This window comes from Ideonella sp. A 288, from assembly GCF_002198735.1.
Taxonomy (GTDB): Bacteria; Pseudomonadota; Gammaproteobacteria; order Burkholderiales; family Burkholderiaceae_C; genus Pseudaquabacterium.
The window spans coordinates 227,044-282,606 of the sequence record NZ_MWLO01000137.1 but is presented as its reverse complement, the minus strand read 5'-3'; the positions used below and the strand labels follow the sequence as shown (position 1 = coordinate 282,606).

Annotated in this window: 51 protein-coding genes and 1 pseudogene (2 of these 52 cut by a window edge); 20 read left to right on the top strand and 32 right to left on the bottom strand. The window is 71.2% G+C overall.

What is annotated here, in order from left to right; genetic code table 11:
* Positions 1–1,289, bottom strand: partial view of an FMN-binding glutamate synthase family protein gene (locus tag EOINJALH_RS20835; RefSeq protein ID WP_088283589.1) — the 5' portion only. 448 nt of this gene lie to the left of the window's left edge; 1,289 of the gene's 1,737 nt are visible here — the first part of the coding sequence; it begins with the start codon at positions 1,287–1,289; the stop codon falls past the left edge of the window.
* Between the two features lie 213 nt (positions 1,290–1,502).
* The gene (locus EOINJALH_RS20830) at positions 1,503–2,150 is read right to left on the bottom strand and encodes a DVUA0089 family protein (RefSeq protein ID WP_088283587.1); all 648 of its coding nucleotides are present in this window, start codon (positions 2,148–2,150) and stop codon (positions 1,503–1,505) included.
* A 342-nt stretch (positions 2,151–2,492) separates the two neighbouring features.
* On the opposite strand from EOINJALH_RS20830, the gene EOINJALH_RS20825 reads away from it, so the two are divergent.
* Together EOINJALH_RS20825 and metW are read left to right on the top strand one after the other, a co-directional pair.
* Positions 2,493–3,629, top strand: coding sequence for a homoserine O-acetyltransferase (locus EOINJALH_RS20825; protein ID WP_088283586.1), 1,137 nt, complete (start codon positions 2,493–2,495; stop codon positions 3,627–3,629).
* On the top strand, positions 3,626–4,210 hold the full coding sequence (gene metW, locus EOINJALH_RS20820) for a methionine biosynthesis protein MetW (protein ID WP_088283584.1): 585 nt from the start codon (positions 3,626–3,628) through the stop codon (positions 4,208–4,210). Before EOINJALH_RS20825 ends, metW begins: the two co-directional genes overlap by 4 nt.
* Before the next feature lie 47 nt (positions 4,211–4,257).
* Here metW and EOINJALH_RS20815 read toward each other — a convergent pair whose 3' ends face one another.
* Complete coding sequence (locus tag EOINJALH_RS20815; RefSeq protein ID WP_158219838.1) at positions 4,258–4,572, bottom strand: DUF4148 domain-containing protein; 315 nt, start codon at positions 4,570–4,572, stop codon at positions 4,258–4,260.
* A gap of 225 nt (positions 4,573–4,797) precedes the next feature.
* On the opposite strand from EOINJALH_RS20815, the gene EOINJALH_RS20810 reads away from it, so the two are divergent.
* Together EOINJALH_RS20810 and EOINJALH_RS20805 are read left to right on the top strand one after the other, a co-directional pair.
* Positions 4,798–5,829, top strand: a complete 1,032-nt coding sequence (locus EOINJALH_RS20810) for a LysR family transcriptional regulator (protein WP_234413964.1) — start codon at positions 4,798–4,800, stop codon at positions 5,827–5,829.
* Entirely contained in the window at positions 5,826–6,194 is a 369-nt protein-coding gene (locus tag EOINJALH_RS20805; protein WP_088283578.1) for a VOC family protein, read from the top strand. The genes EOINJALH_RS20810 and EOINJALH_RS20805 overlap by 4 nt, the downstream gene beginning before the upstream one ends.
* A gap of 58 nt (positions 6,195–6,252) precedes the next feature.
* Here the strand turns inward: EOINJALH_RS20805 and EOINJALH_RS31905 are convergent, their stop codons facing one another.
* The gene (locus tag EOINJALH_RS31905) at positions 6,253–7,059 is read right to left on the bottom strand and encodes a S1C family serine protease (RefSeq protein WP_158219837.1); all 807 of its coding nucleotides are present in this window, start codon (positions 7,057–7,059) and stop codon (positions 6,253–6,255) included.
* Positions 7,056–7,730 carry a hypothetical protein gene (locus EOINJALH_RS31900; protein WP_158219836.1) on the bottom strand — a complete coding sequence of 225 codons (675 nt, stop codon included), beginning with the start codon at positions 7,728–7,730 and terminating at the stop codon, positions 7,056–7,058. Before EOINJALH_RS31900 ends, EOINJALH_RS31905 begins: the two co-directional genes overlap by 4 nt.
* Before the next feature lie 131 nt (positions 7,731–7,861).
* Here EOINJALH_RS31900 and EOINJALH_RS20795 point away from each other — a divergent pair, with 131 nt between their 5' ends.
* Entirely contained in the window at positions 7,862–8,704 is an 843-nt protein-coding gene (locus EOINJALH_RS20795; protein ID WP_088283574.1) for an alpha/beta fold hydrolase, read from the top strand.
* 37 nt (positions 8,705–8,741) lie between these two features.
* Complete coding sequence (locus tag EOINJALH_RS20790; RefSeq protein WP_088283572.1) at positions 8,742–10,217, top strand: M20 family metallopeptidase; 1,476 nt, start codon at positions 8,742–8,744, stop codon at positions 10,215–10,217.
* Positions 10,218–10,253: 36 nt separating this feature from the next.
* Here EOINJALH_RS20790 and EOINJALH_RS20785 read toward each other — a convergent pair whose 3' ends face one another.
* Positions 10,254–11,312, bottom strand: a complete 1,059-nt coding sequence (locus EOINJALH_RS20785) for an aminoglycoside phosphotransferase family protein (protein WP_234413963.1) — start codon at positions 11,310–11,312, stop codon at positions 10,254–10,256.
* Positions 11,313–11,562: 250 nt separating this feature from the next.
* Between EOINJALH_RS20785 and EOINJALH_RS20780 the strand changes: the two genes are divergently transcribed.
* From EOINJALH_RS20780 to rsmA, 3 genes are read left to right on the top strand one after another with little or no spacing between them, the layout of a single operon-like run.
* The gene (locus EOINJALH_RS20780) at positions 11,563–13,884 is read left to right on the top strand and encodes an LPS-assembly protein LptD (RefSeq protein WP_088283568.1); all 2,322 of its coding nucleotides are present in this window, start codon (positions 11,563–11,565) and stop codon (positions 13,882–13,884) included.
* Positions 13,885–13,912: 28 nt separating this feature from the next.
* Positions 13,913–15,244, top strand: coding sequence for a peptidylprolyl isomerase (locus EOINJALH_RS20775; RefSeq protein ID WP_088283566.1), 1,332 nt, complete (start codon positions 13,913–13,915; stop codon positions 15,242–15,244).
* A 20-nt stretch (positions 15,245–15,264) separates the two neighbouring features.
* The gene (gene rsmA / locus EOINJALH_RS20770) at positions 15,265–16,035 is read left to right on the top strand and encodes a 16S rRNA (adenine(1518)-N(6)/adenine(1519)-N(6))-dimethyltransferase RsmA (protein ID WP_234413962.1); all 771 of its coding nucleotides are present in this window, start codon (positions 15,265–15,267) and stop codon (positions 16,033–16,035) included.
* Between the two features lie 228 nt (positions 16,036–16,263).
* Here the strand turns inward: rsmA and EOINJALH_RS20765 are convergent.
* From EOINJALH_RS20765 to EOINJALH_RS20755, 3 genes and pseudogenes are all read right to left on the bottom strand, one after another.
* Positions 16,264–16,653: pseudogene (locus tag EOINJALH_RS20765) on the bottom strand (barstar family protein); the annotation flags it as partial.
* A gap of 46 nt (positions 16,654–16,699) precedes the next feature.
* Positions 16,700–17,128: a ribonuclease domain-containing protein gene (locus EOINJALH_RS20760; RefSeq protein WP_088283560.1), complete on the bottom strand. Its 429-nt coding sequence runs from the start codon at positions 17,126–17,128 to the stop codon at positions 16,700–16,702.
* Between the two features lie 231 nt (positions 17,129–17,359).
* Positions 17,360–19,654 carry an NADP-dependent malic enzyme gene (locus EOINJALH_RS20755; RefSeq protein WP_088283558.1) on the bottom strand — a complete coding sequence of 765 codons (2,295 nt, stop codon included), beginning with the start codon at positions 19,652–19,654 and terminating at the stop codon, positions 17,360–17,362.
* Between the two features lie 191 nt (positions 19,655–19,845).
* On the opposite strand from EOINJALH_RS20755, the gene EOINJALH_RS20750 reads away from it, so the two are divergent.
* From EOINJALH_RS20750 to EOINJALH_RS20725, 6 genes are all read left to right on the top strand, one after another.
* Complete coding sequence (locus EOINJALH_RS20750; RefSeq protein ID WP_088283556.1) at positions 19,846–21,867, top strand: ATP-binding protein; 2,022 nt, start codon at positions 19,846–19,848, stop codon at positions 21,865–21,867.
* A gap of 70 nt (positions 21,868–21,937) precedes the next feature.
* A complete protein-coding gene (locus tag EOINJALH_RS20745) occupies positions 21,938–22,606 on the top strand; it encodes a response regulator transcription factor (protein WP_234413961.1) in 669 nt (222 codons plus the stop codon).
* 73 nt (positions 22,607–22,679) lie between these two features.
* Complete coding sequence (gene thiL, locus EOINJALH_RS20740) at positions 22,680–23,648, top strand: thiamine-phosphate kinase (protein WP_199873436.1); 969 nt, start codon at positions 22,680–22,682, stop codon at positions 23,646–23,648.
* Positions 23,649–23,721: 73 nt separating this feature from the next.
* On the top strand, positions 23,722–24,210 hold the full coding sequence (locus tag EOINJALH_RS20735) for a phosphatidylglycerophosphatase A (protein WP_234413967.1): 489 nt from the start codon (positions 23,722–23,724) through the stop codon (positions 24,208–24,210).
* Positions 24,207–24,698 (top strand): CinA family protein, encoded by a 492-nt coding sequence (locus EOINJALH_RS20730; protein WP_088283550.1) that lies wholly within the window; start codon positions 24,207–24,209, stop codon positions 24,696–24,698. The genes EOINJALH_RS20735 and EOINJALH_RS20730 overlap by 4 nt, the downstream gene beginning before the upstream one ends.
* A complete protein-coding gene (locus EOINJALH_RS20725) occupies positions 24,695–25,639 on the top strand; it encodes a glyoxylate/hydroxypyruvate reductase A (RefSeq protein WP_088283549.1) in 945 nt (314 codons plus the stop codon). Before EOINJALH_RS20730 ends, EOINJALH_RS20725 begins: the two co-directional genes overlap by 4 nt.
* 39 nt (positions 25,640–25,678) lie before the next feature.
* Here EOINJALH_RS20725 and holA read toward each other — a convergent pair whose 3' ends face one another.
* The 7 genes from holA to EOINJALH_RS20690 form a co-directional block, all read right to left on the bottom strand.
* Positions 25,679–26,776: a DNA polymerase III subunit delta gene (gene holA / locus EOINJALH_RS20720; RefSeq protein ID WP_088283547.1), complete on the bottom strand. Its 1,098-nt coding sequence runs from the start codon at positions 26,774–26,776 to the stop codon at positions 25,679–25,681.
* An 8-nt stretch (positions 26,777–26,784) separates the two neighbouring features.
* On the bottom strand, positions 26,785–27,267 hold the full coding sequence (gene lptE / locus EOINJALH_RS20715) for an LPS assembly lipoprotein LptE (RefSeq protein WP_088283716.1): 483 nt from the start codon (positions 27,265–27,267) through the stop codon (positions 26,785–26,787).
* Positions 27,268–27,273: 6 nt separating this feature from the next.
* A complete protein-coding gene (gene leuS / locus EOINJALH_RS20710; RefSeq protein WP_088283544.1) occupies positions 27,274–29,976 on the bottom strand; it encodes a leucine--tRNA ligase in 2,703 nt (900 codons plus the stop codon).
* Positions 29,977–30,035: 59 nt separating this feature from the next.
* Positions 30,036–30,455: a biopolymer transporter ExbD gene (locus tag EOINJALH_RS20705; protein WP_088283542.1), complete on the bottom strand. Its 420-nt coding sequence runs from the start codon at positions 30,453–30,455 to the stop codon at positions 30,036–30,038.
* Between the two features lie 3 nt (positions 30,456–30,458).
* Positions 30,459–31,127, bottom strand: coding sequence for a MotA/TolQ/ExbB proton channel family protein (locus tag EOINJALH_RS20700; RefSeq protein WP_088283540.1), 669 nt, complete (start codon positions 31,125–31,127; stop codon positions 30,459–30,461).
* 75 nt (positions 31,128–31,202) lie between these two features.
* Positions 31,203–32,027, bottom strand: a complete 825-nt coding sequence (dapB, locus tag EOINJALH_RS20695) for a 4-hydroxy-tetrahydrodipicolinate reductase (RefSeq protein ID WP_088283538.1) — start codon at positions 32,025–32,027, stop codon at positions 31,203–31,205.
* Positions 32,024–32,524 carry an outer membrane protein assembly factor BamE gene (locus EOINJALH_RS20690; protein WP_234413960.1) on the bottom strand — a complete coding sequence of 167 codons (501 nt, stop codon included), beginning with the start codon at positions 32,522–32,524 and terminating at the stop codon, positions 32,024–32,026. The genes dapB and EOINJALH_RS20690 overlap by 4 nt, the downstream gene beginning before the upstream one ends.
* A gap of 161 nt (positions 32,525–32,685) precedes the next feature.
* Between EOINJALH_RS20690 and fur the strand changes: the two genes are divergently transcribed.
* The gene (gene fur / locus EOINJALH_RS20685) at positions 32,686–33,198 is read left to right on the top strand and encodes a ferric iron uptake transcriptional regulator (RefSeq protein WP_088283534.1); all 513 of its coding nucleotides are present in this window, start codon (positions 32,686–32,688) and stop codon (positions 33,196–33,198) included.
* Between the two features lie 7 nt (positions 33,199–33,205).
* Here the strand turns inward: fur and hprK are convergent, their stop codons facing one another.
* The 3 genes from hprK to hpf form a co-directional block, all read right to left on the bottom strand.
* Positions 33,206–34,159: an HPr(Ser) kinase/phosphatase gene (gene hprK / locus EOINJALH_RS20680; protein ID WP_088283532.1), complete on the bottom strand. Its 954-nt coding sequence runs from the start codon at positions 34,157–34,159 to the stop codon at positions 33,206–33,208.
* A 52-nt stretch (positions 34,160–34,211) separates the two neighbouring features.
* A complete protein-coding gene (locus tag EOINJALH_RS20675; protein ID WP_088283530.1) occupies positions 34,212–34,682 on the bottom strand; it encodes a PTS sugar transporter subunit IIA in 471 nt (156 codons plus the stop codon).
* A gap of 208 nt (positions 34,683–34,890) precedes the next feature.
* Positions 34,891–35,232: a ribosome hibernation-promoting factor, HPF/YfiA family gene (hpf, locus tag EOINJALH_RS20670; RefSeq protein ID WP_088283528.1), complete on the bottom strand. Its 342-nt coding sequence runs from the start codon at positions 35,230–35,232 to the stop codon at positions 34,891–34,893.
* Between the two features lie 440 nt (positions 35,233–35,672).
* Here hpf and corA point away from each other — a divergent pair, with 440 nt between their 5' ends.
* Positions 35,673–36,635, top strand: coding sequence for a magnesium/cobalt transporter CorA (corA, locus tag EOINJALH_RS20665; protein ID WP_088283526.1), 963 nt, complete (start codon positions 35,673–35,675; stop codon positions 36,633–36,635).
* 6 nt (positions 36,636–36,641) lie between these two features.
* On the opposite strand, the gene EOINJALH_RS20660 is transcribed toward corA, so the two are convergent.
* The 13 genes from EOINJALH_RS20660 to glnE form a co-directional block, all read right to left on the bottom strand.
* Positions 36,642–37,079, bottom strand: a complete 438-nt coding sequence (locus EOINJALH_RS20660) for a nuclear transport factor 2 family protein (RefSeq protein WP_088283524.1) — start codon at positions 37,077–37,079, stop codon at positions 36,642–36,644.
* Positions 37,072–37,857, bottom strand: coding sequence for an SDR family oxidoreductase (locus EOINJALH_RS20655; RefSeq protein ID WP_088283522.1), 786 nt, complete (start codon positions 37,855–37,857; stop codon positions 37,072–37,074). The genes EOINJALH_RS20660 and EOINJALH_RS20655 overlap by 8 nt, the downstream gene beginning before the upstream one ends.
* Positions 37,858–37,879: 22 nt before the next feature.
* A complete protein-coding gene (locus EOINJALH_RS20650) occupies positions 37,880–38,425 on the bottom strand; it encodes a DUF3833 domain-containing protein (protein ID WP_088283520.1) in 546 nt (181 codons plus the stop codon).
* Entirely contained in the window at positions 38,422–39,672 is a 1,251-nt protein-coding gene (locus EOINJALH_RS20645; RefSeq protein ID WP_310732325.1) for an MFS transporter, read from the bottom strand. Before EOINJALH_RS20645 ends, EOINJALH_RS20650 begins: the two co-directional genes overlap by 4 nt.
* On the bottom strand, positions 39,669–40,214 hold the full coding sequence (locus tag EOINJALH_RS20640) for a chalcone isomerase family protein (RefSeq protein WP_088283518.1): 546 nt from the start codon (positions 40,212–40,214) through the stop codon (positions 39,669–39,671). Before EOINJALH_RS20640 ends, EOINJALH_RS20645 begins: the two co-directional genes overlap by 4 nt.
* A gap of 13 nt (positions 40,215–40,227) precedes the next feature.
* Positions 40,228–41,454 (bottom strand): cyclopropane-fatty-acyl-phospholipid synthase family protein, encoded by a 1,227-nt coding sequence (locus EOINJALH_RS20635; RefSeq protein ID WP_088283516.1) that lies wholly within the window; start codon positions 41,452–41,454, stop codon positions 40,228–40,230.
* The gene (locus EOINJALH_RS20630) at positions 41,451–42,236 is read right to left on the bottom strand and encodes a DUF1365 domain-containing protein (protein ID WP_088283514.1); all 786 of its coding nucleotides are present in this window, start codon (positions 42,234–42,236) and stop codon (positions 41,451–41,453) included. The genes EOINJALH_RS20635 and EOINJALH_RS20630 overlap by 4 nt, the downstream gene beginning before the upstream one ends.
* On the bottom strand, positions 42,233–43,549 hold the full coding sequence (locus EOINJALH_RS20625) for an NAD(P)/FAD-dependent oxidoreductase (protein ID WP_088283512.1): 1,317 nt from the start codon (positions 43,547–43,549) through the stop codon (positions 42,233–42,235). The genes EOINJALH_RS20630 and EOINJALH_RS20625 overlap by 4 nt, the downstream gene beginning before the upstream one ends.
* A 280-nt stretch (positions 43,550–43,829) precedes the next feature.
* Complete coding sequence (locus EOINJALH_RS20620) at positions 43,830–44,435, bottom strand: glutathione peroxidase (protein WP_088283510.1); 606 nt, start codon at positions 44,433–44,435, stop codon at positions 43,830–43,832.
* Positions 44,436–44,527: 92 nt separating this feature from the next.
* Entirely contained in the window at positions 44,528–45,190 is a 663-nt protein-coding gene (locus EOINJALH_RS20615; protein WP_088283508.1) for a glutathione S-transferase, read from the bottom strand.
* Between the two features lie 30 nt (positions 45,191–45,220).
* A complete protein-coding gene (locus EOINJALH_RS20610) occupies positions 45,221–46,198 on the bottom strand; it encodes a DMT family transporter (protein ID WP_234413959.1) in 978 nt (325 codons plus the stop codon).
* Positions 46,199–46,275: 77 nt separating this feature from the next.
* Positions 46,276–46,977, bottom strand: coding sequence for a rhombosortase (gene rrtA / locus EOINJALH_RS20605; RefSeq protein ID WP_088283506.1), 702 nt, complete (start codon positions 46,975–46,977; stop codon positions 46,276–46,278).
* A gap of 13 nt (positions 46,978–46,990) precedes the next feature.
* Complete coding sequence (gene glnE, locus EOINJALH_RS20600) at positions 46,991–49,732, bottom strand: bifunctional [glutamate--ammonia ligase]-adenylyl-L-tyrosine phosphorylase/[glutamate--ammonia-ligase] adenylyltransferase (protein ID WP_088283504.1); 2,742 nt, start codon at positions 49,730–49,732, stop codon at positions 46,991–46,993.
* Between the two features lie 115 nt (positions 49,733–49,847).
* Between glnE and EOINJALH_RS20595 the strand changes: the two genes are divergently transcribed.
* The 3 genes from EOINJALH_RS20595 to EOINJALH_RS20585 form a co-directional block, all read left to right on the top strand.
* Entirely contained in the window at positions 49,848–54,068 is a 4,221-nt protein-coding gene (locus EOINJALH_RS20595) for a YhdP family protein (RefSeq protein WP_158219835.1), read from the top strand.
* 28 nt (positions 54,069–54,096) lie between these two features.
* Positions 54,097–54,897, top strand: coding sequence for a carbon-nitrogen hydrolase family protein (locus EOINJALH_RS20590; protein WP_088283501.1), 801 nt, complete (start codon positions 54,097–54,099; stop codon positions 54,895–54,897).
* A 131-nt stretch (positions 54,898–55,028) separates the two neighbouring features.
* Positions 55,029–55,563 carry the 5' portion of an SDR family oxidoreductase gene (locus EOINJALH_RS20585; protein ID WP_088283499.1) on the top strand. The gene runs 209 nt beyond the window's last position, so 535 of the gene's 744 nt are visible here — the first part of the coding sequence; it begins with the start codon at positions 55,029–55,031; the stop codon falls past the right edge of the window.

The following is a 55,563-nucleotide window of genomic DNA, read 5'->3' as shown; positions in this document are numbered from 1 at the left end:
ATGCAGCCCAGCGCGAACATGAAGCCCCGCGCCGAGTTGCACCAGTCGGCGCCCAGCGCCATCACCCGGGCGATGTCGAAGGCGCTGACGATCTTGCCGGCGCAGCCGATCTTGATGCGCTCGCGCAGGTTCAGCCCCACCAGCGTGTTGTGCACCAGGCGCAGCCCTTCCTGCATCGGCGCGCCGACGTGGTCGGTGAACTCCAGCGGCGCGGCGCCCGTGCCACCCTCGGCGCCGTCGACGACGATGAAGTCGGGCAGCAGGTCGCTCTCCAGCATGGCCTTGGCCAGCGCGAACCACTCCCACGGGTGGCCGATGCACAGCTTGAAGCCCACCGGCTTGCCGCCGGACAGCGTGCGCAGGCGGTCGATGAACTGCAGCAGTTCGAGCGGCGTCGAGAACGCGCTGTGCGCGGCCGGCGAGACGCAGTCCACGCCCACCGGCACGCCGCGCGCGGCGGCGATCTCGGGCGTCACCTTCGGCCCCGGCAGCAGGCCGCCATGGCCGGGCTTGGCGCCCTGGCTGAGCTTGAGCTCGATGAGCTTGACCTGCGGGTCGCGCGCATGGGCGGCGAACTTCTCGGGGTCGAAGCGCCCGTCGGCATTGCGGCAACCGAAGTAGCCCGAGCCGATCTCCCAGATCAGGTCGCCGCCGTGCACGCGGTGGTGCTCGCTGATCGAGCCCTCGCCGGTGTCGTGGGCGAAGCCGCCGGCCTTGGCGCCGGCGTTGAGCGCGAGCACGGCGTTGGCGCTGAGCGCGCCGAAGCTCATCGCCGAGATGTTGAACAGGCTGGCCGAATAGGGCTGGGTGCAGCGGCTGAACGGTCCGCCGCCGATGGTGATGCGGAAGTCGTGCGAGCCCACGTGGCTGGGCAGCAGCGAGTGATTGATCCATTCGTAGCCGATGGCCTGCACGTCGAGCTGCGTGCCGAAGGGCCGCTTGTCCGGTTCGCCCTTGGCGCGCTGGTACACCAGCGAGCGCTGCTGACGCGAAAACGGCACGGCCTCGCGGTCGCTTTCGAGGAAGTACTGGCGGATCTCCGGCCGCACCCATTCCAACAGGTAGCGCAGGTGGCCGATGACCGGGTAGTTGCGCAGCAGCGCCCGCTGCGTTTGCCGCAGGTCGCGCACGCCGAGCGCGAACAGGCCGACCCCCAGCAGGGCCAGCCAGCCCAGTTGGCCGAAGCCCACCCAGGCGAAGGCGCCCAGCAGGGCCAGCGCGGCGGCGGTGACCATCGACAGGTAGCGGATCGGGAAATGGCGGTCCAGGGCGATCAGCCAGGCGGGCATCGGGGTCTCCTCGGGGCATGTGGCCCGCTCACAGGCCCCATGTGCCGCCGATTTCAACGCGCCCGCCGCACCGCCATGGCTCGAAATGTGGGGGCTAAGGGGGTCAGTTGAGGGCCGTCGGCGCAGGTGGAACACCCTGCGCCGCCTGCGCCGGCGATGCGGAACCGGTCACATCGCTTGCCCGGTGTTGCCGGACCGGACGGGTCGAGGCGCTCAGGTGGCCTGGCCCGGGCCGGTCGACGCGCGCGGGGCCTTGCGATGGCCGACCAGCGACAGCGCCAGCGCCGCGGCCATCAGGCCCAGGCTCGCCGGTTCGGGCAGGTGCGTCGGGTCGATGCTCAGGTCGAGCGCCCACAGGCTGCTGCGCTCGCGGCCATCGACGTTGATGAACTTGGCGCCGGGCAAGCCCAGGTAGGCCACGCCGGTGTAGTCGGGCTGGCCGTCGTGGGTGAAGCCGTCGGCCAGGCTACCGCCCAGCGCCACGTTGCCGTCCTGCGACAGCACCAGCGTGTACACGCCCCCCGACAGCACGGTGTCGAACAGCGCATCCCAGCAGAAGCCCGTCGCCGCGTCTGCGGCGCCGCTGCCGGCGCCGCAGACGTGGGCGCTGCCGACCTCCTGCACCAGCAGGCCGCCGGGCCCGAACACCGTGAGCACCGGCGCGAAGGCGCCCTGCGCGAACGAGGTGGTCACGCCGCGCACCTGCGATTCGCTGGTCAGGGTGAAGGACTGGACGAACAGGTCGTCGTCCTGGGCGAAGGCGCCGCTGTAGTGGGTGGTGCCGGCGAGCGCTGCCGAGGTCATGGCCAGCGCCAGGGCGGCGGTGCAGGCCACGGCCAGGCGGGTGGTGGTCGGGTGCATGGGATTCTCCGGAGCGGGTGCGCAACGTCGGGTATGGGCCGTGGTGGGTAACGAGCCATCGGCCGCGGGTTCCACGTCGGGCGCCGCACCCCCCGAAACGAGGGGCGTCGGGGAGCGTCCCGCGTTGCGGCCGACCCCGAGCGATCGGCGGCGCCGACCAGTGCACCGCACCGCCGCGGCACCCGGCGCCGGGCCATCGGGCTGTGGCTATACTTCTGCGCAGCGCCGATTTGTTCCTGATTGCGGGCGCTTAATCAAATGCCGCTAAAGAGGGACACCCGACCCGGTGTCCGCATCTGCAGCGGCGCCGGGTTTACTTTTTTTCGGGTGTCTCCAACGACCATGGCCTCGCTCGGGCACGTCATACCGCAGACCATGCGCTTCGACGAGCCGCTGCCGCTGCGCAGCGGGGCGTCGCTGGCCGGCTACGACCTGGTCTACGAGACCTACGGCAGCCTCAACGCCGAACGCAGCAACGCCGTGCTGGTGTGCCATGCGCTCAACGCCAGCCACCACGTCGCCGGCACCCACGCCGGGCAGGACAAGAGCGAGGGCTGGTGGGACAACCTGGTCGGCCCCGGCAAGCCGCTGGACACCGACCGCTTCTTCGTCATCGGCGTCAACAACCTCGGCTCGTGCTTCGGCAGCACGGGGCCGATGCATGTGAACCCGGCCACCGGTCTGCCTTACGGCGCCGACTTCCCGGTGGTCACGGTGGAAGACTGGGTCGACGCGCAGGCCCGTCTGCTCGACCGCCTGGGCATCGAGCGCCTGGCCGCGGTGCTGGGCGGCAGCCTGGGCGGCATGCAGGCGCTGTCGTGGACGCTGCGCCACCCGGCCCGCGTGGGCCACTGCATCGCGGTGGCCACCGCCCCCAACCTGTCGGCGCAGAACATCGCCTTCAACGAGGTGGCGCGCCGCGCCATCATCACCGACCCCGACTTCCACGGCGGCCACTTCTATGCCCACGGCGTGGTGCCCAAGCGCGGGTTGCGCGTGGCCCGCATGATCGGCCACATCACCTACCTGAGCGACGACTCGATGGAAGAGAAGTTCGGCCGCGAACTGCGCTCGGCCGAGCTGGGCTATTCCACCCAGGACATCGAGTTCCAGATCGAGAGCTACCTGCGCTACCAGGGCGACAAGTTCAGCGAGTACTTCGACGCCAACACCTACCTGCTGATCACCCGCGCGCTGGACTACTTCGACCCGGCGCGCGACCACGGCGGCGACCTGTCGCGGGCCTTCGCCGCCGCGCGCGCGATCCGCTTCCTGCTGGTGAGCTTCACCACCGACTGGCGCTTCTCGCCGGCGCGCTCGCGCGAGCTGGTCAAGGCGCTGGTCGACAACCGCATCGACGTGAGCTATGCCGAGATCGACGCGCCGCATGGCCACGACGCCTTCCTGCTGGACGACCCGCGCTACCACGGCGTGCTGAAGGCCACCTTCGATCGCATCGGCGCGGCCACCGGAACATGAGCGAACGCAAGGACCTCGAGACCATCGCGGCGCTGGTGCCCGAAGGCGCCCGCGTGCTCGACCTGGGTTGTGGCGACGGCGCGCTGCTGGCGCACCTGCGCGACCGCCGCGGCTGCACTGGCTACGGCGTCGAGATCGACGACGGCAACCTGCTGGCCTGCGCGCGGCGCGGCGTGAATGTGGTGCAGCTCAACCTCGAGGACGGCCTGGCGCTGTTCGAGGACGCGAGCTTCGACGTCGTGCTGCAGCTCGAGACGCTGCAGCACCTGCGCAACACCGAGCGCATGCTGCGCGAGACGGCGCGCGTGGGGCGGCTGGGCATCGTCAGCTTCCCCAACTTCGCGCACTGGCCCAACCGCCTGTCGGTGCTGCGCGGGCGCATGCCGGTGACCAAGGCGCTGCCCTACCAGTGGTACGACACGCCCAACATCCGGGTCGGCACCTTCGCCGATTTCGAGGTGCTGGCGCAGCGCAACGGCCTGCGCATCCTCGATGCCTTCGGGCTGCACCATGGCGAGCCGGTGCGGCGCTGGCCCAACCTGATGGCCAGCGTCGCGGTCTTCAAGTTCGAGCGCGGCTGAGCGCCGGCCCGGGTCGGCCAGGCCCGGGAGGGCCTGGCTTCGGTCGCTCAGTTCATGCGGACGCTGCGATTCGGCGTCAGCAGTTCACCGGCGGCCAGCAGCGTGTGCGTGCGGTTCGCGGTGCGCACCTCGGCCCGCACCGCCTCGCGGCTCGTCGCCACCTGCACGGGGGCCTCCTTCCGGCTGGCTTCGCCGGCCGCCAGCAGCGTGCCCTGGGTGCGGGCCTGCAGCACCTCGGCCTTGACGTCGGCGCGCGTGGTGACCGACACGAAGGGGCTGCGGTCGATGGTGATGTCGTCGGCCAGCGCGGCGGTGCTGGCGAAGGCGACCAGGGACAGGGTGATCAGTTGGGTGGTATTCATGATGGATTCCATAACAGTGTGTGAACGGTACCGGGCAGGTCGACGCTGTCTTTGTGCGCCGTCTTGTCCGCCTCGGTGAGTCTTCAGAGCGGGTGTCTCATCGATGAAGGCAACTGTAGGGGTCTACCCTGATCTCATCAATCGGGCGCCGGTCAATGGATAATTCCTGAATCGCGAACAATCGAGGGCGGCCAGGGCCGCGAATCCATGGACCTGATGCGCGCCATGCGGACCTTCGTCCGCGTCGTCGACGAGCAGGGCTTCGCCGCCGCGGCGCGCGCGCTCGACCTGGCCCCGGCGGTGGTCACCCGCCAGGTGGCCGAGCTCGAGGCGCACCTCGGCGCCCGGCTGCTCAACCGCACCACGCGCCGCATGTCGCTGACCGAGGTCGGCGAGACCTACGTCGACCATGCGCGCCAGATCCTGGCCGACGTGGAGGAGGCCGAGGCCGCCGCCGCCCGCTCGGTGAAGGACCTGCGTGGCCACCTCAAGGTGCTGGTGCCGCCGGCCTTCGCGGTGCACCAGCTGGCCCGGCACCTGCCGGTGTTCCGGGCCCGGCACCCGCACGTGACGCTGGAACTCACCGTGCCGGGGCCGGTGGAAACGGTGGACGACACCCACGACGTGTCGATCCTGATGACCGGGCACGGCTTGCGCGATGGCGATTTCGTCGCCCGCCGCATCGCGGTGTCGGAGGTCATCATCTGCGCCGCGCCGGCCTACCTCGACCGCGTCGGGCGTCTCAACCATCCGATGCAGATCCTGGAGGTCGACATGCTGCTGCCGACGCTGACCACCGCGCGCCGCGTGCTGAGCTTCACCCACGAGACCGCGCTGGGCGCCGATGGCGAACCCGAGCGCGTGGACGTGGTGCCGCCGCGCGCCGCGCTGACCACCATCCACCTCGACACCACCCATGCCGCGGTGCTGGCCGGCATGGGCGTGGCCGGCCTGCCGTCGTTCGTGGCCGCCGATGGCCTGATGTCGCACCGCCTCGAACGCCTGCTGCCGGAGTGGCGCATCTTCGCGCTGACCATCCATGCCGGCGTGCCCACGCGCAAGCACCTGCCTGCGCGCACCCGGGCCTTCGTCGACTTCCTGGTCGAGACCTTCGGCGGCGGCGAGCGCGACCGGTGGCTCGAGGCCGCGGGATGCCCCACGGTGGCGGCCGCGGCGTCGGTGATGCCCGCTTCCGTGGCGATGTCGCCTGTGGCACGATCGGCGACCCCAGGTTCCACCCGAAAGGCACGACCATGATCGGCTACGTCACCCTCGGCACCAACGACCTGCCCCGCGCCGCCGCGTTCTACGACGCGCTGCTGGCCGAGCTTGGCATCGGGCGCATCATGGACTTCGGCCGCGGCTATGCCTGGGGCACGACGATGGACCAGCCGGCCTTGGGCATCATGGTGCCCTTCGACCAGAAGGCCGCCACCGCGGGCAACGGCACGATGGTGGCGATCGCCGTCGACAGCCACGAGAAGGTCGACCGCCTGTACCGCAAGGCGCTGGCCCTCGGAGGCCAGGACGAAGGCGCCGCCGGTCCGCGCGGCGAGGGCTTCTACGCCGGCTACTTCCGCGACCTCGACGGCAACAAGCTCAACGTGTTCTGCATGGGGTAGGGCAGGCGGCACGGGCGCGCCGTGTCGCCCTTGCCCCGCCGCGCAGGGGCGGTCGCGATCAGCGCGTGCCTGTCGGCGCCGATGCCGGTGAGGAGGCCGAGGCGGCGGCCCGCAGCGCGGCATGCCGCCGTGGCAGGTCGCGGATCCACTCTGCCGGGATCGCGAAGTTGAGGTTCTGCGCGGTGGCCGACACCGAGGCGATGGTCGTCAGGCCGACCAGCGCGCCCTGGTCGTCGAACAGGCCGCCGCCGCTCGAGCCGCCCGAGATGGCGGCCGAGGTCTGCACCAGCAGCAACTGCCCGGCGGCGTTGCGGCGCAGCGACGACACCAGGCCCTCGCTCATCGTCAGGTCGAGCCCGCGCGGGTGGCCGATGGCGTAGGCGGGCTGGCCGATGGCCAGGGCCTCGGTGCGGCCCAGCGCCACGGCGGGCGATTCGACCGCGGCCGCGGTGAGCTGGCACAGGTCGCGCTGCACGTCCCAGGCCGAGAGCCGGGCGTCGACGCCCGGGCTGTCGGGCGCGGCATTGCGGCGCAGCAGCACACGCTTGGCTTTTGCCAGCACGTGGCAGTTGGTGACCAGGGTCTGCGGGGCCACCACCACGGCACTGCCCTGGCCCAGCGCCAGGCCGTCGGCGTCCAGCCCGATCACCTTCCACAGGCTGGGCGAGACCTTGGCGAAGACCTCGGCGGGGGTCAGCGGCTGCGCCAGCGCGGGCAGGCCGGCCAGCACCAGGGCCAGCGCCACCAGGCTGCCGCCGGCCCGCCGCGACCCTGCGGACGGGGACAGCCGTCCGATGGACGCGCCCCATCGGCGATAGGACGATCGGGCCGCCGACCCGTGGCGCGGAGCAGGCGCGTGGTTCATGGGCGGATCAGGCCTTCGAGGTCGGCGGTGGTGGCCGCCGGGTTGAGCACGGCCTCGCCATCGACCTGGCCGCCTTCGAGCATCGACCTCGGCGCTGGTGTGGATTTGTCGAGCGGCAGGCACGACTGGCCCGTGGGGTTGCGGCGCAGTGCGCCTTCGGCGGGTTTCACCTGGTCGGGCAGCGTGGCGTCGAGCACCACCGCGCCGCAGTTGCCGGCGCTGACGCCGCCCTGCAGCGCGTAGGTGCGGCCGGCCACCGGCGTGAAGCTCCAGCGCACCAGGCAGGTCTGGCGCGGCGGCTTGATGACCATGAAATCCAGCGTGGTCAGCACGCCCGCGGCCAGCACGGCCGCGGCGGGCTGTTGGTTGCCCCCGCCGCGGCCCACCACCTTGGGGCCTTTGCACAGCACGGCATCGTCGAGCGCGAAGACGACGAAGCGGTCGGGCGCCGCCACCGTGGCCCGCATCAGCAGGCGGGCAGTGGGCGCCCCGGCGGGCACTGTGTAGGCGGCTGCGGCATCGGGCGCTGGCGGCGCTTGCGGCGGGGCGGCGCATCCGGCGAGGAGCGTCACCCCGGCGGCCAGCGCGCCCCGGGCGGCCGCGCCGGCGCGGCGCGCCGCCGAGGTCGTTGGCGCGAGCGCGTCCGAAGCGCGGCCAGGGGCAAGGGGCATCGTGGTGTGGCGCGCCTTGGGGCGCGGTGCGGGTCGGGCCAAGCAAGGTCCCTGCGGGTGGCGGTCAGGGCCCAGTGTAGGCCGGGACGCGCGGATGGGTCGTCGACCGCGCCCCTGGCTACACTGGCCGGATGCGTCCGATCGCCACCGCCGACGGGGTGCCGCTGCAGGGGCACCTGTGGCCGGCGTCGGCCCGACCGGCGCGCGGTACGGTGCTGGTGGTGCACGGGCTGGGCGAGCATGGCGGGCGCTACGCCGCCCTGGCGGCTCACCTGGCGGCCCTGGGATGGACGGTGGTGGCCTTCGACCACCGCGGCCATGGCGCCTCGGGCGGGCCGCGCGGCGCGATCCCGGCCGACGACAGCCTGCTGGCCGACCTGGGCCGCGTCGTCGAGGCGGTGCAGGCCGAGCACCCCGGGCCGCTGGTGCTGCTGGGCCACAGCCTGGGCGGTCTGCTCGCCGGCCGCTTCGTCGCCGAGGGCCTGGCGGCGGCCACCGCGCACTGGTGGCGGCCGGTGGACGCGCTGGTGATGTCGTCGCCCGCGCTCGACCCCGGCATGCACCTGGGCCAGAAGGCCCTGCTCGCGCTGCTGCGCCGGCTGGCGCCCGATCTGGCGTTGGGCAACGGCCTGCAGGCCGAATGGCTGTCGCACGATGCCGAGGTGGTGGCGGCCTACCGGGCCGACCCGCTGGTGCACGACCGCATCACGCCGCGGCTGGTGCGCTTCATCGTCGACGGCGGCGCACAGGTGCGTGCGCTGGCCCCGCGCTGGGCGCTGCCGACGCTGCTGATGTACGCCGGCGCCGACCGCTGCGTGGCGCCTCGCGGCAGCGCGGCCTTTGCCGCGGCGGCACCGCCGGGCGTGGTCGAGGCGCGCTGCTTCGGCGCGATGCGCCACGAGATCTTCAATGAACCCGACCGGGCCGAGGTGCTGTCCACGCTGACGCGCTGGCTGGCCGCGCGCGGCCACTAGACTCGCGCTTCCCAGACCATCGCACCGAGGCCCCGCCATGAACGCCCGCGACCCCCTGTTGCCGCTGCAACCCGACGAGGCCAGCGCCCTGGCCCGCTACGCCGACCAGCGCTGGGACGAGGCCATCGTGCCCGCGCTCACCGACTACATCGGCGTGCCCGCCAAGAGCCCGATGTTCGACGCCGACTGGCAGGCGCACGGCTTCATCGACCGCGTGGTGCGCGATGCGGCCGCCTGGGTCGAGGGGCGCCGCGTCGCCGGCCTCACGCTCGAGGTGGTGCGCCTCGAAGGCCGCACGCCGGTGATCTTCTTCGACATCCCGTCGACCAAGGCCGGCTCCACCGACACGGTGCTGATGTACGGCCACCTCGACAAGCAGCCCGAGTTCACCGGCTGGCGCGCCGACCTGGGCCCGTGGACGCCCCGCTACGAGAACGGCCTGCTCTACGGCCGCGGCGGCGCCGACGACGGCTACGCGGTGTACGCCGCGATCACCGCGGTCGAGGCGCTCGACCGCCAGGGCATCCCGCGGCCGCGCATCGTCGGCCTGATCGAGACCTGCGAGGAAAGCGGCTCGTCGGACCTGCCGGTGTACCTGGATGCGCTGCGGCCGCGCCTGGGCCAGGTGGGCCTGGTGGTGTGCCTGGATTCCGGCGCCGGCAACTACGACCAGCTCTGGCTCACCACCTCGCTGCGCGGCATGGTCTCGGGCGTGCTGAAGGTGGAGATCCTCACCGAAGGCATCCATTCCGGCGACGCCAGCGGGCTGGTGCCGTCGAGCTTCCGCATCCTGCGCCACGTGCTCGACCGGCTGGAGGATTCCGCCACCGGCCGGCTGCTGCCGCAGGGCTTCCACTGCGAGGTGCCGGCCGAGCGCGTCGAGCAGGCGCGCGCCGCCGCGGCCACGCTGGGCGACGAGGTCTGGAAGCGCTTCCCCTGGGCCTGCGGCGCCGATGGCGGCAGCGCGCTGCCCACCACCACCGACCCGGTCGAGGTGCTGCTGAACCGCACCTGGCGGCCGACCCTGTCGGTCACGGGGGTCGACGGCTTCCCCGACCTGAAGAACGCCGGCAACGTGCTGCGGCCCTATACCGCGTTCAAGCTGTCGCTGCGCTTGCCGCCGCTGGTCGATGGCCACGTGGCGTCGACGCAGCTCAAGGCGCTGCTGGAGGACAACGCGCCCTACAACGCCCGCGTCACCTTCCACCCCGACGGGCGCGCCGGGGCGCTGGGGGCCACCGGCTGGAACGCGCCGACGCTGGCGCCCTGGCTGGCCCGGACGCTGGACGAGGCGTCGCGGGCGCACTACGGCGCGCCGCTGGGCTACATCGGCCAGGGCGGCACGATCCCGCTGATGAGCATGCTGCAGCGCGGCTTCCCGGCGGCGCAGATGATGGTCTGCGGCGTGCTGGGCCCGAAGAGCAACGCCCACGGGCCCAACGAGTTCCTGCATGTGCCCTACGGCAAGCGGCTCACCGCCGCGGTGGCGCAGGTGATCGCGGCCTGTCCGTGACGGGCTCGGGCTTGTCCCCGGCCGGCCGCGCGGCGCTCAGCGCATCGAGAAGCCGGTGGTCACCAGCGTGCCGCTCATCGGCTCGATCAGCGCCACCAGCGGCTGCAGCTGGCGGTAGCGCAGCGCCACCTTGGTGATGTAGGCAAAGAAGCGCGGCAGGTCGGCGGCGTAGCGGTCCTTGCCGTCGCGGTGCTTCAGGCGGCAGAAGATGCCGGCCACCTTCAGGTGGCGCTGCAGCCCCATCCACTCGAGCGCGCGCCAGGCCTCGCCGAAATCCTCGGCCATCGCGTGGTCCTGCAGCAGGCCGTCGCGGCGGGCGCGTTCCCACCAGCGCGCGGCCCAGTCGATCTCGCGCTCCTCGTCCCACGACAGGAAGGCGTCGCGCAGAAGCGAGGCGATGTCGTAGGTTACCGGGCCGCGCACCGCGTCCTGGAAGTCGAGGATGCCGGGGTTGGGTTCGCACACCATCAGGTTGCGCGGCATCCAATCGCGGTGCACGGCCACCTGGGGTTGCGCCAGCGCGCTGCGCACCAGCGCGTCGGTGACGCGGTCCCACACCGCGCGCTGCGTGTCGGTCCAGGTGATGCCGTGCTCGCGCCCGACGCACCATTCGGGGAACAGCGCCATCTCGCGCCGCAGCAGGGCCTCGTCGTAGTCGGGCAGGCCGTCGGTGCGGCCGGCGCGCTGCCATTGCGCCAGCGCGGCCAGCGCGTCACGCATCAGGCGATCGCCGCGCGCGGCATCGGCCTGGGTCAGTTCGTCGAGGTACAGCCGCGAGCCCAGGTCGGCCAGCAGCAGGAAGCCCTGCGCCGGGTCGGCGGCAAAGACCTCGGGCGCGTGCAGGCCGGCGTCGCGCACACGCTGGCCGATGTCGAGGAAGGGGCGCACGTCCTCCTGCGGCGGCGGCGCGTCCATCACGATCATCGGGCCGCTGCGGCCCTGGATGCGGAAGTAGCGCCGGAAGCTGGCGTCCGCCGAAGCCGGCGCCAGCGTGGCGCGGTCCAGGCCATGGGCGGTGCACAAGGGGGCCAGCCATTGCTCGAAGGCGGCCTCGCGGCCGGCATCGGCCCAGCGGATGGAACGGTCGGTGGTCATCGGACGGAAAGGTGGCGCGGCCGCTTTGCCGGGCCCCCGTGCAGGGCGGGCCGTGCGCAGCCTGGGCCAGGGGGCGCTCATGGATAATCGTTCGATTCTACGAAGCGCCGGCCTGGTGACCGGCGCATGGCCCACCGCCTGGCCCGAGGCATCCCGGCATGGCCCGCCGACCCGGCCCGCTGCCGTGGCCCGATCCCACCCGACACACGTGCCCCAGACCCACCGGTTCCCGCGATCGCTGCGCTGCCTGATGCTGGCCCCCCTCGCGGCGGCGGTGGCAGGCGCCTGGGCCGAGCCCCGCCTGCAGACCAGCCCGTCGCTGTCGCCACCGCCGGCGGGCGAGTCCTCGCGCCAGCGCCCGGTGTTTCTGCTGGCCGACGAACTGCGCGTGCGCCCCGATCTGGACGCGGTGGCCGAGGGCCGGGTCGAGTTCCGCCGCGCCGGCATGGTCATCCGCGCCGACCGCTTCACCTACGACAACGCCGACGATCTGGCGCGGGCGCGTGGCAATGTCGAGATCCGCAAGGAAGGCAACGTCTACAAGGGGCCCGAGCTGCAGCTGCGCGTGCAGCGCTTCGAGGGCTTCTTCCTGCAGCCGGAGTTCGAGCTCGGCCTGCTGGGCTCGGGCGGCCGCGCCGAGCGCATCGACTTCATCGACGATGCGCGCTCGGTGGCCTCCAAGGCCCTCTACAGCAGTTGCCCGCGCGACGGCTCGGGCGACCCCGACTGGCTGCTGCAGGCCGACCGCGTCAAGCTTGACGTGCAGACGCAGGAAGGCCGCGCCGAGGGCGCGGTGCTGCGCTTCCTGGGCACCCCGATCCTGGCGCTGCCGGTCATCAGCTTCCCGCTGTCGGATGCGCGCAAGAGCGGCTGGCTGCCGCCCAACGTGGGCCTGGACAGCCGCAGCGGCTTCGAGCTCGGCATCCCGTACTACTGGAACATCGCGCCCCACCGCGACGCCACGATCACGCCCACGCTGCGCACCCGCCGCGGCCTGTCGGCCGAGACCGAGTTCCGTTACCTCGAGCCGGGCGACCGCGGCCGCGTGGTCGTCGATCTGCTGCCCTACGACCGCGTGTTCGGTGGTTCGCGGCGTGCCTGGCTGTTCGAGCACGACGGCCAGCGTGTCGACGGGGTGGGCGTGGTCGGCGGTGGCCTGCGCTACCGCGCGAAGGTGCAGCGGGTGTCCGACCAGGACTACTGGAAGGACTTTCCCACCTCGGTGCCCAGCGCCACCCCGCGCCTGCTGCCCGCCGACCTGGGCGTCGAGCGCTCGGTGAACACCTGGCTCGGGCCCGGACAGCTGTACGCCCGGGCGCTGCACTGGCAGGTGCTGCAGACCGACAACGCCGACACCACCATCGATTCGCCCTACCAGCGCAGCCCGCAGATCGGCCTGCGCGTTGAGCCTGCTCTGATGCCGGGCTGGCGGGCCTCGCTGGAGACCGAATTCAACCGCTTCACCAGGCCCGATGGCACGGCCTCGGCCCGGCGGCCCACCGGCTGGCGCTGGCATGCGCTGGGCCAGATCAGCCGGCCCTGGATCACGCCGGGCGCCTGGGTGACGCCCAAGCTGGCGTTCAACGCCGCGGCCTATTCGCTCGACGCGGCCGTCGGGCTGGACGCCCGGCACCCCGGCCGCATCATCCCGACGGCCAGCGTCGACGCCGGCCTCGTGTTCGAGCGCGAGAGCCACTGGTTCGGCCAGACCCGGCGCCAGACGCTGGAGCCCCGGATGCTGTACGTCAACACCCCGTACCGCGACCAGCTCTCGCTGCCCAACTTCGATTCGGCCGACCGGGAGTTCAACCTGGTGTCGCTGTTCGGCGAAAACGCCTTCTCGGGCGTCGACCGCGTGTCCGATGCGCACCAGCTCACCCTCGGCCTGTCGACCCGGGTGTTCGACGCCGCCAGCGGCGCGCAGATCCTGCGGCTGGCGCTGGGCCAGCGGGTGCTCTTCCGCGACCGCCGCGTGCTGTACCGCGCCCCGGACGACACGACGGTGCCCGCGCCCTTCACCCAGCGGCTGTCGGATGTGCTGCTGGAGGGTTCGACCAGCGTGGTGCCGCGCTGGCAGCTCGACGCCGCCCTGCAGTACAACCCCGACTCGAGCCGCGTGGTGCGCTCCATCCTCGGCGCGAGCTTCTCGCCCGGGCCGTTCCAGACGCTGAGCGCCGGCTATCGTTATTCGCGTGGCCTGTCCGAGCAGGTCGAGCTGGCGTGGCAATGGCCCGTCTACCGCGGGCAGGCGCGGCCGGTGGGTGCGTCGTCGGGCTGCGGCGGCACGCTCTACGGCGTGGGCCGCGTCAACTACAGCATGCGCGACAGCCGCATCACCGAGTCCATCGTCGGCCTCGAGTACGACGCGCGCTGCTGGATCGGCCGCATCGTGTCGCAGCGCGTGTCCACCGGTGCCAGCGAGGCCACCACGCGGCTGATGCTGCAGCTCGAGCTGGTGGGTCTGTCGCGGATCGGTGCCAACTCGCTGCAGGTGTTGAAGGACAATGTGCCCGGCTACCAGCTGCTGCGCGACCCGCGGCGGCCCGATTTTCGCGACGCCGCCGAACCCTGATGCCGAACGCCGAACCTGCTGGCCAGACATGACCGATCTCCACCGTCCCTTCCGCCTTCGCGGCACCCTGCTGGCGCTGCTGGCCGTGGCCGCGCTGTCCCCGCTGGCGCAGGCCCAGCGCATCTCGGCGGCGCGCAATGGCGACTACATCGTCGCGGTGGTCAACTCCGAGTCGGTGACGGCGATCGAGGTCGAGCAACGCCTGGCCCGCCTGCGCCAGGAGGCCCAGCGCAGCGGCAACGCCCGCATCCCCCCCGAGGCCGACCTGCGCAAGGACGTGCTCGACGCGTTGATCGAAGAACGCGTGCTGCTCACCTACGCCCGCGAGAGCGGTGCGCGCATCGACGACGTCGAGCTCGAGCGCGCGGTGGCCAACGTGGCGGCGCAGAACCAGCTCACCCTGCCGCAGTTGCGCGAGCGCCTGGCCGCCGAGGGCCTGGACTACGCGCGCTTTCGCAACAACCTGCGCGACCAGATGCTGCTCGAGCGGGTGCGCGAGCGCGAGGTGAACTCGCGCATCCGCATCGGCGATGCCGACATCGACCGCATCGTCGAAGCCCAGCGCGCCGAGGCGTCCACCGACCAGGAGCTCAATCTGGCGCAGATCCTGGTCACCGTGCCCGAGGGCGCGTCCGACGCCGTGTTGGCCGAGCGCCGGGCGCGGGCCGAGCGCGCGCTGGCCCGGGTGCGCGGGGGCGAGGATTTCACCGCCGTGGCACGCGAGGTGTCGGAAGATGGCAACCGTGCGGCCGGTGGCGAGATCGGCCGGCGGGCGCAGCGCCGGTTGCCCGACCTCTTCGTCGAGGCGACCAAGGGCGTGGCCGTGGGGCAGCTCGCGCCCCAGCTGGTGCGCAGCGGCGCGGGCTTCCACATCCTCAAGGTGCTCGACCGCGAGACCGGCGGTGCCTTCAAGGTCACCCAGACGCGCGCCCGCCACGTGCTGCTGCGGGTGTCCGAGCAGGCCCCGGCGCAGGCCGTCGCCAACCGTCTCGAGCAGGTGCGCCGCCAGATCGAGCGCGGCGAGCGCAAGTTCGAGGATGTCGCGCGAGAACTGTCCGAAGACGGCTCGGCCTCCGCCGGCGGCGACCTCGGCTGGGCCTCGCCGGGGCAGTTCGTGCCCGAGTTCGAGGAGGCGATGAACCGGCTCCCGCTGGGCGGCATGTCGCCGCCGGTGGTATCCCGCTTCGGCGTGCACCTCATCCAGGTGCAGGAGCGCCGAGACACCGCGCTCGACCCCAAGGACGTGCGCGAGCAGGTGCGCAACATGCTGCGCGAGCAGAAGTTCGAGCAGGCCTACCTCGAATGGGCCAAGGACCTGCGCCTGCGCGCCTACATCGAGATGCGGGAGCCGCCGCTCTAGGCGGTCCGCGGCCCATCCCGGTGACGGCATCCCAGCCCCATGTCGCGCGCAAGCGCTTCGGCCAGCATTTCCTCACCGACGAAGGGCTGATCCACCGCATCGTGCGGACGATCGACCCGCGGCCCGGCCAGGCCCTGGTCGAGATCGGCCCCGGCCTCGGCGCGATCACCCAGCCGGTGCTCGAACGCTGTGGCGCGCTCACCGTCATCGAACTCGACCGCGACCTGGCGGTGCGTTGGCGGCAGCGGCCCGGCGTCACGGTGATCGAGTCGGACGTGCTGAAGGTGCCGTTCGACCAGTTGGCCCAGCAGGCCGGGCGTCCGTTGAGGGTGATCGGCAACCTGCCCTACAACATCTCGACGCCCATCCTGTTCCACCTGCTGCCCTGGGCCGGCCTGATCGCCGACCAGCACTTCATGCTGCAGAAAGAAGTGGTCGAGCGCATGGCCGCCGGTCCGGGTGGCAAGGACTACGGCCGCCTGTCGGTGATGCTGCAGTGGCGCTACAACATCGAACTGATGCTGGAAGTACCGCCCGAGGCCTTCGATCCGCCGCCGCGGGTGGATTCGGCCATCGTGCGCATGGTGCCGCTGGCACAGCCTCCCGCCGTCGACGGGAAGCGCCTCGAGGCGATGGTGGCCTCGGCCTTCTCGATGCGCCGCAAGCTGCTGCGCCACAGCCTGGGCCGCTGGCTCGAGGCCCAGGGCTTCGAGGGCCACTTCGACCTGCAGCGGCGGGCCGAGGAGGTGCCGGTGGCCGAGTTCGTGGCACTGGCGCAGGCCCTGCCCTGAACGACGAAGGCGGCCCGCAGGCCGCCTTGGATCGATCCGCCCGCGGGGCGGTCAGGCCGCGGTGATCCACATGGCGGTGTCGAAGGCGCTGCTCATCATCGGCATGTTCATGCCGAAGTTGGGATTGGCGCCGTTCTTCGGCACGGCCTTGGCCACCGGCTTCTCGGGCGCCTGCACCACGTCGTTGACGCGCTCCCAGGCATTGGCATCGGCGTTGCGGGCCACAGCGAACGAGTAGAAGCAGCGGAAGGGGATGCGCCGCTCTGCCCAGAAATCGGCCGTGTCACGGAACACGTCGAGCAACTGCTCGCGGGCTTCGCGGTCGAAGCGCGGGTTGTCCGGCACCTGCTCGAGCACGACGACGAAGCCCGGCTGCTGCCCCGCGCGGTGAACGAGGTCGGTCATGCAGTCGAACAGCGCATCGAGGTTCTTGCCGAAATGCGCCGGGAACAGGAAGGCCTCGGCGATCTTGTCCAGCACGTCCTGCTTCGTCTGCGCCTCGGTCAGGTTGGCATACAGAAAATGCTGGCCGGCGGTCTCGGCGGCCTGCATGAGGTCTTCGACGCGGTAGGCACGGATGGCCTGCACGATGTTGGGACGGACGGTCTGCAGCAGCATGGTCACGATCCTCCAATTGGCTCAGTCTGGATCCTGGGTTGGCGGATCACTGCACGATGCGCTTGAAGCTCGCGTAGTGATCGTCGGTATAGAAACAAGCTTCGGGGTCGGTGGGTTGACGTCCGCCGCAAACGATTCGCCTGGCACCACGATTCTTGGAACCGGGCGTGCGCACCGTGTACTCGCGGTAGTGGCCTCGCTCCCGGCGCGGCAAGAGCCGCTCGCGGTTGCCAAACACCGTGCCGTCCTTGGCGTAGGGAAACGGCCCGCCGGCGCGGATGAGGCGCTGCGTGTGCTGAGCTTCCTTCGGCAAGGTCGACAGAGCCACCTGGGCTTGCTCGTCCACCACCCCCCTGGCCTGAGCCTCTGCGCCAACCAGCGCAGACAGCACCACCAACGACGCAAGGCCTAACTTTCCGACCAGCCTTGCCAACGATGACGGAGCCACCCTGACCACGGGATTACCCTGAAACATGAGTCGGGAATGATACTGGAGGGGGCCAGATAACTCAAGCCGCTTGCCTCAAAATTGGGCAATGGCGGAAGGAATTGAGTGTGCGCTCACAACCGAAAAAGCTATCTGAAATCAATGATTTCCGGTTGTCAAGGCCCGTTCACCCAGGACGGGGGCGGCCGCCGTGCGGCGCCATGTCGCGCACCCGGCTGGTGCGGGCGAGGCACCAGCCCGGGTACTTTGGTGCGGCCGTCAGCGTGCCGCGTTGGCGTCGGCCACCGTCAGCGCGGTCATGTTGACGATGCGCCGCACCGTGGCCGAGGGCGTGAGGATGTGCGCTGGCTTGGATGCGCCCAGCAGCACCGGCCCGATGGCGATGCCGCCGCCGGCCGCCGTCTTGAGCAGGTTGTAGGCGATGTTGGCGGCGTCGATGTTGGGCAGCACCAGCAGGTTGGCCTCCCCGGTGAGGGTGGAGCGCGGCATCAGTTCGGCGCGGGCCACGGCGTCCAGCGCCACGTCGCCGTGCATCTCGCCGTCGATCTCGAGCCAGGGCGCATCGCGCTGGATGATTGCCAGTGCCTCGCGCATCTTCACCGCCGACGGCTGATTGCTCGAGCCGAAGTTGGAGTGCGACAGCAGCGCTGCCTTCGGCTGCACGCCGAAGCGCAGCATCTCTTCGGCGGCCATCACCGTGATCTCGGAGATCTGTTCGGCCGTCGGGTCGTAGTTGATGTGGGTGTCGACCAGGAACACCTGCCGGCCCGGCAGCACCAGGCCGTTCATGCAGGCATAGGTGTGCACGCCGGGGCGAGGCCCGATGACCTGGTCGATGTGGCCCAGGTGCGTCGTGGTCGAGCCCCAGGTGCCGCAGATCATGCCGTCGACCTCACCCTTGTGCAGCAGCATGCTGGCGATCAGCGTGAGCCGGCGGCGCATCTCGATCTTGGCAAACTGCTCGGTGACGCCGCGCCGCTCCATCATGCGGTGGTAGGTCTGCCAGAAGTCGCGGTAGCGCGGGTCGTTGTCGATGTTGACGACCTCGTAGTCGCGACCCTCCTTCAGGCGCAGCCCGAGTTTCTCGACACGGGCCGCGATGATGGCCGCGCGGCCGACCAGCCAGGGCCGGGCCAGGCCTTCGTCGACCACCACCTGCACGGCGCGCAGCACGCGCCGGTCCTCGCCTTCCGCGAAGGCCACGTTCTTGCGCGCCGCACGCTTGGCGGCGCTGAAGATCGGCTTCATCGTGTTGCCCGAGGCATAGACGAAGCTCTGCAGCTTTTCGCGGTAGGCGTCGTAGTCGGTCACCGGGCGGGCGGCCACGCCGGAGGACGCCGCGGCGCGTGCCACCGCCGGCGCGATCATCATCATCAGGCGCGGGTCGAAGGGCTTGGGGATCAGGTACTCGGGGCCGAAGCTCAGTGTGACGCCTGCGTAGGCCGCGGCCACCACGTCGTTCTGCTCGGCCTGCGCCAGTTCGGCGATGGCGTGCACCGCGGCGATCTCCATCTCGTCGGTGATCGTGGTGGCCCCGGAATCGAGCGCGCCGCGGAAGATGTACGGGAAGCACAGGACGTTGTTGACCTGGTTCGGGTAATCGGTGCGCCCGGTGGCCATGATGGCGTCGTCGCGCACCGCCTTGACCTCTTCCGGCGTGATCTCGGGCGTCGGGTTGGCCAGCGCGAAGATCAGCGGGCGGGCGGCCATGCCGGCCACCGCCGGGGCCTTGAGCACCCCGCCGGCCGACAGCCCCAGGAACACGTCGGCCCCGGCCATCACCTCGGCCAGCGTGCGCAGCGGCGTGTCCTGCGCGAATTCGGCCTTGTCGGGGTCCATCAGTTCGACGCGGCCGGTGTAGACGACGCCGGCCAGGTCGGTGACGAAGATGTTCTTGCGGGGCAGGCCCAGCTTGACCAGCAGGTTCAGGCACGCCAGTGCGGCCGCGCCGGCGCCCGAGGTGACGAGCTTGATCTCGTCGATGCGCTTGCCCACCACCTTCAGGCCGTTGAGCAGTGCGGCGCCGACGACGATGGCGGTGCCGTGCTGGTCGTCGTGGAAGACCGGGATCTTCATGCGCTCGCGCAGCTTGCGCTCGACATAGAAGCAGTCGGGGGCCTTGATGTCCTCGAGGTTGATGCCGCCGAAGGTGGGTTCCAGCGCGGCGATGATGTCGACCAGCTTGTCGACGTCGAGCTCGTTGATCTCGAGGTCGAAGACGTCGATGCCGGCGAACTTCTTGAACAGCACGCCCTTGCCTTCCATCACCGGCTTGCTGGCCAGCGGGCCGATGTTGCCCAGGCCCAGCACCGCGGTGCCGTTGGTGACCACCGCCACCAGGTTGCCGCGCGAGGTGTAGCGGAACGCATTGACCGGGTCGGCGACGATCTCTTCGCAGGCCGCGGCCACGCCGGGCGAGTAGGCCAGCGCCAGGTCGCGCTGGTTGGTCATCTGCTTGGTCGCGGCGATGGCCACCTTGCCCGGCGTCGGGAACTCGTGGTATTCGAGCGCGGCGCGCCTCAGTTCGGCGGTCTTTTCTTCGTAGGTGGACATCAGGCAGCTCCGGCAGGGTCGGCGATTTTAGGAGTCGGCGGCGTGCCGGCCGACCCCGATGTGGCATGGAGGCATGCGCGAACGGCATGCACCAAGATCATCGGGGTGAGTGTGGACCGCGTCGGGCCGCTTGCCCATGCGCAAAACTGCGTAGCAGTTTGAACCGCCAGCCACGGAATACTCGGACAGCGATGAAGCCCCCAGCCCCTGCGGCCCCTGTGTTCCCTTACGAGCCCGACAGCCCGCGCCCGCGCCGGCCGTTGCTGTGGGCTGCACTCGTCGCCTTGCTGGCGGTGGCGCAGACGCTGCTGGTCGTGCTGACCTTGCGTTACGAAGAGGCGCGGGTGCAGGACCGCACCGACGAGACCGCCGGCATGCTGGCCGGCGAACTCAAGCGCCGTGCGCAGCAGGTGTTGCAGGGCTTGCAGGCGCTGGGCCTGCGGGCCGGGTCGACAGAAGACTGGCAGGGCGAGGCCGACGCGTTGATGCGCAGCCTGCGCGAAGTGGGCCGCATCGAGCGGCGCGACCGTGCCGGTGCCGTGGTCGGCGCGGCCGATTCGCCGTTCCGGGTGCCGTTGTTCCAGCACTGGCCACGGCAGGAGATGGAGGTCGAGGCCGAGGTGGCCTGCGCGGCGGCACGGCGCATGATGTCGCCGGCCTTCGGCCACAGCCAGTTCGTGCCGATGGCCAACGGCCACGGCGTCGAGGTGGTGGACGTGTGCGTGCCGCAACAGGACACCGGGCAGCTGGTCGGTTTTGTCGTCGCCAGCGTGGTGCTCGGCACGCTGCTGGAGGAGACCCGCCCGGCCGAGCTGGCGCGACGGAACGAGGTGTCGTTCGTCGAGCCCGATGGCACCCGGCTGGCCCGTGCCGGGTCGGTCCGTGGGGCCGGCGTGTTCATCGCCGAGCGCATCGTCGACCTGCCGGGCAACGGCCTGCAGTTGCGCGTGGACGCCGTCGAGCGCAAGCCCAGCCTGATCCCGAACCTTGCGGTGGCCCTGGTGCTGGGCCTGTCGCTGGGCTTGTTCGGCGTGGTGCTGTTGCTGGTGCGCGACGGCCGGCGGCGGGCTCGGGCCGAGGAGGCGCTGGCCGAGGCGCTGGCCTTCCGCAAGGCGATGGAGGATTCGCTCATCACCGGCGTGCGGGCGCGCGACCGGCAGGGCCGCATCGTGCATGTCAACCCGGCGTTCTGTTCGATGGTGGGCTACAGCGAGGACGAGTTGCAGGCCGCCGAGGTGCCGCCCTACTGGCCGCCCGAGCAGGTGGCCAACTACCAGGCGCGCCAGGCCGAGCGGCTCAGCACCTCGGAAGGCACCGAGCCCTCGCGCGAGGGCTACGAAACGGTGTTCATGCGCAAGGACGGCGAGCGCTTCCCGGTGATGGTGTACGAGGCGCCGCTGGTCGACAGCGTCGGCAAGCACAAGGGCTGGATGAGCACGGTGGTCGACGTGCGCGACCAGCGCCGCATGGAAGACCTGGCGCGGCAGCAGCAGGAGCGGCTGCAGGCCACTGCGCGGCTGGCCAGCGTCGGCGAGATGGCGTCCTTGCTGAGCCATGAGCTGAACCAGCCTCTGTCGGCGATCGCCAGCTACGCCACCGGCTCGATCAACCTGATGGAGCAGCCCGACGCGGACACGCCGGCGATGCTGCAGCAGGCCATGACGCGCATCGCCGAGCAGGCCGAGCGTGCCGGCCGGGTGATCAAGAGCGTGCACGACTTCGTGCGCCGCCGCCACCAGGCGCATGAGGTCGTGGGCGCTGAACTGCTGATCGAATCGGTGCTGCCGCTGGTGCGCCTGCAGGCCCGCAAGAGCGGCGCGCGGCTGGAGGTGGACGTGCCCAAACCCGCGCCGCGGGTGCGCGTCGACCGCACGATGGTCGAGCAGGTGCTGCTGAACCTCGCCCGCAACGGCCTGCAGGCGATGGAGGCCGACACGCCGATGGAAGACCGGGTGCTCACGCTGCGGGTGAGCCGCGTGCAGGGCAAGTGGGCGGCCTTCGACGTGATCGATGCCGGCCGCGGCATCCCGCCCGAGGTGGCGCAGCGGCTGTTCACGCCGTTCTTCACCACCAAGGACGAGGGCATGGGCCTGGGCCTGTCGCTGTGCCGCACCGTGATCGAGCAGCATGGCGGCGCGATCGACTTCGAGAACCTGGCCCGCGGCACGGCCTTCCGCTTCACGCTGCCGGTGCTGGCGCCGCGGGGAGAATGATCTCGCCGAAGGCCCCAGCCCGCGCGTTGCGGCCTTGGCATCGGTGAGTGCCGTCCCCGATACTCCGGCCATGGCGTCGTCACCTTCCACCGGTCCCATCCACCTCGGCCTGCCGATGGTGTACCTGGTCGACGACGAGCCGGTCGTGCGCGATGCGTTGGCCTGGCTGCTGCGCTCGCGGCGCCTGCTGTCCGAGGGCTTTGCCCATGCCGATGCCTTCGAGGCCTGGCTGGTCGGCCGCGACCTTGACGGCGCCTGGCCCGACTGCCCGAGTTGCCTGCTGCTCGACGTGCGCATGCCCGGCACCAGCGGGCTGGTGCTGTTCGACCGCCTGATCGAGCGCGGGCTGGTCGAGCGCCTGCCGGTGATCTTCCTCACCGGCCACGGCGACGTGCCCACCGCAGTGGCGGCGGTCAAGCGTGGCGCCTTCGATTTCGTCGAGAAGCCCTTCTCCGACAACGCGCTGGTCGACCGCGTCGAACTGGCGCTGGCGCGCAGCGGCGAGGCCATCCGCCGGCGCGAGATGCAGCGCCGCACGGCGCATGCGCTGTCCGAGCTCACCGAGCGCGAACGCGAGGTGATGGCGCGTGTGATCGACGGCCTGGCCAACAAGCTGATCGCCGACGAGCTGGACATCAGCGTGCGCACGGTCGAAGTGCACCGCGCCCGGGTCTTCGAGAAGATGAACGTGCGCTCGGCGGTCGAACTGGCCAACCTGCTGCGCGGCGCCCCGCCCTGAGGGCTTGCCCCGCGCCCGGCGCCATGGGCCGGCGCGGGCGGCGGCGTTGGCGGCCTCGGCCACAATCCGCCCCATGGCCCTGGGCGAATTCGACCTCATCGCACGTTTCTTCACCCGCCCTGTGCGGCGCGCCGTGCTCGGCGTCGGCGACGACTGCGCGCTGTTGCAGCCCACACCCGGCATGCAGCTGGCCGTGTCCAGCGACATGCTGGTCGAGGGCCGGCACTTCCTGTCCACCGTGCCGCCCGATCGGCTGGGCCACAAGGCGCTCGCGGTCAACCTCAGCGATCTCGCCGCCTGTGGCGCGCGCCCGCTGGCCTTCATGCTGGCGCTGGCCTTGCCGCGCGCCGAAGAGGCCTTCCTCGCGCCGCTGGCGCAGGGCATGCTCGCGCTGGCCGACGAACACGACATCGAACTCGTCGGCGGCGACACCACCGCCGGTCCGCTGAACCTGTGCATCACCGTCTTCGGCGAGGTGCCGCCGGGCCAGGCGCTGCGGCGCGATGGCGCGCGGCCCGGTGACGGCGTGTGGGTCAGCCACCCGGTGGGCGGCGGCCTCGGCGACGCGCGGCTGGCGCTGGAGGCCTTCCGCGGCCGTGTCACCCTGTCGGGCGAGGGCTTCGAGCAGGCCCGCCGCGCGATGGAGCTGCCGCAGCCGCGCGTCGCGCTGGGGCTGGCCCTGCGCGGCGTGGCCACCAGTGCCATCGACCTGAGCGACGGGCTGCTGGGCGACCTCGGCCACGTGCTGCAGCGCTCGGCCGTCGGCGCCACGCTGCAGGCGGACGCCTTGCCCTGCAGCGCGCTGCTGGCGGGGCAGTCGCCCGCGCTGCGCCTCGAGTGCACGCTGGCCGGGGGCGACGACTACGAGTTGCTGTTCACCGCCCCCGACGATGCCGCGGTGCACGCGGCGGCCCGCGACGCGGGCGTGGCCGCCACCTGCATCGGGCGCATCGAGGCCGCGCCTGGGCTGCGTGTGGTCGATGGTGCAGGCCGCACGGTGCCGTTGCCGTGGCGCGGCTTCGACCATTTCGCGAGCGATTGAACGGAGCGCCGGGGTGGACGCCGTCTCCGACAGCGACGTGGCCGCCGCCCCGCGCCGGCCCAGTGCCCGTTTCATGGTCGGCCACCCGGCGCACTGGGTGGCCTTCGGCTTCGGCAGCGGGCTGTCGCCACGCGCGCCCGGCACCGTGGGCACGCTGTGGGCCTGGGTGACCTTTCTCGTCGCCGACCCGTGGCTGGACGACCGCGGCTGGGCCATCGTGCTGCTGGCCTCGCTGGCCATCGGCCTGTGGGCCTGCACCCGCACGGCCCAGCACCTGGGCATCGCCGACCCCGGTGCCATCGTCTGGGACGAGGTGCTGGCCTTCTGGCTGGTGCTGTGGCTGGTGATGCCGGCCGGCTGGCTGATGCAGGCCGCGGCCTTCGTGCTGTTCCGCTACTTCGATGCGGCCAAGCCCGGCCCGGTGGGCTGGGCCGACCGCCGCTACAAGCTGCGCCCGGGCGAGGCCATCGGCTGGAGACAGGGCTTCGGCATCGTCTTCGACGACCTCGTTGCGGCGCTCTGCACGCTGCTGGTCATCGCGCTGTGGAGGGCTGTGGGATGACGCATGACCGCATCGGCACGCAGGTGGCGGCGCTGGCCGACGCGCTGCGAGGGCGCGGCTGGCGTCTGGCCACCGCCGAGAGCTGCACCGGCGGCTTGATCGCCGCGGCCTGCACCGACCTGGCCGGATCGAGCGACTGGTTCGAGCGCGGCTTCGTCACCTACAGCAACGCCGCCAAGACCGAACTGCTGGGCGTGCCGGCGGAGCTCATCACGCTGCACGGCGCCGTCAGCGAGCCGGTGGCGCGTGCGATGGTGCAGGGCGCGCTGCGCCACTCGGCGGCCGACCTGGCGGTGGCCGTCACCGGCATCGCCGGTCCGGGCGGCGGGTCGCCCGACAAGCCGGTGGGCACGGTGTGGCTGGCCTGGCGTGGCCCGCAGGGTGAGCGCGCCGAGCGGCAGGTGTTCGCCGGCGACCGGGCGGCCGTACGCCAGGCCACCGTCGAGCGCGCACTGCAGGGCCTGCTCGATTTCGCGAGGGCGCCATGAACCTGTTCCTGTGCGGCAGTTGGGACGACGACGAGCGCGATGCCTGGGCCGAGGCACTGCGCCGTGCGCTCGGCCCGGGCCACCGCCTGCTGCTGCAGCGTGGCGAGGTCGACGAGGCGTCGATCGAGGTCGCCATCGTGGCCAACCCGCCGCCGGGGCAGTTGCGCGGGCTGACCGGGCTGCGCCTGATCCAGTCGCTGTGGGCGGGCGTCGACCGCCTGCTGGCCGACGCCACCGTGCCGCCGGAGGTGCCGGTGGCGCGCATGGTCGATCCCGCGATGAATGCGGCGATGGCCGAGACCGCGCTGTGGGCCGTGCTGTCGCTGCACCGCGGCTTCTTCGACTGCGCGCGCCAGCAGCGCGATGGCCGCTGGCACCAGGCGCCGCAGCGGCGCGCCGACGAGGTGCCGGTGCTGGTGCTGGGCACCGGTCAGATGGGCCGCACCGCGGCGGCCCGGCTGGCGCAGCAGGGCTACCCGGTCACCGCCTGGGGCCGCACACCGTCCGAGCCGATCGGCCACGGCGTGCGCACGGTCCATGGCGACGCGGCACTGGCGCCGGCGCTGGCCGCCGCGCGCACCGTCGTCAACCTGCTGCCGCTGACGGATGCCACCCGCGGCATCCTGGACGCGCGGCTGTTCTCGGCCCTGCCGGCGGGCGCGGCCATCGTCAACCTGGCGCGCGGCGCGCACCTGGTCGAGGCCGACCTGCTGGCCGCGCTGGCCAGCGGCCAGATCGCCCATGCGGTGCTCGACGTCTTCGCGGTGGAGCCGCTGCCGGCCGGGCACCCGTTCTGGGCCCATCCGCACGTCACCGTGCTGCCGCACGTGGCGGCGCAGACCGATGTGCGCAGCGCGGCCGAAGTGGTGGTGCGCAATGTGCGGGCCCTGGCCAGCGGAGCGCCGCTGGCCCATCGGGTGGATCGGGCGCGAGGGTATTGACGCCGCAGGGGCGTCGCGCCCGCCTGCCCAGCGGCAGATCTACGCGTCCAGCGCCAGCCGCATCATCACCGGCACGCGGCCGCGCGGGGCCGGCGGCAGGGCCACCGCCTGCACCACCAGCAGCGCCAGGCGGCGCACGGCGTCCCAGGGGTCGAGCGGCCAGGCCGGGTGCTTCAGGCCCTTGACCACGCCGTCGCACAGGCTGGCCGCCTCCACCAGGTGCGCCAGCTGGTGGGCCGACAGCAGCGGCACGGCGCGCTCGAACAGGCGTTCCTTCGGGCCCCAGATGCGCGCCTCGCGCAGCGCCATCGGCAGCGGTCGGCCGTGGTCGAGCGCCTCGCGCACCTGCTTCAGCGCCATCAGGTCGCCGGCCAGCGTCCAGTGCACCAGCACGGCCGAGTCGCCCTCGGCGCGCAGGCCGTCGAGCATGCGCAGCACGCGCCCGGTCTGGCCGGCCAGCACGGCCTCGCCGAGCTTGAACACGTCGTAGCGGGCCACGTTGAGCACGGCCGATTCCACCTGCTCGAAGCTCAGCTCGCCGGCGGGGTAGAGCAGTGCCAGCTTCTGCAGCTCCTGGTGCGCGGCGAGCAGGTTGCCTTCCACGCGGTCGGCGAAGAAGGCCAGCGTCTGCTCGCCGGACTCTCCGGCGGCCACGCGCTGCCCCTGGCGGGCCAGGCGCTGGGCCAGCCAGCCGGGCAGCGCCCGCCGCTCCACCGGCTCGATGCGCAGCGTGACCCCCGCGCCGTCGAGCGCGCTGAACCAGGCGCTCTGTTGCTGCTGCTTGTCGAGCCGGGGCAGGTGCACCAGCGTGAGCACGTCGTCCGAGACGGCGTCGCAATACCGCTGCAGGGCCTCCGAGCCGTCCTTGCCCGGCTTGCCGCCGGGGATGCGCAGCTCGATCAGCTGCCGCTCGGCGAACAGGCTCATCGCCTGGGCGGCGCCCAGCACGCCCGACCAGTCGAAGTTGGCACCGGCCACGTTGAACACCTGCCGTTCGCTGAAGCCGGCCGCGCGCCCGGCGGCGCGGATGGTGTCGCCGGCCTCCTGGGCCAGCAGCGGCTCGTCGCCGTACAGCGTGTAGACCCGCTTCAGGCCGCGGGCCAGGTGCGCGTCGAGCTGCTCGGGGCGCAGTTGCATGGGGTTCGTCAGGCGCGTGGGGCCTGGGCCAGGCGGCGCAGCACCTGCATCACGATGTCGGACTGCATGGCCGCGTAGATCTGCGCCTCTTCCTGCTCCTTGGCCAGCGCGAAGGTCTCGTTGTAGCTGAGGTCGCGCACCAGCACCAGGCCCACCTTCGGCAGCAGTTCGCGGCCGCCTGGCGTGACCAGCTTGAACTCGAAGTGCACGCGCAACTGCACTTCGCGCACCTGCCCGGCGGCGTTGGCGGCGGCCACGACCTTGTCGCGCCGGTCGAGCAGCGATTGCAGCAGCACCTCGGGTTTCTGTCCGGCAGCGACCACGCTGACCGAGGTGGACAGCGTGCGGGCCAGTTCTTCGGCCAGCGGCGAGCGTGGGTCGAAGCCCGTCAGCGAGATGCGCTCGAACGGCAATGCCGGCGCCCGCCGCAACGCGAAGCCGCAGCCCGACAGGGCCAGTGGCAGCGCGGCGAGGACGATGCGGCGTTGCATGCGCACTCAGACCACCACGTTGACCAGGCGGCCCGGCACCACCACCACCTTGCGGGCCGGCTTGCCTTCGGAGAACTTGGCGAACTCGGGCGAGGCCAGCGCGGCGGCTTCGATCGCGGCCTTGTCGGCCGCGGCGGGCACGCGCACGGCGCCGCGCGTCTTGCCGGCGATCTGCAGCACCAGTTCGATCTCGTCCTGCACCAGCGCGGCCTCGTCCACCTGCGGCCAGGGTGCGTCGAGCAGGTCGCCCACGGCGCGGGCGAAACCGAGCTCGGTCCACAGCGCGTGCGTGAGGTGCGGGCAGGCCGGGTACAGCGCACGCAGCAGCACGGACACGCTCTCGCACAGCGTGGCGGCATCGCCGTCGCTGCCGTCGGCCTTGAAGGCCTCCAGCGCATTGAGCAGCTTCATGCAGCCCGACACCACGGTGTTGTACTGCATGCGCTCGTAGTCGTGGCTCACCTGGCGCAGCACCAGGTGCACCTCGCGTCGCAGCGCCGCCGCTTCCGGCCGCAGCGACGCCCGGCTGAGGTCACTGGCCGTGGCGCGTGTCAGTGTGTCCGCGTTCTTTGCGCCATAGGCCCACACGCGCCGCAGGAAGCGGTGCGCGCCTTCCACGCCGGCATCGTTCCATTCCAGCGTCTGTTCGGGCGGCGAGGCGAACATCACGAACAGACGGGCCGTGTCGGCGCCGTAGCGGTCGATCAGCGCCTGCGGATCGACGCCGTTGTTCTTGGACTTGGACATGGTGCCCACGCCCTCGTAGTCCACCATCGAGCCATCGGCCTTCACGCGCGCGCCGGTGACCTTGCCGGTCTCGTCGCGCACATCGTCCACCTCGTGCGGCCAGAAGTACTCGATGCCGCCCTTGTCGCCGCGGCGCGAGTAGATGTGGTTGAGCACCATGCCCTGCGTCAACAGCTTGGTGAAGGGCTCGGCGCACTTCACCAGGCCAAGGTCGCGCATCACCTTGGTCCAGAAGCGGGCGTACAGCAGGTGCAGGATGGCGTGCTCGATGCCGCCGATGTACTGGTCCATGCCGGGCGCCGCACCCTGCGCGTTCGCGCCGGGCATCCAGTACTGCGTGCCCTCGGCCACCATCTTCTCGGTGTTGGTCGGGTCGCAATAGCGCATGAAGTACCAGGACGAATCGACGAAGGTGTCCATCGTGTCCGTCTCGCGCCGCGCCGGCTTGCCGCACACCGGGCAGGGCACGTTGAGGAAGTCGGTGCGCTTGTTCAGCGGGTTGCCGCTGCCGTCGGGGATGCAGTCCTCCGGCAGCACCACCGGCAGATCGCGCTCGGGCACCGGCACCGCGCCATGGTCGTCGCAGTGGATGATCGGGATCGGCGTGCCCCAGTAGCGCTGGCGGCTGACGCCCCAGTCGCGCAGGCGCCAGGTGGTCTTCTTCTCGCCCAGGCCCTTGGCGCCGAGCAGTTCGGCCACCTTGTCGACCGCCGGCTTGTAGGCCAGCCCGTCGAGCACGCCGGAGTGGACGCAGCGGCCGCGCTGCTTGTCGGCATAGCTTTCAGCCCAGGCGTCGGTGGTGAAGGGCTCGCCGTCCACTGCCACCACCTGGCGGATCGCCAGGCCGTACTTCTTCGCGAAGGCGAAATCGCGCTCGTCGTGCGCCGGCACGCCCATCACCGCGCCGTCGCCGTAGCTCATCAGCACGTAGTTGCCCACCCACACCTCGACCGCGTCGCCAGTGAGCGGGTGCGTGACGGTCAGGCCGGTGCGCACGCCCTTCTTGTCCTGCGTGGCCAGTTCGGCCTCGGTGGTGCCGCCCTGCGCGCATTCGGCGATGAAGGCGGCCACCTCGGGGCGGCTGGCGGCGGCGTGCGTGGCCAGCGGGTGCTCGGGCGCCACGGCGCAGAAGGTGACGCCCATGATGGTGTCGGGCCGGGTGGTGAAGACCCACAGGCGGCCGTCGCCGATCAGCGCACCGGCGGCATCGGCGATGGCGTGCGGGAAGGCGAAGCGCACGCCGGTGCTCTTGCCGATCCAGTTTTCCTGCATCAGGCGCACGCGCTCGGGCCACCCGGCCAGGTAGTTCGGGTCCTCGGGGTTGGCCACGGCCGAGAGCAACTCTTCGGCGTAGTCGGTGATCTTCAGGTAGTAGCCGGGGATCTCGCGCTTCTCGATCACCGCGCCCGAGCGCCAGCCACGGCCGTCGATGACCTGCTCGTTGGCCAGCACGGTCAGGTCGACCGGGTCCCAGTTGACGACCTGGGTGCGGCGCTCGGCGATGCCCTTCTCGAGCATCTTCAGGAACAGCCACTGGTTCCACTTGTAGTACGCCGGCGTGCAGGTGGCCACCTCGCGCGACCAGTCGATGGCCAGGCCCATGGCCTGCATCTGGCCCTTCATGTGGGCAATGTTGTCGTAGGTCCACTTCGCGGGCGGCACCTTGTTTTTCATTGCCGCGTTCTCGGCCGGCAGGCCGAAGGCGTCCCAGCCCATCGGCATCAGCACGTTCATGCCCTTCATGCGCAATTGGCGCGTGAGCATGTCGTTGATGGTGTAGTTGCGCACATGGCCCATGTGCAGCTTGCCGCTGGGGTAGGGCAGCATCGAGCAGGCGTAGAACTTGGGCTTGGGCTGGCCCTGTGCGTCGCGCGCGTCCTCGGTGACGCGGTAGGCCTGGGTGGCCTGCCAGTGGGCCTGCGCGGCAACTTCGATCTCGGCGGGGACGTACTTGTCGTTCATGCGCCGATTGTAGGAGGCAGCACCCGGCCGCCACCGTCCTGCACCGCGCGGTGCCCGGCCTACTTGGCGGCTGTTTCGGTGACGAAGCCGATGCGCGACAGCCCGCCGTCCTGCACCAGGCCGATCAGCTCGGCGATGCGGCCGTAGGGCACGGCCTGGTCGGCGCGCAACTGCACTTCGGTGGCGGGGTTGCGCAGCGCGGCCTCGCGCACGCGCAGCTTCAATTGCTCGGCGCTCACCGGCTGGTCGCCCCAGAACAGCTTGCCGGCAGGGTCGACCGCCACGGTGACGAACTGGCCGGCGTCGGTGGGGCGCGCGCCCTCCGTCTTCGGCAGGTCGAGCCGCAGGCTGGAGGTCATCAGCGGCGCGGTGATCATGAAGATCACCAGCAGCACCAGCATCACGTCGATCAGCGGCGTCATGTTGATGTCGCTCATCGGCGAGGCGCCGGCCTTGCGCTCGAGTCGACCGAAAGCCATGTCTCAGTCGCCCGGGCTGCTGCGCGACGCGGCCTCGAGGGCCATCTCGCGCAGGTCGTGGGCAAAGCCTTCGAGTTCGGCCTCGCAGCCGGCCACCCACTTGCCGAACAGGTTGTAGGCCAGCACGGCCGGGATGGCCACGGCCAGGCCGGCGGCCGTCATGATCAGCGCCTCGCCCACCGGGCCGGCGACCTTCTCGATGGTGATCGAGCCGGCCGTGGCGATGCTGACCAGCGCGTGGTAGATGCCCCAGACGGTGCCGAACAGGCCGATGAAGGGCGCCGTGCTGCCGATCGAGGCCAGCAGCACCTGGCCATACTGCAGGTGCTGCAGGCTGCGGTGCAGCGCGTCGCGCAGGCGCCGCGTGAGCTGGGTTTCGAGCGCGCCACGCGTCTCGAGGGTGCCGGTGCCGGCCCGCGGGGCGGTGGCGTCCAGCAGCGGCAGCAGCACCTGCTCGCGGTCGAGCGAGGCCAGCCGGTCGCGGCCGGCGGCATGCGACTCGGCGGCCCAGAACGCGGCCACCGCCTGCACGGCATCGTGGCGTGCGCGGCTCAGCACCCAGGTCTTCCAGACGATCAGCACCCAGGCGCTGATCGACATCAGCAGCAGCAGGGCCGCCACAGCGCGGCCGATCGCGTCGGTCTGGGACCAGAACTGCACCAGGCCGTCCATCTCAAGGCCCGCTGGACAGAGGCGCGGCCGGCAGGGCCGGGCGCCACATGGCCGGTGTCACCGCCGTGCGGTTGCTCATGCGCGCAGGCCCAGCACGTCGCTCATGTCGTGCAGGCCGCTGGCCTGCTGCACGATGTAGCGCGCCGCGTGCAGGCTGCCTTGCGCGTAGGTGACGCGGCTGGTGCTCTTGTGGGTGATCTCGATGCGCTCGCCGTCGCCGGCGAAGAGCACCGTGTGGTCGCCGATGATGTCGCCACCGCGGATGGTGGAAAAGCCGATCGTCGACGGGTCGCGCGGGCCGGTGACCCCTTCGCGCGCGTAGACCGCGCACTCGTCGAGCCGGCGGCCCAGCGCGTCGGCCAGCACCTCGCCCATCTTCAGCGCGGTGCCACTGGGCGCATCGACCTTGTGGCGATGGTGGGCCTCGATGACCTCGATGTCGAAGCCGTGGTTCAGCATGCGCGCGGCACGGGCCAGCAGTTCGAGCACGGCGTTGACGCCGACGCTCATGTTGGGTGCCATCATGATGGCGATCTGCGTGGCCGCGTCGGCGATGCGGGCCTTCTGCGCCTCGCTGAAGCCGGTGGTGCCGATGACCATGCGCACGCCCAGTTCGCGGCAGGCGGCCAGGTGGGCCAGCGTGCCTTCGGGGCGGGTGAAGTCAATCAGCACCTGGGCGTTCGCCAGGCCGGCGCGCAGGTCGCTGGTGACCCGCACGCCGGTGATGGCGCCCAGCGCCGCGCCAGCATCCTGACCGAGCGCCGGGCTGTCGGGCACGTCCAGCGCGCCGGCCAGCACCGCGTCGGGCGCGGCCAGCACCGCCTCCACCAGCATGCGGCCCATGCGCCCCGAGGCGCCGGCGATGGCGATGCGCAGCGGGGTCGGCGCCGGCAGGCTCATGATGGCTCCAGCGGCGGATAGGTGCGCGCCGGGCCGGTGGCCGGGGCCGAGGCCGCCTGGGCGCGGGCGGGCACCGGCAGTGCCTTGCGCTGTTCGTCGGTCAGTTCGAGCACTCGCGGCTTGGGCGGCGTCTTCAGGGGCGCGATGGTGGCCACGAACTCGCGCTCTGAGGGCAGATCGGGGGCCTCCAGGCGGTCGAGCAGGTCGCCCTTGAAGTGCGCGACGATCACCCGGCGCTGCGGTTCGGTGCCGGGGCGCTTCATCGTGAACACATAGTCCCAGCGGTCGGCATGGAACATGTCGGTCAGCATGGGCGAGCCGATGGCGTCGCGCACCTGGTTGCGGGTCATGCCCGGCTTGATCAGCGCGACCTGCTCCTTGGTGACGACGTTGCCCTGGACGATGTCGATGCGGTAGGGCGTGATCACGCCCAGGAAGCCGTCGGACACCTGGAGCGACGAGCACCCCGCCAGGGCCAGCACCGAAATGACCAACACCGACTTGGCGAGGGCCAGCCGGCGGAGCGGCGGTGAAACGGACAGATGACCTGGCATGGCGCGCGGTGGGCGACACGGCAGCAGCACGTGCCGGTCACGGGTGTGGATATGATCCAACGATTCTAGCGAGCCGCGAGTGGCTGCCCCGCCCGGACGACCCCATGCCCAACCGCGTCGACGACTCCAAGCCCCCCGCCCGGCCCACGGCGACCGCTGCCGACGCCGCCGCCGACCCGGCCGGATCGGCCCGTCCGGGGGACCAGCTCAAGAGCAGCGGCCTGAAGTCCACGCTGCCGCGCATCAAGATCCTCGAGGTCTTCCGCACCTCGCCGCAGCGCCACATGACCGCCGAGGACGTCTACAAGGCGCTGATCGCCGACGACGCCGACATCGGCCTGGCCACTGTCTATCGGGTGCTGATGCAGTTCGAGCAGGCCGGCCTGCTGTCGCGCAGCCATTTCGAGTCGGGCAAGTCGGTGTTCGAACTGAACGAAGGGCAGCACCACGACCACCTGGTGTGCCTGACCTGCGGCCGCGTCGAGGAGTTCTACGACCCCGAGATCGAGAAGCGCCAGCGCGCCGTGGCCGCCGACCGCGGCTTCGAACTGCAGGACCATGCGCTGTCGCTGTACGCCGTGTGCGTGAAGGCGAAGTGCCCGCACCGGCCGGGCTGAACGCGGCTCAACCTTCGCCGTTCTGCATCGCCCGCTGGTGGCGCGCGATGAATTCCTGGTAGGTGTCGATGCCCCGCAACTGCAGGATCGAGTTGCGCACCGCGGCCTCGACCAGCACGGCCAGATTGCGTCCGGCATCGACGGTGATCACCACCTTGCGCACGGGGATGCCGAGGATCTCTTCGTTCAGCGGCTCGTAGGGCAGCCGCTCGAACTCGCGTTCCATCGTCTCCTTGCGCACCAGGTGCACGATCAGCTTCAGGCGCATCTTCCGGCGCACTGCCGTCTCGCCAAAGATGGCCTTGATGTCGAGCAGGCCGATGCCGCGCACCTCGAGCAGGTTGAGCAGCAGATCGGGGCAGCGGCCCTCGAGCGAGCTCTGCGACACCTTGTACAGGTCGACCGCGTCGTCGGCCACCAGGCCGTGTCCGCGCGAGATCAGCTCGAGCCCCAGTTCGCTCTTGCCCAGGCCGGATTCGCCGGTGAGCAGCACGCCCAGGCCCAGGATGTCCATGAACACGCCGTGCCGGGTGATGCGGTCGGCAAACAATTGCGCCAGGTAGGCGCGCACGATGTCGATGACATGGCCCGCGGATTCGCTGGTGACGAACAGCGGGATCTCGGCGCGGTCGCACATGGCCACCAGCCGGTCGGGCGGCGAGACGCCGTCGGCGGCGATCAGCACCGGCGGCTCCAGCGTCACGATGCGCGAGATGCGCCGCTCCTGGTCTTCGGGGGTCGATTCGGACAGGTAGGCCACCTCGCGGCGGCCGACGATCTGCACCCGGTAGGGGTGGATGTAGTTGAGGTAGCCGACCAGGTCTGCGGCCGACTGCGCATCGCGCACGGCGGCTTCGTCGAAGCGGCGTTCGGGGTGCGCATGGCCCGCGATCCATTCCCAGCGCAGCAGTTCGCGGTGGGCCTCGAAGAGGGCCTCGGCGCTGATCGATGAAGGCTTCAAGGTGATTTTCGCGTCAACGACCGCCGGTGCCGACGCACACCCGACGGCGCGATCAGGCTACCGATCGCAGCGGCGCCCAGTCGGAGATGAGCTTGTGCAGCGCGGCCTCGTCGGGCGCGTTCTTCATGCGCTCGCGCAGCTCGCGATCGGACAGCAACTCGGCGATCTCGGACAGGATCTCGAGGTGCCGCTGCGTGGCCGCTTCGGGCACCAGCAGGAAGATCAGCAGGCCGACGGCCTCATCGTCGGGCGCGTCGAAGGGAATGGGCTGCTGCACGCGGATGACCGCGGCCAGCGGATTCTTCAGGCCCTTGATGCGGCCATGGGGGATGGCCACGCCGTGCCCCAGGCCGGTGGAGCCCAGCCGTTCTCGGGCGAACAGGTTGTCGGTCACGGTGGCGCGCGAGATGGCGTGCTGGTTCTCGAACAGCAGGCCGGCATGCTCGAACACGCGCTTCTTGCTGGTCGCATCGACGTTCACCAGCACGTTGCTCGCAGGCAGGATGGCAGCAAGGCGATTCATGGTGTTCCCACCCGCAGGGCACCCACCAAGTTGGTTGGCGACTTCACGGGACCTGTGACAGAACAGTGATTATAGAAATCCATTGCTGCACTGCATCGCGGCGTGTACCCGCGGATGGGGGATGTTGTCACGGCGCCGCAGTTCATGCTCGGCGGGCAAGAAAAACGGCCCCGCAGGGCCGTGACTTTCGTGCGATCAGGGGTCGACTTCAGCGGGCGTCGACGTCCAGCCGCTTGCCGGATTCGTGGTGGTGGTCCTGCAGCTTGTCCTTGTGACGGCAGACCTGGCGATCCAGCTTGTCCATCAATTGGTCGATCGCGGCATACATGTCCTCGTGCGCTTGCTCGACGAAGATGTCCTTTCCTTTGGTGTGGAGTGTCACTTCGGCCTTCTGCCGTCGCTCTTTCTCCTTGAGCTTCTCGAACGTCAGCAGCACGTTCACATCCACCACTTGATCGAAGTGTCGAGTGACGCGGTCCAGCTTGGTGAGCACATACTCTCGCAGGGCCGGGGTCACTTCCAGGTGGTGTCCGCTGATCGTCAGGTTCATCAGAACCTCCTTGTCGATATGGTTTGCCAAAGTCCAGCAGGGGAGCGCCGACCGGGCCGCAAGGCCCTTGTCTCCGCAGCCTGCGAACCCAGTGTGCAACCGATTCGAGCGGTATGACAAGGCCCCGCGACGGTGTAGGATGCTGGAGGATGCCCAAGGCGTCACGCGCCGAGGGTGCCACGGGCACGGATGACATAATCGGTCATCGTCGTTTCGGAGCGATCCGTTGGACCAGAGTCACCCTCGGTGACCGCGCGCTCCAGTGCAGCCGGGCCCGTACGGGCCGGCAGGCAACGCAGGCCCTGACAGGCCCGTGAACCCGGCCCCGCCGGGCCGCCGCAACCTGGGGCGAGGCGGTCTTCGATCCACCCTCCCCAGAGACCCGATCTGCATCGCGGCCGGCCAGGTGAGCCGGCGTCGCGCAGGTGCTGGAGCCCCCGATGCTCAACGTGTTCACGCTGGCCCAAGGCAGGCTGGCGCAGCAAGAGATCGACGACGGCCAGTTGCTGGCCCAGGCCAACCCGGTGTGGGTCGACCTCGAAGCCCCGTCGCCCACCGAGAAGGGCTGGATCCGAGAGCGCTTCGGCCTGGCCATCCCCGACAACATCGTCGACGACGATCTCGAGGAATCGGCCCGCTTCTACGAAGAGGACAACGGCGAACTGCACATCCGCTCCGACTTCCTGATCGACGACGACGTGACGCCGCGCAACGTGCGCGTGGCCTTCATCCTGAAGGACGGCGTGCTGTACTCGGTGCACGACGAAGACCTGCCGGTGTTCCGCCTGCTGCGCATGCGGGCGCGCCGCATCCCGGCGCTGATCGAGGACGCCAAGGACGTGCTGCTCAAGCTCTACGACGCCGATGCCGAATACTCGGCCGATGCGCTGGAGGGCATCTACGACAGCCTCGAGGCCGTGAGTGCGCGTGTGCTGAAGCAGGACGTGGACGACCGCGCCGCCGGCGAGGCACTGGCCGCCATCGCCAAGGAAGAAGACCTGAACGGCCGCATCCGGCGCAACGTGATGGACACCCGCCGCGCGGTGAGCTTCATGATGCGCAGCCGCATGCTCAATGCCGAGCAGTTCGAGGAGGCGCGGCAGATCCTGCGCGACATCGACTCGCTCGACTCGCACACGGCCTTCCTGTTCGACAAGATCAACTTCCTGATGGATGCCACGGTGGGCTTCATCAACATCAACCAGAACAAGATCATCAAGATCTTCTCGGTGGCCAGCGTGGCGCTGCTGCCGCCCACGCTGATCGCCAGCATCTACGGCATGAACTTCAAGCACATGCCCGAGCTCGACCAGCCCTGGGGCTACCCGTTTGCGGTGGGCGTGATGGTGGCCTCGGTGGCCGCGCCCTTCATCTACTTCCGCCGCAAGGGCTGGCTGCGCTGAGCTGGCTCAGCCGGCGATGCGGCGCTTCAGCCAGCGCATCACCGCGCCGATCAGTGGCAGCCGCGCATACAACTCACCGGCGGCGTCCCAGTAGTCGCGGTGCAGGGCGATGCGGCCGTCGGGCCCGAACCGCAGGTGCGTGCTGCCGTGGATCGTCATGGCCCGCGCGCCGGCGCCCTTCGTGGTGAAGTGGAAGTCCCAGGTCAGGAAGGCCTGCTGGCCGCGCGCAAAGCTGTCCAGCACGCGAAAGTGCGGCCGGTCCAGCGTCTGGAACATGTGGGCGAAGATGCCCCGCACGGCGATCAGGCCCCGCACGTCGTTGAACGGATCGACAAAGTGCGCATCGGCGGCGTACAGCTCTCCCAGGCGGTCGAGGTCGGCCGGCGACAGGGCCTCGAAGAAGGCCTTCACCCGTGCGGTGGCGTCGTCGGCAGGTTCAGCCATGCACGGCACGCCGCACGGCGCGGAAGTACAGGCCGTCGGACAAGGGGCGCAGCGCCTTCAGCAGCCGCGTGAAGCGCTTCGGGAAGTGGATCTCGAACTCGCCGGCCTCCCAGCCCTGCACGATGGCCCGCGCGGCTTGTTCGGGGCTGATCAGCGCGGGCATGTGGAAGGCGTTCTGCGCCGTCAGCGGCGTCTCGACGAAGCCTGGGTTGATCAGCGAGACGCCGATGCCGCGCGCTGACAGGTCGAGGTACAGCGTCTCGGCCAGGTTGATCAGCGCGGCCTTGGTCGGGCCGTAGGCCAGCGACTTGGGCAGGCCGCGGTAGCCCGCCACGCTGGACACCAGGCTGAGGTGCGCCGCCTCGCCCGCGGCCGACTGGCGCAGCAGCACCGGCAGGGCCGCGTCCAGCAGGTGCAGTGCGCCGACGTAGTTGACCTGCTGGTGGCGAAGCGCCTCGGCCAGGTCGAAGTTGGACGCGTCCATGGCGAGGTAGTGTCCGGCACAGTACATCGCCAGGTCGATGCCGCCGTGGCGGCGCAGCATCTCGGTGGCGGCACCGCGCACCGAACCCGCGTCGGTAACGTCCAGCGCCAAGGCGTCCGAGCCCGGGTGTTCGGCCACGAAGCGGTCGAGCGCGGCCTGCCCGCGGGCCGAGACGACCACCTGCGCGCCGCGGGCATGCAGCAGGCTGGCGGTGGCTCGGCCGATGCCCGACGAGGCGCCGACCAGCCAGATGCGGCGGCCGGACCAGTCGGCGATGCGCGGGTTCAATGCCATGGACGGCTTTCTGCGGAAGGGGTCATGGCCGGCGGAAGGACAACAGCACCTCGCCGACACGGAGGCCGAACTTGCTCATGACGGCGCGGTTGAGCATCACCTTGTCGTCGACCAGGAACATCCAGTCGTCGAACTGCACCTCGTAGGTGTCGCCGCCCACCGGCAGGCGCAGCGTGTAGCGCCAGTTCAGCGCGTTGCCGGCGGCCTGGCCGTCGGCCTGGCCGACCACGTCGTCCGCGCGCCCGACGTAGCGGCCGTCGGGCAGGCGCAGCAGTTTCCAGACCCGCCGCTCGGTGCGGCCGTCGGCATAACGGAACTGCTCGTCGAGGGTGCCCTCGTCGCCGCGCCAGGTGCCGACCAGGTCGACCGTGAAGCGCTGCAGCATCTTGCCGCTGCGGTCGGTGACCACGCCGTGGGCCACGAGCGGGCCGTCGAAGTACTGCTTCAGGTCGAGCAGCGGGCGCTGCGAGGCGTAGTCGGCCGGGGTCGGGCCTGCGCAGGCGGTCAGCAGCCAGGCCATCGCGGCGGCCAGGCACACGCCCCGGGTGCGGGCGGCGAATGCAGTCATGTCGTTCGTCCTTCGAGGGTCGGTCCGCTGCGCCACAGCAGCAAGGCGGCAGCCGCCTTGAGCAGGCAGGGCAGCGTGGAGTAGCACAGGGTCAGGGCCTGCAGCGCGGCCGGGTCGGTGGTCCCCGGCCGGTAGCCCAGCCACTGCAGGGCGGGCAGCGCGGCGCCAGCGGCCAGCGCCAGGTTGAGCTTGGTGACGCAGGTCCACCAGCCCGCGTAGCTGCCCTCGAGCCGCTGCGCGTGGCCGGCGCGCTGGATCACGCCGGTGAGCAAGGCCGCCGGTGCCACCAGGTCGGCGCCCAGGGCCACCCCGCTGGCCACGCAGATGGCGACAAAGGCGAGCCCGTCGCCGGCCCCCAAGGTGGCGGCCCCCGCAAAGCTGACGATGGCCATCAGCATGCCGGCCAGCCAGGTGCGCACCAAGCCGAAGTGGCGCACCGCGCGCACCCACAATGGCATCGACAGCGCCCCGGCCGCGAAGTAGCCGCCGAGGAACACGGGCTCGAGCGCTGGCGATTGCAGCCGGTCGCGCACGAAGAACAGCACCAGCGTCGCCGGAATGGCGCTGGCCACGCCGTTCAGCAGGAACACGGCGATCAGGTGCCGGAAGCCCGCCTGTCGCCAGGGCAGCGACCATTGCCCCTTTGTCGCCCCCGCGGGCAATGCGCTGCTGCGGTAGGGCGCCCGGCTCAGCGCGAGCCAGCCCAGACCCAGGCCCACCGCGCAGGTGGCCACCATCGCGCCCAGGCCGGCGAGCGCCGGCAGCACGCTGGCCAGCAGCACGCCGGCGAGCGCGATGCCCTCGCGCCAGCCCATCACCGCGGCCTGCGTCGAGGCGTCGCCGCCCAGTCGTGCGCCCCAGGCCTGATGCAGAACACCCAGGGCGCTGTAGCCCAGGTAGGTGACCACCAGGGACAGGCCGCACCACAGCAGCAACTGCCGCGGGTCGTCCATCGGCGGGAAGAACAGGGCCGCCAGGCCGAGCGCCAGCAGCACGGCGGCGCCGCCCGCGAGTTGCATCGCGCGGGTGCGCGTGGGGCCGAAGCGGCGGTCGACGAATCGACCCAGCCAGGGGTCGACCAATGCGTCGAGCAGCCGGGTGAGGAGCAGCACGGTGCCCAGCGCGGCCAGCGGCACGCCGAGCGAGGCGCCGTAGTGGCTGGGCAGCAGCACGTACAAGGGCAGCGCGGCGAAGGCCAAGGGCGCCGCGATGGCCCCGTAGCGCAGGCCATCGGCCAGCGGTATCACGACGGTGTCCCGATCATCTGCGCGCGCAAGCCCGGCTCCGACGTGCGTGGCGACAGCCAGATGCCGAAGAACAGCCGCGCGAACAGCGCATCGGCCACCTCGCCGCGCAGGCGCCCATTGGCATAGAAGCGCGCGCTGCGGCCGGGCAGGTGCACGCCGGTGAGCCGGTCGCCGGCGCCGACATCGGGAAACAGCTGCACCATCGTCTGCAGCCAGCGCTCGGCGGTGGCGGCATCGAACTCGCCGATGCGCCGCATCTCGTCGATCGAACGCTTGGCGATGCGCTCGCCCGACAGCGAGCGGGCATAGGCGATGTCGATGGCCAGGGGCTGGTCACCGCCGTCGCTGCGCACCGGGTCGGCGCTCCACACCTGCGCGTCGTAGATGTGCAGGCCCAGGAAGCGCATGGTGCCGGTGCCTCGCAGCCGGGCCTGCGGCAGGTGGGCGGCGATGTGCGGCGGTGGCGCAGCGGCCACCCCCTGCGCAGCCACGCTGAGGGCGCCCCAGGCCAGGGGCCAGGCGAGCAAGGTGCGTCGGCGCATGGGGGTGGTCAGGTCAGTCCCGCACCAGCGTGAACTGCATGACGTCGGTGTTGCCGGCGGCAAAGGCGGCCTCGCAATAGGCGAGGTAGAACTCCCAGATGCGCATGAAGCGGGTGTCGAAACCCAGTGTGCGCACCTGGGCCTCGCGGTGCAGGAAGGACACGCGCCAGCGGCGCAGCGTCTCGGCGTAGTCCGGCCCGAAGGCCAGCTCATTGACGACGCGCAGGCCGGCACGGGCGGCCTCGGCGCGGAAGGCCGACGGGCTGGGCAGCAGCCCCCCGGGGAAGATGTACTGCTGGATGAAATCCGTGCCGCCGACATAGCGCGCGAAGAGATCGTCGCGGATGGTGATCGACTGGATGCAGGCGCGACCGCCCGGGCGCAGCTGGCGTCGCAGGGTGTCGAAGTAGCCGGCCCAGTACTCGCGGCCGACGGCCTCGAACATCTCGATCGAGACGATGGCGTCGTAGGGGCCGTCGTCGATGTCGCGGTAGTCCTGGAAGCGCAGGTCCGCACGGTCGGCCAGGCCGGCCTGGGCCAGGCGCTCGCGGCCGAAGGCCAGTTGTTCGGCCGACAGCGTGACGCCGGTGACCCTGGCGCCGAAGTCGCGCGTGGCGCATTCGGCCAGCGCACCCCAGCCGCAGCCGATCTCGAGCACGCGCGAGTCGGCCGTCACCTGGCATTCGGCCAGCGCGCGGCGCATCTTGGCGTCCTGCGCGCCGCGCATCGGTCGGGTGAGGTCACCCTCGAACCAGGCGCTCGAGTAGTTCATCGACTCGTCGAGCCAGAGCCTGTAGAACGCGTTGCCGAGGTCGTAGTGCGCGTGGATGTTGCGGCGGCTGCCAGCTCGGGAGTTGCGGTGCAGCAGGTGGCGCACGCGGTGCCACAGGCTGCCCCACCAGCGGCCGTACACGGCCTGGTCGATGGCGTCGCGGTTGGCCACCAGCAATTCGAGCAGGCCGACCAGATCGCCCGTGGTCCAGTCGCCGGCGATGTAGCCTTCGGCGAAGCCGATGTCGCCGCTGCGCAGCGCGGCGCTGCACACGCGCCAGTTCAGCATGCGCATCGACGCCTGCGGCTCGGTGGACAGGCCGGTGCCGAAGCGCATCTGCTCGCCGTCGGGCAGTTGCACGTCGAGGGTGCCATGCCGCAGTCGGCGCAACAGCGCGAACACGGCTTTCGCGGACGTCGGTGCCGAAGCCGGCAGCGCGCGGGAGTCGAGGACGGTGGCGGTGGTCATGTCGTGCGGTTCAGCGGGGTGGGCGGGTTCTTGCCGACGAACGGCACGCGCCGAACCAGCAGGCGCAGCGCCTGCCAGTGGATGCGTGCCATCACGCCGAGCGTGAGCAGGGGCATGCGCCAGACGGCTCGGCGCAGGCTGGCGGCGGTGAGTGGGGCGAGGTCGCCGCTGACGCTGGTCATCAGCAGCGGCCCGTGGGCGTCGGCGTACTCGATGCGGGCCACGGTGCGACCGCTGTCCCGGCCGAGGTCGGTGCGCATGAAGCGGAAGCGGTAGCGGCCTTCGATCTGGCAGAAGGGCGAGACGTGGAAGGCCTTGGTGGCGTCGATGTCGCGGCCGAAGGCCAGGCTGTCGCCGTGGAGCAGGTAGACATGCCGCCCGCCGAAGGTGTTGTTGACCTCGGCGACGATGGCCGCCAGGCCGCCGTCGCGGCGGTGGCAGTACCAGAAGCTCACCGGCTTGAAGACATAGCCCAGCACGCGGGGGTAAGTGTGCAGCCAGACCTCGCCGTCGGCGTCCGCGATGCCTTCGCGCTGCAGCAGGCCGTCGACCCAGGCCAGCGCGTCGTCGCCGCCGTCGCCGTGGTCGCGGTCGTGGAAGCTCACCCAGGCGGCGCGGTTGCGCGCCAGCGCCGTGCAGGGCTGCACCCGCAAGCTGCGCAGCGGCAACAACACGAACCACGTCGGGTAAGCGAAGGCATGGTCGGTCGGGCGCAGCCGATGGTGGCGCACGACGCCAATGCCCAGGAGGGCTTGGCCGGGCGCGACGGCGTCGTGGTTCACGCGGCGTCCCGTGCGGCCAGGCCGTCGGCTTCGCGCCAGCGCAGGCGCAGCACATCCACCACGTCGACCGCACTGGACCAGCCGTCCTCATGGAAGCCATAGCCTGTCCACGCGCCCGCGAACCACACGTGCGCCCGGCCCTGGATGGACGACAGCCGCGCCTGCGCATCGAGGGCGCGCTGGTCGAACACCGGGTGGGCGTAATGGAACTCGCCATGCACCGTGGACGGCGCCGGTTCGCGCGACGGGTTCAGTGACACGATGACAGGCGTCTGCCAGGGCAGCGGTTGCAACCGGTTGATCAGGTAGTGCAGGCACACCGCCGACTGCTCGCGGGCCAGGTCGCCCGACCGCTCGTAGTTCCACGCCGCCCAGGCCTTGCGGCGACGCGGCAGCAGCGATGCGTCGGTGTGCAACACGGCGCGATTCGCCTGGTAGGGGATCGCTCCCAGCAGGCGCCGTTCTTCGGCGCTGGCGCCGTCGCCGAGCAGGGCCAGGCTCTGGTCGGTGTGGCAGGCGAGCACGACCTCGTCGAAGCGCTCTTCGCCCCGGTCGGTCTGCACCCACACGCCGCCCGAGGCCGAGCCCGGTGGCACGCGGCGCAGCCCGCGCACGGGGGTGTTCAGCCGTGCATCGGGCAGGTCGCGCACCAGCGCCTGCACGTAGTGGCGCGAGCCGCCGGTCACCGTGTACCACTGCGGCCGCTGCGTCACGCGGATCAGGCCGTGGTTGTGGCAGAAGCGGATCATCGTGGCCACCGGGAAGCGCAGCATCTGGTCGGTGGGGCACGACCAGATGCAGCCCAGCATCGGCAGCAGGTAGTTCTGGCGAAAGCCTTCGCTGAAGCGATGGGTGTCCAGGAAGTCGCCGATCGGCTCGCGCATGGCCTCGTCGGCGCCGGTCTCGGCCAGCGTGGTGCACAGGCGGTTGAACCGCACCAGGTCGGTCAGCATGCGCAGGAAACTCGGGCGCAGCAGGTTGCGGCGCTGGGCGAACACGCTGTCGAGGTCGGTGCCGCTCCATTCCAGGCCTGCGGCCTGCACGGAAAACGACATCTCCGACGGCGTCGTCTTCACCCCGATGGCCTCGAACAGGGCCCTCAGGCGCGGGTAGGTGGCATGGTTGAACACCAGAAACCCGGTGTCCACACCATGCGTGATGCCTTCGAGGGTGAGGTCGACCGTGTGGGCGTGGCCGCCGAAGTGTCGATCGGCCTCGAACAGCACCACATCGGCGTCGTCGCGCAGTTGCCACGCGGTGCCCAGGCCGGCGATGCCCGAGCCAACCACCGCGACTCGGCGACGGGCCGTCATGCGGACACCCCGCGCCAGGCGGAAAGATAAGGAGCCGTGCAGCGCCCCGAAGCGAACGAGGGAGGGAGGGAGGAGGAGGAGAACCGCCTCGGGATTGCGGTCCGGTCACCCGGACGGCTGCACGGCTGTAAAGCTGAGGCTGGAGCGCAGTGTTCGCGAACACTTGCCCGGCCAACAGAGTGATTGAGCCCCTGGGGCCGCAATGGTTCCGTGGATGTCGATGAAGCGAACATGAAGCTCAGACCAATCGATGAAAACCGAACGGTCTGATTGTGACTGATCAGTTCACATTTGACTTCAGTAGTTTCTCCAAATCCCTGACAAATGCGGGGTCACTGGGGTCGACCGCAGAGCCGTGGCTGATCACCGGCTGGCCGGTACGGCCGATCAGGTACTTGTGGAAGTTCCAGCCTGGTGCCTGGCCCGACACCCGGTGCAGCGCCGCAAACAACGGGTTCACCGGCCCGCCCGCCTTCGGCGACACGGTGGATTTGGCGAACATCGGAAACTTGACGCCGAAGGTGTTCTCGCAGAAGTCGGCGATCTCCTTGTTGCTGCCCGGTTCCTGCTTGCCGAAGTCGTTGGACGGGAAGCCCAGCACCACCAGCCCTTGTGGTCCGTAGCGCCGATCGAGCGCCTCCAGCGCCTTGTACTGGGGCGTGTAGCCACAGAAGCTGGCGGTGTTGACGACGAGCACCACCTTGCCGGCGTAGCCGCAGAGGTCGATGGGTTTTTCGTCCTGCAGGCGAGGCTGCACCTGCTGCAGCAAGGGGGGGCAGCTTGGCGCGGCCGCCACGGGCGCTGAGATGAAGACGGCTGCGGCGGCGAGCCAGGCGCCCCGTCGGCTTCTGGGCGGGACGCAACGGGGGGAGGGCAACGGTGTCATGGGCGAAGGCAGGTGGTCGGCAGGCGCCCAGTGTGATCGAAGCCGCCCGACACTGCGGGGCGCGCGGGATGTCCCGCGCGCCGCCCGGTCCATCAGGCTTTCTGGGCCAGCTCGGCCAAGCGCGCCTGGTCGGCCTTGCGATCGGCCGCCACCTTCTGTGCCGATGGTCGCTGGCCGATCAGCGCGGCGTACGACTTCCAGTCCACTCCCGCGGCCAGCAGCAGATCCTCGCCAAGGACCGACTTGCTGGCCATGCCGACCAACGGCAGGCTCACCCAGGCGGCGCAATCGGCCTGGGTGAACGTGTCGCCGGCCACGAAGGGCGAGAACTTCGCCAGGCGCTTGAAGCCGGCGATGTGCCGGACCAGTTGCTTGCGCACCCGGGCCTGTGTCTCGTCGCTGACCGTGCCGCCGAAGAAGGCCTGCGCGTACAGCTCTCGTGCCACCAGTTCGAGGTGCAGGTCGATGAAGGTGATCAACTCGCGCACCTTGGCCTGGCCCCAGGGATCGGCCGGCAGCAGCGGGTTGCCGGGGTACGCCGCGTCGATGTAGTCGAGGATGGCCTGGCTCTCGCACAGGCTGCCCTGCGAGGTGCGGATGAACGGCACCTTGCCCAGCGGCGAGCACGACAGCACGGCCTCGTCGCGCGAGCCGGTCATCACGAGTTCTTCCTGGAAGGGCACGCCCTTCTCGAGCAAGGCCAGCTTGACCTTGTTGTAGTAGTTCGAAATGCCGAAGCCGCACAAGGTGATCATCGCGAGGGTCTCCTGGGTTGAGCGGGCAGTCTAGGTCTCCGGGGGACTGGGTTGGCGACGCCTGGGCGACAAGGCCCCGGGTCCGCGGTTGACCACGGCGATGCCCAGTGCCACTGCCGCCGCGGCCACGAGCAGGCGCAGCGTCAGCGGCTCGCCCAGCAGGCCCACGCCGGCCAGCAGGCCAAACAGCGGGGTGAACAGGGTGAACGCGGCCAGCCTTGTGGCCGGGTAGTGGCGCACCAGCCAGAACCACAGCAGGTAGCTGAAGGCGGTGACCACCACCACCTGGAAGGCCATCAGCGCCAACGCCAGCGGGCTCAGCCGCACGGGCCAGCGCTCGCCGGTGAGCCAGGCGCCCACGGCCAGCAGCGCGCCCGAGACGATCAGCTGGTACAGCAGCGTGGCTTCCGGCGGGGCCGTCGTCAGCCGGCTGCCTCGGATGCCCAGCGTGGTGGCGCCCCAGAGCACGGCCGCGGCCAGCCCCAGGGCGTCGCCCCACCATTGGCGGTCACCCGCCACCGGGTGCGCCAGGCCTTCGCCGAAGGCCCAGGCCACGCCGCCAAAGGCCGCGGCCAGCCCGCACAGTTGCACCGTGTCGGGCCGCTCGGTGCCAGTGACCAGCGGCATGCCCAGCGCCACGACGAACGGCGACAGGTACAGGAAGACCGCCATGCGCGACGCCGTGGTGTACTGCAGGCCCAGGAAGATGCACGCGAATTCGGCCGCGAACAGCGTGCCCACCAGCAGCCCGGCCGGCAGGGTGCTGCCCAGCAGGTTCGTCGAGACACCGCGCCAGCGCGCCCAGGCGGCCACCAGCAGCGCGCCGCCGATCGACCGCACCGCCGCCTGTGTCAGTGGCGGGATCTCGGCCATCGCCACCTTGGCCGCCACCTGGTTCAGGCCCCACAGCAGGCAGCACAGCAGCAGCAGCGCCACCGCGCGCGAATCGAGGTGCGTGCGGCGGGCGTCGGATGGCTGCGTGCTTGGGGTGGCGATGGCTCGAGACACCACGGCCTCGTCGCTCGGCGCGAGCCGTGGGCGGTCTGGTGGGTCCTGGGCGGTCCCGGGCCGCCCGGACGCCTCGCTCACCGCAACAGGCGGCGCATCGCCCGCAGCATGGCGGGCTGCCGTGTCGGCGGGTGCCCGGTCTGCGCGGCCCCGTCGGGGCCGATCCGCCCGCGTGCGGGCCAGCGCTGCGGTACGGTCGCCGAACGTCCCGCCGGGCGACGGCGCGCGCACAGCAGCGCGGCACAGAGCAGCCCTGCCACGGCCCCGGTGGCATGGGCCAGCGGGGCCATGGTGATGTCCCAGCCGACCGACTGTCGCGGCGCACCGGACCACGGCGCCTCGAGCAGCACTTTGGTCACCAATCCCAGCGCCACCACCAGGCCGATGCGGCGCCGTCGTCCGGTGCCCTGCACCCACAGGTGCACCGCCACCACCGCCACGCCGGCATGCAATACGCCCGACAGGCCGCCGTAGTGCTGCAACGCCGGCTGCCACAGCAGGCCCAGGTGGGTCAGCGGCCAGGCCAGAGCCCAGGCCAGCGACGCACGCGGGCCGCAGCCAGCGGCCACGCCCAAGGCTGCCAGCAGCGCGACACCGATCAGGTGGACGCCCAGGTGCAAGGGGCTGAGGTGCACCAAGGCAGCCGTCCACAGCCGCCAAGGCTCTTGCAGCGCCAACGCCGGCTGCCAGTTCCAGGCGTCGGCGTCCTGGCCGACGGCCATGGCCGCGCCGACGGCGAGGCAGCCGCACAAGCCCGGCCAGATGCGCGCGCGGTTCATGTCGTCCGTGGGGTCAGCCGAAGACCGCTCGCCACACCGTCAGCACGGCGTCGCGCTCTTTGGCCAGCGTGTCGACGGCAAACTGCGTTGGGCGCTCGTCGAGGCGTGCCCGGTGCTGTGCGCGGCGCAGTTCGCGGTAGGCATCGCCGGCGGCGTGCCCCGCGCCGGGCGGCAGCAGGCCCAGCGCTTCGGCGCGCTGCAGCAAGGCGATGTTGCCGACGTTGTCGAGCAGGGGAGCATGGGCCAGCGATTGGGTGAGCACGAGGAACTGGACCGCGAATTCGACGTCCATCATGCCACCAGGGCTGTGCTTGACGTCGAACATGCCTTCGGGCACCGGTCGCGACTGCCGAACTTTATCGCGCATGGCCACCACCTCCTGCCGCAGCGCGGCCGCCTCTCGGGGCGCGGCCAACACCTGTCGGCGCACCGTTTCGAAGCGGGCTGCCAGCCCGGTGGCGCCGGCGCAAAAGCGCGCCCGCGTGATGGCCTGGTGCTCCCAGGCCCAGGCGGTGTTGCTGCCGCGGCCGACCTGATAGCGCTCGAATGACGCGATCGAGGTGACCAGCAGGCCCGAGTTGCCGTTGGGTCGCAACGCCGTGTCGATGTCGAACAGTTCGCCGGCCGGAGTGCGAAGCGTGAGCCAGGTGATCAGCTTGCGCACGTAGTGGCCATAGACCTCCTGCGCGCGGTCGGGATCGGGCTCGTCGGCATCGTCGTACAGGAAGACGACGTCCAGGTCGCTGCCGTAGCCCAGTTCCTTGCCGCCGAGCTTGCCGTAGGCGATGACGGCGAAGTCGGGCGTCGGCCGGTGGTGCTGCCGAAGCCGCGGCCACGACCAGCGCAGCACGCACTGCAGCGTGGCATCGGCCAGCGCGGACAGGTCGTCGGCCACCTCTTCGACCGTGATCAGGCCCTCGACGTCGCGCACGAGGGTGCGGAAGACCTCGGCGTGGTGGGCATGTCGCAGCGTGTCGAGCAGAGACTCTTCGTCGGCCTCGCCGCTGCGCACCCAGGCGGCGTGGCGCTCGTCGAGCGAGCCGATGTACTCGTCGGTGTCGAAGCGGCCGTGCAGCAGGCGCGGATCGGCCAGCTCGTCGATGACGCCCGGGTGGCGCATCAGGTAGCGCATCGGCCAGCGCGCCAGCCCCAGCAGGCGCAGCAGGCGCTTCATCACCTCGGGCCGCTCGAGCAGCAGGGCCAGGTAGCTGTCGCGGCGCAGCAGCGGGTCGAGCCAGTCGATGAACCGCAACGCGGCGGCCTCGGTGCAGCGCTCTTCGGCCACGCACACGGCGGCGCGCTGCACCAGGCGGCCCAGCCGCAGGCGGCTTTCCTCGCGCAGGGCCAGCACGCGCGGCTGGGTGCACCAATGGCGCACGCGCTCGGCCATTGCCGGCGGCAGCTTCTCGGCCAGTGCCTCGCTGTCCACCGGCAGCGGGCCGGAGCCGCACTGCGGGCAGCCGTTGCGCCCGCCGTTGGTGGCCGGCGCCTGGCCGTCGTGCAGCAGGGCGTCGAACTCGGTGGCGACGAACTCGCGCACCTCGCCCAGCTTGTCGAGCAGTTCGCACGCATCGGCGCGGCAGGACAGCCCCATCGACGCAGCGATCCAGTGAAGGTCAGCGTCGACGGTGGGCAGCAGGTGCGTCTGCTGGTCGTCGAGGAACTGGATGCGGTGCTCCACCCGCCGCAGGAAGACATAGGCCTCGGCCAGCCGCGTGGCGGTCTGCGGCAGCATCAGGCCGCGTGCGGCCAGGCGCTGCAGGCTCTTGAGGGTGGATCGGGTGCGGATCTCGGGAAACTGTCCGCCGCGCACCACCAACAGCAGTTGCACGATGAACTCGATCTCGCGGATGCCGCCGCGCGAGAGCTTCACGTCGTTGGCGCGCTCGGGTCGGCCGGCGGCGCGTCGTTGCGCCTCTTCGCGGATCTTGTGGTGCAACTGCCGCAGGCCCTCGAAGATGCCGTAGTCAAGGTAGCGGCGGTACACGAAGGCCGTGACCAGCGAGCGCAGCGGCAGGGCACGTCCCGACTGCACCGAGGCCTTGGGGGCGACGACCCGGCTCTTCAGCCAGGCGAAGCGCTCCCACTCGCGGCCCTGCACCTGGAAGTACTCCTCCAGCATGCCCAGGCTCACCACCGGTGGGCCGGAGTTGCCGTTGGGGCGCAACGCCAGGTCGACCCGGAACACGAAGCCGTCGTCGGTGGTGTCGCCGATCAGCGCGTACAGCTTCTTGGCCACGGCGGTGAAGTACTCGTGGGCACTCACCGGGCGCGGGCCGTCGGTGTGGCCGTCGTCCTCGTAGACGTAGATCAGGTCGATGTCGGACGACACATTGAGCTCGCGCGCGCCGAGCTTGCCCATGCCGATGATCCAGAAGTCGATCACCTGCCCGGCCTCGTCGCGTGGCTGGCCGACCCGGGCGTCCTCGTCGGCGCGGGCCTGGGCCAGGGCGATCTCGAGCGTGGCCTCGGCCAGCGCGGTCATGGCGCCGGTGACTTGCTCGAGCGGCGCCTGCTGCTCGGTGTCGAGCACGGCCAGTCGCTCGAGCACCAGTTGGCGGGCGACGCGCAGCGCCGACGCGAGCGGCCGGCCGGCCTGCGCCAGGTGCTGCACGAGCGCGGTGATGGTGGGCACGTCCGGCACCCCCTGCGGCAGCAGGGACATCTCGGCGGCATAGCGGCGCCGGATGCGCTGCACGAAGCGGCTGTGGTCGGCGGTGGCCGACGGTGTCGGCGCGGTGCTGGGGGAACCCATGGGCCTGAACAGGCTCTGTGCTAGATTGCCGCGCGAATTGCTTCGCCGTGGGCAGGCTTCTGTCCGAGCCGGGGCCGGCCTGATTCAGGCGCCTGGTACTGGTTGTCCCTCATTCATGTCCCTCTCGCTGTTCGCCGCATCGACGCGCGCACCCCGTTGGCGCTGGTGGCGCCTGGTGCTGCGCGTGGGCGGCTGGGCTGTGCTCTCGGCGTGGAGCTTAGTCCTGCTGGCGTGGCTGACCCTGCACTGGGGGATTTTGCCCCGTCTCGACGAGTGGCGTCCACGCATCGAGGTTTATGCCAGCCATGCGCTGGGCCAGACCGTCGAGATCGGTCGCATCGAGGTGCGGTCGTCGGGCTGGGTGCCGGCGCTGACGCTGCACGACGTGGTGCTGCGCGATCCCCGCGGGCGCGAAGCGCTGCGGCTGCCGCTGGTGGCTGCGGCCCTGTCGGTGCCATCGCTGCTGTCGCTGCAACTGCGCTTCGACCAACTGCTGATCGACGGGCCCCGGCTCGAGGTGCGCCGCGATGCCCAGGGGCGCCTGCGGGTGGCCGGCATCGACATGGACGGCGAGGCCATGGGCACCGGCGGCGGCCTGGCCGATCGCTTCTTCGAGCAGCATGAGTTCGTCATCCGCGGGGGCGTGCTGCGCTGGGTGGATGAGTTCCGCGGCGCACCGCCCCTGGAGCTCACCGACGTGCAACTGGTGGTGCGCAACAGGCTCACCCGCCACGACATGCGGCTGGACGCCACGCCGCCGCCCGGCTGGGGCCAGCGCTTCACGCTGGTGGCGCGCGCGCGCCAACCCCTGCTGGCGAACGCCGGCGACTGGCAACGCTGGCGCGGCACGCTGTACGCCGATCTGCCGCAGGTGCTGGTGCAGCAACTGCGCCGCCACGTCGACCTGCCGTTCGACCTGGACCGGGGCGAGGGCGCGCTGCGCGCCTGGGTCGATTTCGAGCATGGCCTGCCGCAGGGCGGCACGGCCGACCTGGCGCTGCGCGATGTGTCCGCGCGGCTCGCCAGCGGCCTCGAGCCGATGGCGCTGGCCCAGGTGCGTGGCCGCGTGGTGGTCGAGCGCCAGCCCGAGGGCGTGCGCATCGTGGCCACCGGCTTTGGCTTCGACACTGCCGAGGGCCAGCGCTGGCCGGCCGGGCGCATGGTGCTGTCCTGGCAGCAAGCGCAGGTGATGCGGGCGCAGGACCTGGGCACGTCCATGCAGTCTCGACCCGTGACGAGCGGTGAGTTCAGCGCCGAACGGCTCGATCTGGCGCTGATGGCCCAACTGGGCGAACGCCTGCCGCTGGGCACCGGCGTGCAGCGGCTGTTGGAGACGCTGGACCCGCGCGGCACGGTGACCGGCCTGGTGGCGGGCTGGCGTGGTCCGATCGACGCGCCGACGCACTACAACGTCAAGGCCGAGGTGCAGGGCATGGCCATCGCCGCGGCGGCGTCGTCCGAGCCGGGCGGCGTCGGGCGGCCGGGCTGGCGCGGCGCCGACCTGTCCTTCAGCGGCACCGAGTCCGGCGGCCAGGCCAAGCTCAGCCTGCAGGACGGCGCGCTCGAGTTGCCCGGGGTGTTCGAGCAGCCTGTCGTGCCGCTGCGGCGTTTTGCGGCGCAACTGGGCTGGCGCATCGAGCCCGTGGCCAACGGCCGGCCTCGCATCGAGCTGAAGGTGGGTGGCGCGCGCTTCGAGAACGACGACACCCAGGGGGAGCTAGAGGCCAGCTGGCGCACCGGCACGGCCGACGGCTTCGGCAAGGGCGCGCGATTGCCGGGGGTGCTCGAGCTGTCGGGCAAGCTGTCGCAGGGCCAGGCCGTGCGCGTGGCACGCTACCTGCCGCTGGGCATCGCGGCCTCGGCCCGAGACTACGTGCGCCGTGCAGTGCAGGGCGGTCGCGTGCTGTCGGCGGCCTTCAAGGTGAAGGGCGACCTCTGGGACTTTCCCTTCGTGCAGCGCAACGACGGTGAGTTCCGCATCGCCGCGCAAGTGCAGGACGTGACGCTGGCCTATGTGCCGTCGGTGCCCGCCACGTCGGCCGAGGCGGCCTGGACGTCGCCATGGCCGGCGTTCGGCGCCGTCTCCGGCGAACTGGTGTTCGACCGCACGTCGATGCAGATCCAGCAGGCGCGTGGCCGGCTCTGGGGCGTCGAGTTCACCGACGTGAGTGGCGGCATTCCCAACCTGGTCGAGCCGGCGGTGCTCGAGCTGGAAGGCCACGGCCGCGGGCCGGCCGCCGACTTCCTGCGCTACGTGAACACCACCCCGATCGGCGGCTGGTTGAACAAGTCGCTGGCCCAGTCGACCGCCGAAGGCCTGGCCGACCTGAAGCTGTCGCTGCGCCTGCCGCTGCACCGCCTCGACGAGGCGCAAGTGCGCGGCAGTGTCCAGTTGCTCGGGGGCGACCTGCGCATCCGGCCCGAGACCCCGATGCTCGGCGCGGCGCGCGGGCGGGTCGACTTCACGCAGCAGGGCCTGCGCGTGGCGGGCACGGCGCGCGCGTTCGGAGGTGAGGCCAGCATCGACGGCGGCACGCAGGCCGACGGCAGCCTGCGCTTCGGCGCCAACGGCACCGCGTCGGCCGAAGGCCTGCGACGCGCCAGCGAACTGGGCATCGTCTCGCGCTGGGCGGCGCGCGCCGAGGGCCAGGCGCCGTATCGCCTGCAGCTCGGCTTTGCACGGGGGGTGCCCGAGATCCTGGTCACCAGCCCGCTCACCGGCATGGCGCTGAACCTGCCCGCCCCCATTGGCAAGGCGGCCGAGGCGGCCTTGCCCCTGCGAGTGCAGATCGGCCTGGCACCCGAGGCCCGCGCCGCGAACACGCCCCTGCGCGACCTGCTGCGCGTCGACCTGGGCAGCCTGCTCAGCGCCCAGTACCTGCGCGACCTGGGCGGCGACGAGCCGCAGGTGCTGCGCGGGGCGGTGGCGGTGAATGCGCCGTTGCCCGAGATGACGGCCGGGGTGCGCGCGGTGGTCCGGCTGGGCGATGCCAATGCCGATGCCTGGTTGGCCCTGCTGCCCGAGGGCAGCCTGGGCAGTGCGCCCGGTGCGGCGGTGGCACGCGCGTCGACGTCGCCCGCGGCATCCTCGTCGACCGCCACGGTGGCCGCGGCCGGCGCGTCTGCGCCGGCCGGCGGGGCGGTGCCCGGCGCTCCACCGGCGTTGGTCGATGCCGGCCTGGGCTACCGCCCCAAGGCCATCGAGCTGGAGGCGCTGTCGCTGACCCTGGCGTCGCGCCGCCTGACGCACCTGACGCTGTCGCTGGCGCGCACCACCGCGCCCGCCCCGGGCTGGCGGGCGCAGGTCGATGCCGACCAGCTGCGTGGCGAGGTGGCCTACCTCGAGCCCCGTGGGCCGGCCGATGCCGGCCGGGTGCGGGCGCGGCTGGCGCGCCTGTCGCTGCCCCAGTCGGAGGCCGACAGCGTGGAGGGCCTGCTCGACCAGGCCCCGGCCAGCGTGCCGGCGCTCGACCTCGAAGCCGAGGAGTTCGAGCTGCGCGGGCGCAAGCTCGGCAAGCTCTCGGTGGAGGCGGTGAACCGCAGCCGCGGCGGCGTGGCGTCGGCGCGCGAGTGGCGGCTCAATCGGCTGGCCCTGCAGTCGGCCGACACCGACCTGCAGGCCACCGGCCAATGGGCGCATGCCCAGCCCGGCGACGCGCGTCGGCACATGAACCTGGACTTCACCCTCAACACGCCCAACGCCGGCGCGCTGCTCGAGCGGCTGGGCTTCGGCAAGGTCATCCGTGGCGGCAAGGGCGGGCTGGAGGGCCAGGTGTCGTGGGCCGGCTCGCCATTGGGCCTGGACCTGCCCACCTTGTCGGGGCGCATGAACGTGGCACTCGAGGCCGGGCAGTTCCTGAAGGCCGAGCCCGGCGCCGGCCGGCTGCTCGGCGTGCTCAGCCTGCAGGCGCTGCCGCGCCGGCTGGTGCTGGATTTCCGCGATGTGTTCCAGGAGGGTTTCGCCTTCGACAACATCAGCGGCGACGTGCAGGTGGACCGCGGCGTGGCCCGCACCAACAACCTGCGCATGCGAGGCGTGCAGGCCGCAGTGCTGATGGAGGGCAGCGCCGACATCACCCAGGAGACGCAGGAACTGCGGGTGGTGGTGGTGCCCGAGATCAACGCCGGCACCGCGTCGCTGGCCTATGCGGTGATCAACCCGGCCATCGGCCTGGGCACCTTCCTCGGCCAGTGGCTGCTGCGCGGGCCGCTGGCCGAGGCCGGCACGCGCGAGTTTCGCGTCTACGGCAGCTGGACCGACCCGCAGGTGGCGCCGGTCGAGCGGCGCCCGGCGGCGGCCGCCGCCGCATCGGCACCGGCCAGCCGCTCGCCCTGATCCCACCTCGTCCACCGAAGGCCTCCCGATGAAGATCGCCGCGCTGCAGATGGTGTCCACCCCCGATGTCGACCGCAACCTCGAGGCGGCCGAGCGCGGCATCGCCGAGGCGGCGGCGGCCGGCGTCCGGCTGGTGGCGCTGCCCGAGTACTTCTGCCTGCTGGGGCGCAGCGACCGCGACAAGCTGGCCGTGGCCGAGGCCGATGGCGACGGGCCCATCCAGGCCTTCCTGTCGGATGCCGCGCGGCGCCATGGCCTGTGGGTGGTCGGCGGCACACTGCCGATGCGCACCGACCACGCCGAGCAGGTGCGCAACAGCTGCTGTGTCTACGCGCCCGATGGCTCGCGGGCCGCGCGCTACGACAAGATCCACCTGTTCGCCTTCGACAATGGCGGCGAGCGCTACGACGAGGGCCGCACGCTGCAGGCCGGCGACACGCCGGTGGCCTTCGATGCCGAGGGCCTGCGGGTGGGCCTGTCGGTGTGCTACGACCTGCGCTTTCCCGAGCTGTACCGCGCGCTGATGGTGCCGCCCTGCGACCTGATCGTCGTGCCCTCGGCCTTCACCCACACCACGGGCCAGGCCCACTGGGAACTGCTGCTGCGCGCCCGCGCCGTCGAAAACCAGTGCTACATCCTGGCGCCAGCCCAGGGCGGCCTGCACGAGAACGGCCGACGCACCTGGGGCCACAGCCTGCTGGTCGACCCCTGGGGCAAGGTGCTGGCCTGCCGCGACGAGGGCGAAGGCCTGGTGGCCGGCGAACTCGACCGCGAGCGCCTTGCCCAGGTGCGGCGGCAGTTGCCTGCGCTGGCACATCGGCGGCTCTGAACCCTGGCGCGGCCCTCGCGCGCACCCTGGGCAGGTCCGAGGTGGCTGCTGCGGCATTGCCGCACGTGACAGCGCCCACGTTTGAGCCGGATTAACCTCGCCGGACTTTCCCCCCGCGAGACTCCGGCCCCATGTCCACCACTGCCCCCCGTCCCGACAAGGCCGTGCTCGTCGTCGGTGCCGGCGACGCCACGGGCGGCGCCATCGCCCGGCGCTTCGCCCGCGAAGGCTTCGCCACCTGCGTGACACGGCGCACCGCCGACAAGCTGGCGCCGCTGGTCGACCGCATCCGGGCCGAGGGCGGCGTGGCCCATGCCTGCGCCTGCGATGCGCGCGACGAATCCGCGGTGGTGGATCTGTTCGCACGCATCGAAGGCGACATCGCGCCGCTCGAGGTGGTGGTGTTCAACATCGGCGCCAACGTGCGCTTCCCGATCACCGAGATGACCGAGCGGGTGTACCGCAAGGTCTGGGAGATGGGCGCGCTGGCCGGCTTCCTCACCGGCCGAGAGGCGGCGCGGGCGATGCTGCCGCGGGGCCGGGGCACGATCCTGTTCACCGGTGCCACGTCCAGCCTGCGCGGCGGGGCGGGCTTCGCTGCCTTTGCGGGGTCGAAGCATGCGCTTCGCGCGCTGGCCCAGAGCATGGCGCGCGAGTTGGGGCCCA

Excerpts from the sequence above, each read along its gene's own strand:
- EOINJALH_RS20830 (WP_088283587.1), bottom strand. The coding sequence starts at position 2,150 with ATGCACCCGACCACCACCCGCCTGGCCGTGGCCTGCACCGCCGCCCTG.
- EOINJALH_RS20825 (WP_088283586.1), top strand. The coding sequence starts at position 2,493 with ATGGCCTCGCTCGGGCACGTCATACCGCAGACCATGCGCTTCGACGAG.
- metW (WP_088283584.1), top strand. The coding sequence starts at position 3,626 with ATGAGCGAACGCAAGGACCTCGAGACCATCGCGGCGCTGGTGCCCGAA.
- EOINJALH_RS20815 (WP_158219838.1), bottom strand. The coding sequence starts at position 4,572 with ATGAATACCACCCAACTGATCACCCTGTCCCTGGTCGCCTTCGCCAGC.
- EOINJALH_RS20810 (WP_234413964.1), top strand. The coding sequence starts at position 4,798 with ATGCGGACCTTCGTCCGCGTCGTCGACGAGCAGGGCTTCGCCGCCGCG.
- EOINJALH_RS20805 (WP_088283578.1), top strand. The coding sequence starts at position 5,826 with ATGATCGGCTACGTCACCCTCGGCACCAACGACCTGCCCCGCGCCGCC.
- EOINJALH_RS31905 (WP_158219837.1), bottom strand. The coding sequence starts at position 7,059 with ATGAACCACGCGCCTGCTCCGCGCCACGGGTCGGCGGCCCGATCGTCC.
- EOINJALH_RS31900 (WP_158219836.1), bottom strand. The coding sequence starts at position 7,730 with ATGCCCCTTGCCCCTGGCCGCGCTTCGGACGCGCTCGCGCCAACGACC.
- EOINJALH_RS20795 (WP_088283574.1), top strand. The coding sequence starts at position 7,862 with ATGCGTCCGATCGCCACCGCCGACGGGGTGCCGCTGCAGGGGCACCTG.
- EOINJALH_RS20790 (WP_088283572.1), top strand. The coding sequence starts at position 8,742 with ATGAACGCCCGCGACCCCCTGTTGCCGCTGCAACCCGACGAGGCCAGC.
- EOINJALH_RS20785 (WP_234413963.1), bottom strand. The coding sequence starts at position 11,312 with ATGACCACCGACCGTTCCATCCGCTGGGCCGATGCCGGCCGCGAGGCC.
- EOINJALH_RS20780 (WP_088283568.1), top strand. The coding sequence starts at position 11,563 with ATGCTGGCCCCCCTCGCGGCGGCGGTGGCAGGCGCCTGGGCCGAGCCC.
- EOINJALH_RS20775 (WP_088283566.1), top strand. The coding sequence starts at position 13,913 with ATGACCGATCTCCACCGTCCCTTCCGCCTTCGCGGCACCCTGCTGGCG.
- EOINJALH_RS20760 (WP_088283560.1), bottom strand. The coding sequence starts at position 17,128 with ATGTTTCAGGGTAATCCCGTGGTCAGGGTGGCTCCGTCATCGTTGGCA.
- EOINJALH_RS20755 (WP_088283558.1), bottom strand. The coding sequence starts at position 19,654 with ATGTCCACCTACGAAGAAAAGACCGCCGAACTGAGGCGCGCCGCGCTC.
- EOINJALH_RS20750 (WP_088283556.1), top strand. The coding sequence starts at position 19,846 with ATGAAGCCCCCAGCCCCTGCGGCCCCTGTGTTCCCTTACGAGCCCGAC.
- EOINJALH_RS20745 (WP_234413961.1), top strand. The coding sequence starts at position 21,938 with ATGGCGTCGTCACCTTCCACCGGTCCCATCCACCTCGGCCTGCCGATG.
- thiL (WP_199873436.1), top strand. The coding sequence starts at position 22,680 with ATGGCCCTGGGCGAATTCGACCTCATCGCACGTTTCTTCACCCGCCCT.
- EOINJALH_RS20735 (WP_234413967.1), top strand. The coding sequence starts at position 23,722 with ATGGTCGGCCACCCGGCGCACTGGGTGGCCTTCGGCTTCGGCAGCGGG.
- EOINJALH_RS20730 (WP_088283550.1), top strand. The coding sequence starts at position 24,207 with ATGACGCATGACCGCATCGGCACGCAGGTGGCGGCGCTGGCCGACGCG.
- EOINJALH_RS20725 (WP_088283549.1), top strand. The coding sequence starts at position 24,695 with ATGAACCTGTTCCTGTGCGGCAGTTGGGACGACGACGAGCGCGATGCC.
- holA (WP_088283547.1), bottom strand. The coding sequence starts at position 26,776 with ATGCAACTGCGCCCCGAGCAGCTCGACGCGCACCTGGCCCGCGGCCTG.
- lptE (WP_088283716.1), bottom strand. The coding sequence starts at position 27,267 with ATGCAACGCCGCATCGTCCTCGCCGCGCTGCCACTGGCCCTGTCGGGC.
- leuS (WP_088283544.1), bottom strand. The coding sequence starts at position 29,976 with ATGAACGACAAGTACGTCCCCGCCGAGATCGAAGTTGCCGCGCAGGCC.
- EOINJALH_RS20705 (WP_088283542.1), bottom strand. The coding sequence starts at position 30,455 with ATGGCTTTCGGTCGACTCGAGCGCAAGGCCGGCGCCTCGCCGATGAGC.
- EOINJALH_RS20700 (WP_088283540.1), bottom strand. The coding sequence starts at position 31,127 with ATGGACGGCCTGGTGCAGTTCTGGTCCCAGACCGACGCGATCGGCCGC.
- dapB (WP_088283538.1), bottom strand. The coding sequence starts at position 32,027 with ATGAGCCTGCCGGCGCCGACCCCGCTGCGCATCGCCATCGCCGGCGCC.
- fur (WP_088283534.1), top strand. The coding sequence starts at position 32,686 with ATGCCCAACCGCGTCGACGACTCCAAGCCCCCCGCCCGGCCCACGGCG.
- EOINJALH_RS20675 (WP_088283530.1), bottom strand. The coding sequence starts at position 34,682 with ATGAATCGCCTTGCTGCCATCCTGCCTGCGAGCAACGTGCTGGTGAAC.
- hpf (WP_088283528.1), bottom strand. The coding sequence starts at position 35,232 with ATGAACCTGACGATCAGCGGACACCACCTGGAAGTGACCCCGGCCCTG.
- corA (WP_088283526.1), top strand. The coding sequence starts at position 35,673 with ATGCTCAACGTGTTCACGCTGGCCCAAGGCAGGCTGGCGCAGCAAGAG.
- EOINJALH_RS20660 (WP_088283524.1), bottom strand. The coding sequence starts at position 37,079 with ATGGCTGAACCTGCCGACGACGCCACCGCACGGGTGAAGGCCTTCTTC.
- EOINJALH_RS20655 (WP_088283522.1), bottom strand. The coding sequence starts at position 37,857 with ATGGCATTGAACCCGCGCATCGCCGACTGGTCCGGCCGCCGCATCTGG.
- EOINJALH_RS20650 (WP_088283520.1), bottom strand. The coding sequence starts at position 38,425 with ATGACTGCATTCGCCGCCCGCACCCGGGGCGTGTGCCTGGCCGCCGCG.
- EOINJALH_RS20640 (WP_088283518.1), bottom strand. The coding sequence starts at position 40,214 with ATGCGCCGACGCACCTTGCTCGCCTGGCCCCTGGCCTGGGGCGCCCTC.
- EOINJALH_RS20635 (WP_088283516.1), bottom strand. The coding sequence starts at position 41,454 with ATGACCACCGCCACCGTCCTCGACTCCCGCGCGCTGCCGGCTTCGGCA.
- EOINJALH_RS20625 (WP_088283512.1), bottom strand. The coding sequence starts at position 43,549 with ATGACGGCCCGTCGCCGAGTCGCGGTGGTTGGCTCGGGCATCGCCGGC.
- EOINJALH_RS20620 (WP_088283510.1), bottom strand. The coding sequence starts at position 44,435 with ATGACACCGTTGCCCTCCCCCCGTTGCGTCCCGCCCAGAAGCCGACGG.
- EOINJALH_RS20615 (WP_088283508.1), bottom strand. The coding sequence starts at position 45,190 with ATGATCACCTTGTGCGGCTTCGGCATTTCGAACTACTACAACAAGGTC.
- rrtA (WP_088283506.1), bottom strand. The coding sequence starts at position 46,977 with ATGAACCGCGCGCGCATCTGGCCGGGCTTGTGCGGCTGCCTCGCCGTC.
- glnE (WP_088283504.1), bottom strand. The coding sequence starts at position 49,732 with ATGGGTTCCCCCAGCACCGCGCCGACACCGTCGGCCACCGCCGACCAC.
- EOINJALH_RS20595 (WP_158219835.1), top strand. The coding sequence starts at position 49,848 with ATGTCCCTCTCGCTGTTCGCCGCATCGACGCGCGCACCCCGTTGGCGC.
- EOINJALH_RS20590 (WP_088283501.1), top strand. The coding sequence starts at position 54,097 with ATGAAGATCGCCGCGCTGCAGATGGTGTCCACCCCCGATGTCGACCGC.